The organism is Bacillus sp. UMB0893, from assembly GCF_002858905.1.
Classification (GTDB): domain Bacteria; phylum Bacillota; class Bacilli; order Bacillales; family Bacillaceae; genus Bacillus_P.
Genome location: NZ_PKLB01000005.1, coordinates 57672 through 115342, shown reverse-complemented (window position 1 = coordinate 115342; position 57671 = coordinate 57672). Strand labels below are relative to the sequence as shown.

At 38.9% G+C, this 57671-nt stretch carries 49 protein-coding genes (2 of these 49 cut by a window edge); 35 read left to right on the top strand and 14 right to left on the bottom strand.

Annotation, left to right across the window (positions count from 1 at the left end; all coding sequences use genetic code 11):
• Both yhaM and CYJ36_RS12370 read left to right on the top strand, forming a co-directional pair.
• A protein-coding gene (yhaM, locus tag CYJ36_RS12375) for a 3'-5' exoribonuclease YhaM (protein ID WP_101567589.1) crosses the window boundary here: on the top strand, positions 1–673 show its 3' portion. 272 nt of this gene lie to the left of the window's left edge; 673 of the gene's 945 nt are visible here — the last part of the coding sequence; its start codon lies beyond the left edge, outside the window; it ends in the stop codon at positions 671–673.
• 203 nt (positions 674–876) lie between these two features.
• Positions 877–1071 carry a sporulation YhaL family protein gene (locus tag CYJ36_RS12370; protein WP_101567588.1) on the top strand — a complete coding sequence of 65 codons (195 nt, stop codon included), beginning with the start codon at positions 877–879 and terminating at the stop codon, positions 1069–1071.
• 164 nt (positions 1072–1235) lie between these two features.
• Here the strand turns inward: CYJ36_RS12370 and CYJ36_RS12365 are convergent, their stop codons facing one another.
• On the bottom strand, positions 1236–2102 hold the full coding sequence (locus tag CYJ36_RS12365; RefSeq protein WP_101567587.1) for a peptidylprolyl isomerase: 867 nt from the start codon (positions 2100–2102) through the stop codon (positions 1236–1238).
• A 179-nt stretch (positions 2103–2281) separates the two neighbouring features.
• Here CYJ36_RS12365 and CYJ36_RS12360 point away from each other — a divergent pair, with 179 nt between their 5' ends.
• Together CYJ36_RS12360 and CYJ36_RS12355 are read left to right on the top strand one after the other, a co-directional pair.
• Positions 2282–2368, top strand: a complete 87-nt coding sequence (locus CYJ36_RS12360) for a YjcZ family sporulation protein (RefSeq protein ID WP_101567586.1) — start codon at positions 2282–2284, stop codon at positions 2366–2368.
• A gap of 126 nt (positions 2369–2494) precedes the next feature.
• Positions 2495–2575, top strand: coding sequence for a YjcZ family sporulation protein (locus CYJ36_RS12355; protein ID WP_101567585.1), 81 nt, complete (start codon positions 2495–2497; stop codon positions 2573–2575).
• A 92-nt stretch (positions 2576–2667) separates the two neighbouring features.
• Here the strand turns inward: CYJ36_RS12355 and CYJ36_RS12350 are convergent, their stop codons facing one another.
• A complete protein-coding gene (locus CYJ36_RS12350) occupies positions 2668–2847 on the bottom strand; it encodes a hypothetical protein (protein WP_070879396.1) in 180 nt (59 codons plus the stop codon).
• Positions 2848–3013: 166 nt separating this feature from the next.
• Entirely contained in the window at positions 3014–3550 is a 537-nt protein-coding gene (locus tag CYJ36_RS12345) for a metalloprotease family protein (RefSeq protein WP_180850268.1), read from the bottom strand.
• Between the two features lie 198 nt (positions 3551–3748).
• Between CYJ36_RS12345 and CYJ36_RS12340 the strand changes: the two genes are divergently transcribed.
• Positions 3749–4084 (top strand): DUF1878 family protein, encoded by a 336-nt coding sequence (locus CYJ36_RS12340; protein ID WP_101567583.1) that lies wholly within the window; start codon positions 3749–3751, stop codon positions 4082–4084.
• Here CYJ36_RS12340 and CYJ36_RS12335 read toward each other — a convergent pair.
• Together CYJ36_RS12335 and CYJ36_RS12330 are read right to left on the bottom strand one after the other, a co-directional pair.
• Positions 4071–4661, bottom strand: coding sequence for an HTH-type transcriptional regulator Hpr (locus tag CYJ36_RS12335; RefSeq protein ID WP_101567582.1), 591 nt, complete (start codon positions 4659–4661; stop codon positions 4071–4073). The two genes, CYJ36_RS12340 and CYJ36_RS12335, sit on opposite strands and share 14 nt — an antisense overlap.
• 201 nt (positions 4662–4862) lie before the next feature.
• On the bottom strand, positions 4863–5219 hold the full coding sequence (locus tag CYJ36_RS12330) for a YtxH domain-containing protein (protein WP_101567581.1): 357 nt from the start codon (positions 5217–5219) through the stop codon (positions 4863–4865).
• Positions 5220–5703: 484 nt separating this feature from the next.
• On the opposite strand from CYJ36_RS12330, the gene CYJ36_RS12325 reads away from it, so the two are divergent.
• On the top strand, positions 5704–5895 hold the full coding sequence (locus tag CYJ36_RS12325) for a hypothetical protein (protein ID WP_224768341.1): 192 nt from the start codon (positions 5704–5706) through the stop codon (positions 5893–5895).
• Between the two features lie 171 nt (positions 5896–6066).
• On the opposite strand, the gene CYJ36_RS12320 is transcribed toward CYJ36_RS12325, so the two are convergent.
• From CYJ36_RS12320 to CYJ36_RS12310, 3 genes are all read right to left on the bottom strand, one after another.
• On the bottom strand, positions 6067–6594 hold the full coding sequence (locus CYJ36_RS12320) for a tryptophan transporter (protein ID WP_101567580.1): 528 nt from the start codon (positions 6592–6594) through the stop codon (positions 6067–6069).
• Positions 6595–6713: 119 nt separating this feature from the next.
• Positions 6714–7790 carry a 3-phosphoserine/phosphohydroxythreonine transaminase gene (serC, locus tag CYJ36_RS12315; RefSeq protein WP_101567579.1) on the bottom strand — a complete coding sequence of 359 codons (1077 nt, stop codon included), beginning with the start codon at positions 7788–7790 and terminating at the stop codon, positions 6714–6716.
• Between the two features lie 135 nt (positions 7791–7925).
• Positions 7926–8348 (bottom strand): HIT family protein, encoded by a 423-nt coding sequence (locus CYJ36_RS12310; RefSeq protein ID WP_101567578.1) that lies wholly within the window; start codon positions 8346–8348, stop codon positions 7926–7928.
• A 604-nt stretch (positions 8349–8952) separates the two neighbouring features.
• Here CYJ36_RS12310 and CYJ36_RS12305 point away from each other — a divergent pair.
• The 3 genes from CYJ36_RS12305 to CYJ36_RS12295 are packed head-to-tail and all read left to right on the top strand — an operon-like array spanning position 8953 to position 11640.
• A complete protein-coding gene (locus tag CYJ36_RS12305) occupies positions 8953–9693 on the top strand; it encodes an ABC transporter ATP-binding protein (RefSeq protein WP_101567577.1) in 741 nt (246 codons plus the stop codon).
• Positions 9686–10915, top strand: coding sequence for an ABC transporter permease (locus tag CYJ36_RS12300; protein ID WP_101567576.1), 1230 nt, complete (start codon positions 9686–9688; stop codon positions 10913–10915). Before CYJ36_RS12305 ends, CYJ36_RS12300 begins: the two co-directional genes overlap by 8 nt.
• Before the next feature lie 20 nt (positions 10916–10935).
• On the top strand, positions 10936–11640 hold the full coding sequence (locus CYJ36_RS12295; protein ID WP_101567575.1) for an EcsC family protein: 705 nt from the start codon (positions 10936–10938) through the stop codon (positions 11638–11640).
• 274 nt (positions 11641–11914) lie between these two features.
• Here the strand turns inward: CYJ36_RS12295 and CYJ36_RS12290 are convergent, their stop codons facing one another.
• A complete protein-coding gene (locus tag CYJ36_RS12290) occupies positions 11915–13069 on the bottom strand; it encodes a M20 family metallopeptidase (protein WP_101567794.1) in 1155 nt (384 codons plus the stop codon).
• A 186-nt stretch (positions 13070–13255) separates the two neighbouring features.
• On the opposite strand from CYJ36_RS12290, the gene CYJ36_RS12285 reads away from it, so the two are divergent.
• Complete coding sequence (locus CYJ36_RS12285; protein ID WP_101567574.1) at positions 13256–13906, top strand: phosphatase PAP2 family protein; 651 nt, start codon at positions 13256–13258, stop codon at positions 13904–13906.
• A gap of 155 nt (positions 13907–14061) precedes the next feature.
• Here CYJ36_RS12285 and CYJ36_RS12280 read toward each other — a convergent pair whose 3' ends face one another.
• Positions 14062–15453 carry a hypothetical protein gene (locus tag CYJ36_RS12280; RefSeq protein ID WP_101567573.1) on the bottom strand — a complete coding sequence of 464 codons (1392 nt, stop codon included), beginning with the start codon at positions 15451–15453 and terminating at the stop codon, positions 14062–14064.
• A 213-nt stretch (positions 15454–15666) separates the two neighbouring features.
• A complete protein-coding gene (locus tag CYJ36_RS12275) occupies positions 15667–16173 on the bottom strand; it encodes an antibiotic biosynthesis monooxygenase family protein (protein WP_101567572.1) in 507 nt (168 codons plus the stop codon).
• A gap of 183 nt (positions 16174–16356) precedes the next feature.
• On the opposite strand from CYJ36_RS12275, the gene CYJ36_RS12270 reads away from it, so the two are divergent.
• The 7 genes from CYJ36_RS12270 (at position 16357) to CYJ36_RS12240 (ending at position 26763) form a co-directional block, all read left to right on the top strand.
• Positions 16357–18498 carry a transglycosylase domain-containing protein gene (locus CYJ36_RS12270; protein WP_101567571.1) on the top strand — a complete coding sequence of 714 codons (2142 nt, stop codon included), beginning with the start codon at positions 16357–16359 and terminating at the stop codon, positions 18496–18498.
• 327 nt (positions 18499–18825) lie between these two features.
• Positions 18826–19887, top strand: a complete 1062-nt coding sequence (gene hemE, locus CYJ36_RS12265) for a uroporphyrinogen decarboxylase (RefSeq protein ID WP_101567570.1) — start codon at positions 18826–18828, stop codon at positions 19885–19887.
• Between the two features lie 269 nt (positions 19888–20156).
• Positions 20157–21095 carry a ferrochelatase gene (hemH, locus tag CYJ36_RS12260; protein ID WP_101567569.1) on the top strand — a complete coding sequence of 313 codons (939 nt, stop codon included), beginning with the start codon at positions 20157–20159 and terminating at the stop codon, positions 21093–21095.
• Between the two features lie 22 nt (positions 21096–21117).
• Positions 21118–22539 (top strand): protoporphyrinogen oxidase, encoded by a 1422-nt coding sequence (gene hemY, locus CYJ36_RS12255; protein ID WP_101567568.1) that lies wholly within the window; start codon positions 21118–21120, stop codon positions 22537–22539.
• Between the two features lie 108 nt (positions 22540–22647).
• On the top strand, positions 22648–23220 hold the full coding sequence (locus CYJ36_RS12250; protein WP_101567567.1) for a TetR/AcrR family transcriptional regulator: 573 nt from the start codon (positions 22648–22650) through the stop codon (positions 23218–23220).
• A gap of 79 nt (positions 23221–23299) precedes the next feature.
• Positions 23300–25525: a YhgE/Pip domain-containing protein gene (locus CYJ36_RS12245; protein ID WP_101567566.1), complete on the top strand. Its 2226-nt coding sequence runs from the start codon at positions 23300–23302 to the stop codon at positions 25523–25525.
• Positions 25526–25749: 224 nt separating this feature from the next.
• On the top strand, positions 25750–26763 hold the full coding sequence (locus tag CYJ36_RS12240) for a LacI family DNA-binding transcriptional regulator (protein ID WP_101567565.1): 1014 nt from the start codon (positions 25750–25752) through the stop codon (positions 26761–26763).
• A gap of 87 nt (positions 26764–26850) precedes the next feature.
• Here the strand turns inward: CYJ36_RS12240 and CYJ36_RS12235 are convergent, their stop codons facing one another.
• Positions 26851–29274, bottom strand: a complete 2424-nt coding sequence (locus CYJ36_RS12235) for a beta-galactosidase (protein ID WP_101567564.1) — start codon at positions 29272–29274, stop codon at positions 26851–26853.
• 409 nt (positions 29275–29683) lie between these two features.
• On the opposite strand from CYJ36_RS12235, the gene CYJ36_RS12230 reads away from it, so the two are divergent.
• The 11 genes from CYJ36_RS12230 to CYJ36_RS12180 all read left to right on the top strand — a co-directional run bounded on the left by CYJ36_RS12230 (position 29684) and on the right by CYJ36_RS12180 (position 46735).
• On the top strand, positions 29684–30313 hold the full coding sequence (locus CYJ36_RS12230) for a YesL family protein (protein ID WP_219621096.1): 630 nt from the start codon (positions 29684–29686) through the stop codon (positions 30311–30313).
• A 222-nt stretch (positions 30314–30535) separates the two neighbouring features.
• Entirely contained in the window at positions 30536–31546 is a 1011-nt protein-coding gene (locus CYJ36_RS12225) for a LacI family DNA-binding transcriptional regulator (RefSeq protein WP_101567562.1), read from the top strand.
• A gap of 51 nt (positions 31547–31597) precedes the next feature.
• Complete coding sequence (locus tag CYJ36_RS12220) at positions 31598–33958, top strand: beta-galactosidase (protein ID WP_101567561.1); 2361 nt, start codon at positions 31598–31600, stop codon at positions 33956–33958.
• A gap of 81 nt (positions 33959–34039) precedes the next feature.
• A complete protein-coding gene (locus CYJ36_RS12215; RefSeq protein ID WP_101567560.1) occupies positions 34040–35404 on the top strand; it encodes an ABC transporter substrate-binding protein in 1365 nt (454 codons plus the stop codon).
• A gap of 117 nt (positions 35405–35521) precedes the next feature.
• Positions 35522–38539 (top strand): extracellular solute-binding protein, encoded by a 3018-nt coding sequence (locus CYJ36_RS12210; RefSeq protein WP_219621095.1) that lies wholly within the window; start codon positions 35522–35524, stop codon positions 38537–38539.
• 6 nt (positions 38540–38545) lie between these two features.
• Positions 38546–39535, top strand: coding sequence for a carbohydrate ABC transporter permease (locus tag CYJ36_RS12205; RefSeq protein ID WP_101567558.1), 990 nt, complete (start codon positions 38546–38548; stop codon positions 39533–39535).
• Between the two features lie 29 nt (positions 39536–39564).
• Entirely contained in the window at positions 39565–40437 is an 873-nt protein-coding gene (locus CYJ36_RS12200) for a carbohydrate ABC transporter permease (RefSeq protein WP_101567557.1), read from the top strand.
• A gap of 12 nt (positions 40438–40449) precedes the next feature.
• A complete protein-coding gene (locus tag CYJ36_RS12195) occupies positions 40450–42507 on the top strand; it encodes a YIP1 family protein (RefSeq protein ID WP_101567556.1) in 2058 nt (685 codons plus the stop codon).
• Positions 42500–44833: a DUF5696 domain-containing protein gene (locus CYJ36_RS12190; RefSeq protein ID WP_101567555.1), complete on the top strand. Its 2334-nt coding sequence runs from the start codon at positions 42500–42502 to the stop codon at positions 44831–44833. The genes CYJ36_RS12195 and CYJ36_RS12190 overlap by 8 nt, the downstream gene beginning before the upstream one ends.
• Positions 44826–45740 (top strand): carbohydrate ABC transporter permease, encoded by a 915-nt coding sequence (locus CYJ36_RS12185; RefSeq protein ID WP_224773342.1) that lies wholly within the window; start codon positions 44826–44828, stop codon positions 45738–45740. Before CYJ36_RS12190 ends, CYJ36_RS12185 begins: the two co-directional genes overlap by 8 nt.
• On the top strand, positions 45737–46735 hold the full coding sequence (locus CYJ36_RS12180) for a carbohydrate ABC transporter permease (protein WP_101567554.1): 999 nt from the start codon (positions 45737–45739) through the stop codon (positions 46733–46735). The genes CYJ36_RS12185 and CYJ36_RS12180 overlap by 4 nt, the downstream gene beginning before the upstream one ends.
• Before the next feature lie 244 nt (positions 46736–46979).
• On the opposite strand, the gene CYJ36_RS12175 is transcribed toward CYJ36_RS12180, so the two are convergent.
• A complete protein-coding gene (locus CYJ36_RS12175; RefSeq protein ID WP_101567553.1) occupies positions 46980–47744 on the bottom strand; it encodes a helix-turn-helix domain-containing protein in 765 nt (254 codons plus the stop codon).
• 325 nt (positions 47745–48069) lie between these two features.
• On the opposite strand from CYJ36_RS12175, the gene CYJ36_RS12170 reads away from it, so the two are divergent.
• Both CYJ36_RS12170 and CYJ36_RS12165 read left to right on the top strand, forming a co-directional pair.
• Entirely contained in the window at positions 48070–48861 is a 792-nt protein-coding gene (locus CYJ36_RS12170) for a sugar phosphate isomerase/epimerase family protein (RefSeq protein WP_180850264.1), read from the top strand.
• The gene (locus CYJ36_RS12165) at positions 48858–49982 is read left to right on the top strand and encodes a Gfo/Idh/MocA family protein (RefSeq protein ID WP_101567551.1); all 1125 of its coding nucleotides are present in this window, start codon (positions 48858–48860) and stop codon (positions 49980–49982) included. Before CYJ36_RS12170 ends, CYJ36_RS12165 begins: the two co-directional genes overlap by 4 nt.
• 78 nt (positions 49983–50060) lie before the next feature.
• Here CYJ36_RS12165 and CYJ36_RS12160 read toward each other — a convergent pair whose 3' ends face one another.
• Positions 50061–51290 (bottom strand): glucoamylase family protein, encoded by a 1230-nt coding sequence (locus tag CYJ36_RS12160; protein ID WP_101567550.1) that lies wholly within the window; start codon positions 51288–51290, stop codon positions 50061–50063.
• 220 nt (positions 51291–51510) lie between these two features.
• Between CYJ36_RS12160 and CYJ36_RS12155 the strand changes: the two genes are divergently transcribed.
• From CYJ36_RS12155 to CYJ36_RS12135, 5 genes are all read left to right on the top strand, one after another.
• Positions 51511–53565 carry a catalase gene (locus tag CYJ36_RS12155; RefSeq protein ID WP_374702800.1) on the top strand — a complete coding sequence of 685 codons (2055 nt, stop codon included), beginning with the start codon at positions 51511–51513 and terminating at the stop codon, positions 53563–53565.
• A gap of 345 nt (positions 53566–53910) precedes the next feature.
• On the top strand, positions 53911–54681 hold the full coding sequence (locus tag CYJ36_RS12150; RefSeq protein WP_219621094.1) for a sugar phosphate isomerase/epimerase family protein: 771 nt from the start codon (positions 53911–53913) through the stop codon (positions 54679–54681).
• Between the two features lie 120 nt (positions 54682–54801).
• Entirely contained in the window at positions 54802–55917 is a 1116-nt protein-coding gene (locus CYJ36_RS12145; RefSeq protein WP_101567547.1) for a Gfo/Idh/MocA family protein, read from the top strand.
• The gene (locus tag CYJ36_RS12140) at positions 55914–56903 is read left to right on the top strand and encodes a hypothetical protein (RefSeq protein ID WP_101567546.1); all 990 of its coding nucleotides are present in this window, start codon (positions 55914–55916) and stop codon (positions 56901–56903) included. Before CYJ36_RS12145 ends, CYJ36_RS12140 begins: the two co-directional genes overlap by 4 nt.
• A 48-nt stretch (positions 56904–56951) precedes the next feature.
• On the top strand, positions 56952–57671 hold the 5' portion of the coding sequence (locus tag CYJ36_RS12135) for an ROK family transcriptional regulator (RefSeq protein WP_101567545.1). It continues 441 nt past the right edge of the window; 720 of the gene's 1161 nt are visible here — the first part of the coding sequence; its start codon is at positions 56952–56954; its stop codon lies off the right edge, out of view.

Here is a 57671-nt window from a genome sequence, read left to right as displayed (position 1 = left end):
AAATACGGACAACGTAAAAATTTCTGATTTTCTTGAAACAGCTCCTATTGGACAAGAAGAAATGATGGAAAAAGTAACACAATATATTTTTGAAATGAAAAACCCTAATATACAGCGCATTACCCGATACTTAATGAAAAAACACCAAAGCGAGTTCTTGGAGTACCCGGCTGCAACGAAAAATCATCATGAGTTTGTATCAGGCCTGGCGTATCACGTTGTATCAATGCTTGATTTAGCAAAATCAATAGCAAATCTGTATCCAAGCTTAGATACAGATTTGCTTTACGCAGGAGTGATTCTGCATGACCTTGGAAAAGTAACTGAATTATCTGGACCAATTGGCACAACCTATACAGTTGAAGGCAACCTTATTGGACATATCAGTATTATGGTGAATGAAATAGCAAAAGCTGCAGAACATCTTGGTATTGAAGGTGAAGAAGTTGTGATTCTTCAACATCTGGTTCTCAGCCATCATGGGAAAGCAGAGTGGGGAAGTCCAAAACCCCCGATGATAAAAGAAGCTGAAATTCTTCACTATATCGATAATCTCGATGCAAAAATGAACATGCTTGATCGTGCACTTGAACGCGTAAAACCTGGAGAATATACTGAGCGTGTATTTGCACTGGATAATCGCTCATTTTATAAACCAACTTTTCATAACTAATTATATGTGAGCCTTTCTTTGAAGATGAAGTTCTTCAAGGGAGGGCTTTTTCTATATTTACAGTTTGGCAGATGAAATCTTGAAATAGGTGGATAAAAATAAAAAACAGAGATAAAAAATGCCATCTGAAAATAAAGGTATAAACCCCTCAAGACACTCATATAGTGCATTAAAGGCTTGTCATAATAAAGGGGGAAGCGGGAATGATTTTGCTGCCGTGGTGGATTTACCTCTGCATACTTGGGATACTATACAGCGGATACATGGCTTTTTCAACGACGCGAAAAGAAAAGATTGTTGAAGAAGCATATATAGAAAAAGAGGGAAACGTTTATATCGAGAGAATGCTGAAAGAACGTGAGATTCGCAAAAACAAACAGGACAACGAGGAGATTTAAAACACAAGCCCCCCATTCTGATGAGTGGGGGGCTTGTGTTTTCTTATTGTTTAGGAAATTATAAAAGGTAATAGGTTGTGGAAAATAAAATAAAGTTATCTGCGTCAGCTAAGGCGCCTAACTCCTCGGTCAGAACGGATCTGCCATGCCCGCGCTTTTGTCTATTATTGTCCTTCAGCAGGCGCTGCTGGCTCAGCAGGTGCTTTGAATGTATCTTTTAAATCTTCATCTTCAACCTTTACGTCTGCTTCTTTAAGAGCTTTGTCGAGTGCTCCTTGAACAGCATCTGGCTGGCTTGTTTTTTGTGTTTTTACTTCTTTTTCAAGCTCTTTTTTCATTTCTTCATATGGCTTCACGGTTTTTGTAACCTTGATGATGTGGTAGCCGAATTCAGATTTAACAGGTTCGCTTACTTCGCCTTCTTTTAGAGCGAATGCTGCTTTTTCGAACTCAGGAACCATTTGTCCTTCGCCGAACCAGCCTAAGTCTCCGCCATTTTGTCCAGATGGATCTTTAGACGCTTCTTTTGCTAAATCCTCAAATTTTTCACCTTTATCAAGACGTGATTTAATTTCTTTTGCTGTTTTTTCATCTTCAACAAGAATGTGGCTTGCTTGGACTTTGCCTTTTAGGCTTTCATAATATTGTTTTGTATCTTCTTCCGTTACTTTTACTTCTTGTTCTGCTGCTTTTTTGCGGAGAAGATCAACCTTTACCATATCTTTAACAGTCTTTTCGCCTTGCTGCTGAATGACTGCTTCAAATTGAGGGCCATACTGCTGAGTTAAATTCTCAATTTCTTTGTTTACCTCTTCGTCAGATACTTTGTATTCTTTGCTTAACACTTTTTCATGTACAAGCTCAGTAAGAACATCTTTTCCGAAGCGGTCCTTCATTGCTTCATAAAATTCATCCTTTGTTACGTTGCCTGCTTTTGTTTCTGCAATGACCTCGGAACCGCTGTCATTATTGCATGCGCCGAGCGCCAAAACACTTGATGCTGCTGCTAATGCAAGAACAAATCTTTTCATCTGATACAACTCCTACTTCTATTTAATTTAAGGACTGCCTAAGAATTGGACACTATACCACATTGTGCCATGAACTAAAAACTTTTGCAATAGGACAGGGGCAATCATTGGGCATTCGTCTAGTCAAAATGGGAAACCGTCCATATGATGTATGGAACGCCGATAAGGGAGGTTTTAACATGAGTGGAGGATATTCAAACGGTTTTGCATTACTTGTGGTTCTGTTTATTTTGTTGATCATTATTGGTGCTTCTTACCTGTGTTAGGAAGCAACAGGATGACCTTTAGACCAGGAAATTAAATGTGATTGCTTACAAAAGATGATAGGTGCCTATTCGTTTCATGATGATCGTGCATAGAATAACTTACCGATGCATAAAGGAGGTGTCATTATGGGAGGATACGCTGGAGGCTTCGCGTTAATCGTAGTTTTGTTCATCTTATTAATCATTGTTGGTGCTGCTTGGCTATAAGCCAAATAAACATAGCTGACAAACTGTCAGCTATGTTTGTATAAGCTGTGTGCTATTATATTTTGCATACAGCTTTTTATTATGGGTGAAATCTAAGTAAATAAGATTTCTATGTAAGAAGAAACTAATAAAATTGTAATCAGAACGTTAATCGTCCGGAATACTTTTGTTTGTCGGTCTTCAGGAATCTCTCTCACCAAGCATAGTGTATTCGTCAATTTATTAATATAGAACAAAATGAACACGGCAAACAAAATGAAAAAAGCTATCATATGAGATTCCCCCTTCCCTCACTGATACATATTACATTACCAAAAAAATTATGAAAAAGATAGCGCGGACTCCTAATAAATAGCAAAACAAAAGCATCCTGTCTGCAGAATGCTTTTGTTATCACAGACATGCAAAAGCACAGTGCGGAAGATTGCTTCTGCAGTTCTATTTTTGAAATAAAATTTCGAAGCTTTCGTCTGCTTCTTCAATGACACACGTTTTTGGCGCTTTAACCAGCTGCTTCAAAAAAATGAAATCCGTTACGCAAAGGCCTGTATGAAAGGCAATTCCTAAACAAAAATAATGCAGATATGATGGGTTAGTCACTAGTCCCGCAATCATGAGTGCAGTTACGGTTAAAAAGGGTGTGATAAGTGACAAAATCATATTGGTCTTATTTACGTTGCAATTTGTTTTAATATATATGACAGGCATGTATGTCTGCAGTTTTATTTTTAAGGAAACGCGGTATCCTGACATCCATAAAGGAACAGCATGAAGCAGCTTATGACATGGCACTACACCAGCTATAAAAAGCAAAAACAATAAAAAATGTCCTTCTTTTAATTGCACAGAAGGAAAAGCAACGACAAGAGGCAAATATATGCTAATGAAGGTAAACATCATTGTTAATACAGAGACTATAAAAAGTCTGTGGAATCCATAATCTTTTGAAAGATTAATGGTTTTCCAGCAATTCATTCCAATCACCATCCGAATATATTAAATATAATTTTGCTCAATTCCTTACATACTTTACGATGTTCAATTGGAAAATGCAATATGAATTTTTCTATGTAAACGATTAACTTGAAAATAAGTTTTGATAAGATAACTTTCGAAATAAGGAAATATGATTTAAAATGGATAAACGAAGAAGAATGAAAGAAGTGAACATAAGTGGAATCATTGGAAAAAAGAATTGCAAAATTGGAATACTACCAAACTTTGCTGCAAAAAATGGTGGATCCAGACAAATATCCTTTTTATGTTTCTGTCATGAACAGCGGTTTATCCGCTGAGGAAATTGAGGAGATCTATCGCATCTGCGACGAACTGAGTCATCTGCTTGCCGAACAAAAAGAGCAAGGACTCCTCAATTATATGAGTCTCCTTACTCGTTTCGCAGGTCAGCTGAATTGTAAGCTTTCTGTAGATGACACCATTGTATCCCTGCATAATCAGGGAATGTACGTCCCGCTTATGACGGAATTTTTAACCCTTATTCAGAAATAGCTGAAGCAGGTTCTGCAGGCTCTTCTCTCTTTTTTAGCTTCCGGTTTTCCTCGACAAATTCCTTCTCTATATTTGTAAAGGAATGTTCGAAGATTTCCATAAAGTCATCCCCGTAAATATTTCGAATGATGCACATCATCTCCATAATTTCAGGGAATTTTCCATATAAATTCTGAAGCGGCAAAGCACCCTTAAAAACAGCGTTTCTGCTCGGATCGTAATCTTCAAGCAGCTTTAGTAAAATTTCTTCCCCTTTTTCCGTAAGCTGAATGTACGTATTGCGCTTATCATTCTGTTTTTTCGAAAACTCAAGATAGCCTCTTTCTTCAAGCTTCTTTGAAAAGTTAAATGCTGTTGAAACATGCATGACCCCAAATTTAGCAATCTCTGAAATGGAAGCTCCTTTTAAATGATAGGCAATCCATAAAATATGGTGCTCATTAATATTCAAATCATAAGGTTTAATCCATTGCTGCCAGTCTTTTTCGATGGACTTCCACAATGCTTTGCTAAGCTGAGCGATCCTTTGACTGAATAATAGTGCTTCTTTTATGGAATAATCTTCGTTTCGTTTCATCCCCAGTCACCTACTTTTTCTCTTTTGCTCTTATATTCTATTATGCCAATAAAATAAAGATTAATAAAGATTAAATTTACAAAATTTTTAAATAAATCGTAAAAGCTTTGTAAAGCGCTGTTTTATAAATGAAAAAAAAAGAGCGGCATGTGAGAGAATATGCCGCTCGTTCAGATTTTTTGGTTTGTCTACAAAAATATTCTATTTGTTTAGTGTCTGTTCTAATTCTTTAATTTTCTGCTCAATTTCATTAATTTCTTTTTGCAGTTCATTTTTATGCGGCTCAATTTCTTCTTGCCATGTTTGAATTGATTTTTGCAGATCTGCTGTTACATCCTTTAAAACAACAGCGCTTTCTTGAGCAGTTTTAACAACTTGATCTTTAAGAGATATGCTGTCATCTTTGAGCTGAACTAAAATATCTTCAAGCTTTTGCTTATTTTGTTTTAATTGGCTGCGCATATCTTTTCCAGAAGAGGGAGCAGAGAGGATGGCTGCGATTCCTCCTATAATGCTGCCTGCAATAAAACCAGCTGCTAATGATTTTCCATTTGCCATAGGTATCACTCCATTAAACGAAATTAGTTGTATGTACTTCTTCAACAGTAAGCTGGAAAGTCCTTCTTTTTGGCTTTGTTCGCAAAGATTGCTGTTTTCCATAGTTAGAATGTTCATGCCGATTCATAGAATATCATGCTAATAAAATTGATCGAAGCTTCCCAAAAATAAAACTATATACTATTGAAAATCACCAAGTTTTAGAAGGGATGTTTTCGCATTGATTGTTGTTTTTGGATATAATTTGTAACCATGGATTTCCGCTGCAGGCACTTGCTTTCCGCGGGGAGGAATGCGAGCCTCTATTTCCCGCAGGAGTCAAGTGCCTTCTGCTACAATCCACTAAAGGTTATAACCATTAGCAGCAAACTTTACGAAAAGAACCTTCTTCTTTTATAAATACCCCTTGCTTAAATTGATAAACGCCGTTTTATTCATAGTTGATTCCATTCGGACATACACATGAATAAAAGGGGGGAGGAGCTTGGCTGGCGTCATTTTCCTGTTTTTTCTTATTAGTTTGCTGTTTTTCCTAGGTGCTTTTCATTATGTCAAATTAGCACAGCAATCAGCATCCTACCCGCCAAAACGGGTCGTGCATCAGAAAGCCGTTGTTTTGGCAGGCGGAGGTGCCATCTCCTTGCTGATCGGTATATCATTTTATTATTTCCTCTAGGTTCCATTTTCATAAATGGTCAAAACAAAAGTGAAGGCGGCAAGTTATCTTTGACAGTTAAATCCGTTTTGATCGAGGAGTTAGGCGCCGGAGCAGGATGCAGATAACCTTGAACACTATTCTACAATTAAAATAACTAAAAACCCGATCGCAGAGGATCGGGTTTTCTTTCTATTTCGTTTGAAGAACGATCTTTGAGCGCTTCAAAATGGTCTGAACGATTGGATAAATGAAAACCATTGCGATTGTATTTAAAACGATTGTCGGTAAAACAACTGTGATAAATAGTGCTGTAAAGCCTGCTCCGCCTGGAAGTCCGACAATAAACAATGCGGCTGTCAGGAAAACAGTTCCTGAGACAAGGGTTCCGACTGCTGTAAGAATTCCTGCTCCAATTGTAGATGAAGCGTATTTTCTTATGGCTAAGACTAATAGATAAAAGACAAATGCTGTTACAAACTTATCCATAATATTTGGCAGAAGTCCGCCTGGAAAACTTGTTGTTAAACCGGATAAGATACCTGTAACCGTCCCAAGTAAAAACACATTTCGTATGTGCGGGAACAAAAGAATGCCTAAAAACATCATTGTCAGCATCATATCTGGCTTCATTCCGTGAAATAATGGCGGGATAATCCCGTGCAATGCTAATCCCATTGCGACAAATAAAGATAAAACAACTAAAACTTTTGTATTCATTTCTCAGGCTCTCCTCGGACTATGCTCTTATTTTTTGAACTCCCCAATAATGACCTGTGTCTTATTGCGGGAGAACTTAACAATTATTATAACAGGTATGACTGACCTTGTAAAAAGGATTACGCGTGCTTTTTCTGAAAGTTTGCCATGAAATCAGCAAGCGCTTGACATGCTTCTAATGGGACTGCATTATAGATTGACGCTCTGCAGCCGCCAATGGAACGATGTCCGCCAAGACCTGAGAATCCACTTTCAATTGATTCTTTAATAAAAGCTTTTGTCAGTTCTTCGTTTTTAAGAGTGAACGTTACATTCATAGCTGAGCGGCTTGTTTTTTCAGCATGACCCCTGTAGAAGCCTCCACTTTGATCGATGCAATCATAAAGCAGGCTCGCTTTTTTATTATTAAGTGCTTCTATTGCCGCTAATCCTCCTTGCTCCTGAATCCATTCCAGGACAAGGGAAAGCATGTAAATCGCAAATGTTGGCGGCGTATTATATAAAGAGTTTTGTTTGGAATGTGTGCTGTATTTCAGGATCGCTGGAATCTGTTCATTTGTCTCTGCAAGCATGTCTTTTTTTACAATGACAACTGTTACGCCTGAAGGACCGAGATTCTTTTGTGCACCTGCATAAATAAGCGAAAAACGGCTGACATCGAATTCTCTGCTCATAATATCACTTGACATGTCTGCAATTAATGGCAGTTTCGTAATGGGGAAATCCTGCCATCGTGTACCGTAAATCGTATTATTGGAGGTTAAATGAATATAGCTTCCTTCTGCAGGATCTTCAAAGGTTTCAGGAATATATGTATATCGATCATCTTTACTAGAAGCAAGTATGTTTGTATTCCCGATTTTGCTTGCCTCCGATTGAGCTTTTTCAGACCAGACGCCCGACATGATGAAATGTGCATCAGTTTCGCTTTTTAAAAAGTTCATCGGAATCATTGCAAATTGAAGACTTGCTCCCCCTTGAAGGAAGAGAACCTCATATTCTTCAGGGATACCCATCAGTTCTTTTAATAAAGCGGAAGCCCGATTGTGTACTTCCTCATAAGGCTTGCTTCTGTGGCTCAGTTCCATAACCGACATGCCTGTTCCATTAAAATCGACAAGCTCGCTCTGCGCTTTTTCCAAAACAGCAAGTGGAATGGCGGCTGGTCCTGCATTAAAGTTATACGTTCTTTTCATGGGAAAATGACACTCCTTACTTTGTCGCGTTGCTTGATTAAAATTCTTTTTCCTATCCTAACATGAAAAAGAGGATTAGAGTCGCAATTTTTCAAAAATAATTCTAATCAATAAGAAACCCCGCATGTGCGAGGTTTAAAGAAGGCCTTCCTGTATGGATGACGCGATCTGCTGCAGATCTTCAGGTGAATATTCTTCAGTATGAGTTTTCCATACAGCGCCAAATCCGTCGCCTTTTCCGTAGCGGGGGATGAGATGAATATGATAGTGAAACACAGATTGTCCAGCTTTTTCGCCGTTATTATTAAGGACATTCAATCCAATCGGTTCAAATTGTTTTTTGATGGAGTTTGCGATTTTTGGAACGACCTCAAATACATTCCTGGCGATATCAGGTGTGAGTTCATAAATGTTTTCTTTATGTACTTTCGGAATAACCAATGTATGTCCTTTTGTTACTTGACTGATATCAAGAAATGCAACGACATGTTCATTTTCAAACACTTTAGCGCTTGGGATTTCTCCATTTACAATTTTACAAAAAATACATCCGCTCATCGTGTTTCACCCTTTCTCAATATAAACTGCTCATGACCGTATTTTACCATAAACCAGAGAGGGATAAAATCACACAAAAAAGAAACAGGATGATCGTAATGATCACCCTGTCCTGCAAAGGAAATACAACTGCCGCAGCTTAAACGTAAGGCACACAATTCTCTTTGTCATACACCTCATATGCTTAGAAATGAAGGATAATAAAGAGTGAATGTTGATTGTTAAACATTGTTCAAAGCAACCATCCCCTAGTTAAGATCATCATGGAAGAAAAATTCTTAACAAATCAGTAAACGGTCTTTGACGAACACCTCATTCGCAAAATGAATTCTTATATGAGCTTCTATTACAAAAAGTAACGGCCCGTAGACACCTCATCTCGAAATGGAAATAGATCATCATTATATTTATCAATGTTAACTTGCTCACTATAAACTGTCTTTAACACACACCTCATTTGAACTGAATGTTTGTGACAGCTGCTTTCCTTTACACTCATTATGATGTCCGAAACTGGATTGTTTATGTATTGTAAAATAATTGTAAATTAGCAAAAGTATCCCGTGTTTTGTTAAGATAGAAGAAAAGGGGAAGGGAAGTTAACATGAGCTTATTAAATGTAAATCACCTGACAGGCGGGTATTCACGCAATCCTGTCCTGAAAGATATCTCGTTTGAAATTGAAAAACATCAAATCGTCGGGTTAATTGGACTGAATGGTGCAGGGAAGAGCACAACCATTCGCCATGTGATTGGATTGATGGAGCCTCATAAAGGTGACATCACCATCAATGGCATTTCTTTTCAGGAAAAACCGACAGACTATCGCAGCCAGTTCACCTTTATCCCTGAAACGCCGATTCTCTACGAGGAATTAACTCTATATGAGCACTTAGAGCTGACCGCAATGGCATATGGATTAAGCCAGGAAACATTTAAGCAGCGCCTGCAGCCATTATTAACAGAATTTAGAATGGAAAAAAGGCTGAAATGGTTTCCAAGTCATTTTTCAAAAGGCATGAAGCAAAAAGTTATGATTATGTGTGCTTTCTTAGTGGAGCCTGAACTGTATATTATTGATGAACCTTTTGTAGGATTGGATCCGCTTGCGATTAATGCACTGCTCGATATGATGAACAAAGCTAAACAGGACGGAGCAGGCATTTTAATGTCTACTCATATTTTGGCAACAGCTGAGCGCTATTGTGATTCATTTATTATTTTACATAATGGCAAGATTAGAGCAAAAGGAACTCTTGAGGAATTAAGAACAGAATTTGGAATGAGGGACGCAGCGCTCGATGATTTGTATATTCAGCTGACGAAGGAAGATCAAAATGAATAACGTTGATGCGATTTGGAAAGGACGCTTAGCGGCTCACCTGAAAGAAGTGCAATCTTATACAAAATATATGATTAATGACCACCTGATTTTTGTCCTCGTGTTTTTGGGGGCAGGCGGTGCTCTTTCTTACCAGGAATGGCTGAAAACGATGCCTGATGATTTTCCGGCACTTTTCATTTTGACAATTGTTTTTGCTTTGATTATTACATCATCAAGTGTTCGAACTCTTTTAAAAGAACCTGATTTAGTCTTTTTATTGCCGCTTGAAGAAAAAATGGCAGCTTATTTTCAAAAAGCGCATATATACAGTTTTTTTAGCCAAATGTATGTATTTTTAATAGCGGCATTAGTATTAGCCCCAATGCTTTTTAGAGCTGAATCCTTAACGGGGACAGACTATTTGCTGATTTGCATTCAGATTCTGATTGTAAAAGGATGGAATCTAATGCTCAATTTCAGAATATCTTTTTATACTGAACCTTCAGTAAAAATATATGATTTTATCGTCCGTTTGGCCATTAATGGGCTGACGATTTTCTTTTTGCTTTCAAATGCACATGTCTATGTGTTCATTATGTATGTGTTAATGATTCTACTGTACATCTATTTTCAAAAAGCAACAAAAACAAAAGGGGTTAAATGGGAAAAACTGATTGATGCTGAATTGCAGAAAAAGCAATCCTTTTACAGAATAGCCAACTTGTTTACAGATGTTCCAAAGCTAAAAAGAAAAGCAAAACGAAGAAAATATTTAGATGGACTGCTTGCGTTCGTAAAATACAAGCAAGAAAGCATGTACAGTTACTTATATACAAGAGCGTTTTTCCGATCCAATGATTATCTGGGCATTTTTGCAAGGCTGACTATTATTGGAGGAATTGTTCTCTATGTTATCCCTACAAATCAGTATAGTGTCCTGATCATTGCGATTTTGGTGCTTTATTTGACAGGCATCCAGATGATTGGCTTATACATGCATTACGATATGCTGTCTTTGCCGGACCTATACCCTGTACATAAGGAATATAAAAAAGCAAAATTCCTTAAATTACTTTTTGCTGTAATTGCAGTCCAGCATGTGATTTTAACGATCATTTCTATGCTGGCAGGAAATATCATTCCTTCATTAATTCTTTTCATTGCCGGATTTATCTTTGTTTACAGTTTTGTTTATCTTTACGTGAAATCACGATTGGCCAAAATGGATGCAAGCGTACTTTAAAGTAAAGGCAGCTGATAATTATGATATACGAGCAGCAGCTTCAAGAGGATCTTTTTCAATGGAAAAAGAAATTGTTAAGAAAATCTTCAATGTTTGAGCGGGTTTCTAAAAAAACACAAACGAAGATCAATGATCGGATCCCAGAAAAAGTCCACACTGTGATTACGGAAAGCATTAAGAAGATGGTGCAGGCGACACTTGCCGGGTCAAACTTAACGACAAGCGAAAAGAAACTTGAAGGAAAGACACTTGAAGACAAAGAAAAACTAGTGAAGCAAACGATCGCGGCCTTTCAAAAAACAGCTGCAGTAGAAGGTGCAGGAACAGGAGCCGGAGGAATTTTCGGATCTGTTGCCGACTTCCCTTTGCTGCTTGGCATAAAAATGAAATGTTTATTTGAAATTGCCAGTTTATATGGCTTTGATCCGAAGCAGTATGAAGAGAGAGTGTTTTTGCTTTATGTCTTTCAATTAGCCTACTCAAGTGATGAACATCGGAGAACTACGTTTGAAATCATTGAAAATTGGGAGACGAAAAAAAAGGACCTGAAAGAGATGGATTGGAAAGTATTCCAGCAGGAGTACAGAGATCATATTGATCTTGTTAAGCTTCTGCAAATTATGCCTGGAATTGGTGCTGTAGTAGGCGGGGTTGCAAATTATCACTTGGTTCGGCATTTAGGTGAAACGGCAATGAATTGCTATCGAATCAGGACTTTGAAGTAAAGAGGGGAGTGCGATCATGGATTGCACTCTTTTTTTGATTCAAGCAATAGATCCCAAAATAGCTGAAATCCCTAAAAGGGGTACACAAAAGCACGCATTAAAGCCTGTAAACAGAAAAAATCAAACAAAGTGTCCTCAAAAGCATGCATTGAAGCCCGGAAACGGCTGAAATCGAAAAAAAGGTCTTCAAAAGCAGGCTGTTCATATCGTTTATTCCTTTGAATCACGCTAAAACAAAAAACGGTGCATCAACACCGTTTTTTCAAAAAGCTCTTCATTTTTCAACTGCGACCGCAGAATGTTCAGTTTGACTTTGCAATATAGCCAAGCTGAATGTTTTAGCAGCAATCAGCATCGCTTTCTCATCGATATCAAACTTAGGATGATGATGAGGATAAGATGTTTCTGAGTATGTTGGCTTTGCACCAGTGAAAAAGAAAGTTCCCTTAACGTGCTGCAAATAATAGGCAAAGTCTTCACCACCCATTTGCATTGGACTTTCTTCAACAATTTGTACTTCAGGTACTTTTTCTGCAAGTTTTGCGAGCTGTTCTGTTTCTTCGAGATGGTTCACTACAGCAGGGTAACCTCTTTCAAATGAATATTCGTAGGATGCATCATATAGTCCGCATGAGGCCTTTACCACACGTTCAATTTCTTCTTTGATCAATGTGCGGACTTCTTCATCAAATGTGCGGACAGTTCCAATCAGGACGGCAGAATCTGCAATTACATTAAAAGGATTTTCCGCAACGAAGGATCCGACAGATACAACGGCAGCGTGAACAGGATCAACTTTTCTGCTGACGATTTGCTGAAGATTAAGAACGAGCTGTGACCCGATGACAACGGCATCTTTTGTTTTATGAGGCTGTGCGCCATGTCCGCCTTTTCCTTGTATGGTAATTTGGAAGCGATCCGCTGCAGCCATTATTGGTCCAACACGATATTGGATTTTACCTGCAGGTTCGCCTGCCCATAAATGTGTGCCAAATATAACATCTACACCGTCTAAGCAGCCATCTTCAATCATCGAAACGGCTCCGCCTGGGGCATATTCTTCTGCATGCTGGTGAATGAAAACCACGCTGCCCTCAAGATTGCTCCGATGTTTATGTAAAACCTTAGCAAGAACCAGTAATGTTGCTGTATGTCCGTCATGACCGCATGCATGCGTTACACCAGGAACAGTTGATTTATAAGGGACATCCTTTTCATCTTGGATAGGAAGCGCGTCAAAATCAGCACGAAGAGCGACCGTTTTTCCTGGCTTATCGCCTTTAATTACAGCGACAACTCCGTTTCCGCCAACACCAGTTCTAGCCTCAATTCCAAGCTTTTGATAATATTCTGCAATGTATGCAGCCGTTTTAAATTCCTGAAATGAAACCTCAGGATGCATATGAAGATAACGTCTGATCTCCACCATTTCTTCAAAACCTGCATCTAATTCCGAACATAATTCATCGTACAAAATTCTTCATCCTTTCTTTTTATAGACTTATATTCACGAAAACATTAATAAGTTAAAATAAATATTGGAAAATCATATCAGTATAAATTTTAGATAAGTTTTTAGAAAATTACAAGAATTAAGTTTGGAAGGGGATTTTAAATGAATAGATTATCCTTGATTGCTATTTTGGTAATTATGACATTTGGAATTATCTTTGCATTGGAAACACCGTTTAATGAACAAGCTGATGCCGCAGCCCGTGGAGCCGCAGCATGGTTTCATAACTCAGAGACAGTGCTTGCTGCTGTGTATGGCATCGGTCTTCTAGCATCCAAAAAAGGAATCATCAGTTTACTGGCTATTGCAATTATTCTATTAGGGATCTTGTACAAAAAGATCTTGCAGCCGCTCATGCTCGTACTAGCTGTTTATCTTGGCGACCTGCTGAACAAAGCTTTAAAAGAATTCTTCGGGAGAGAACGCCCTCTTGAACCCCTTCATTTTGAAGAAGGCTTCAGCTTCCCAAGCGGACACGCTATGGTTGGTGTCATTTTTTATGGTTTTTTCATTTATTTGATTGCCGGCAAACTTTCATCTGCTTCAGCAAGAATGGGGCTCTATGGAGCTGTGTGCCTTCTTATGTTATTGATTGGCATGAATCGGATTGTGATGAATGCACATTTTCTATCTGATGTGGCCGGAGGCTATTTCATTGGATTGATTTGTTTAACGATGGTAATCACAATCTATGAAAAAATAAATCCCCTTCGAACTGAAGCTGGAAATCATAAAAGCAGCGTTTCAGTTTAAGAAACGCTGCTATTTTAAGAGAAAAGGAAGAATAAGATTTTGAGCATTGATGGCGAACGGAATCGCCCAGCTGCTCGACCAGAACAAATCCGGCAAAAAAGTCAAAACCGGGCTTTTCTGCCAGCTTCTTATCTGTTATGCCTGCGCTTTTCTTATTATATTAGAAACATCGCCACAATCGTAGTCACAATTAACCCAATCGTCACAGGCAGGATATTTCTTCTTGCCAATTCAAACGGATCAACACCGCAAATTGCTGCAGCAGGAATCAGGGCCCATGGAATAATGGTTCCTCCGCCAACCCAGATGGCTGTAATTTGTCCTAGTGCAGTAAGCACGGCAGCACCTTTACCGATTGCTGCGGCAAATAGATTAGCGATCGACCCCGCTAATGAAATACCCGAAAATCCTGAACCGTCAAGTCCGGTCAAAACTCCAACTCCTGTAAGAGTAATCGCCCCGATTTCCTTTGTTAATGGAACAATTGAAGCAAGCGCTACCCCCAAATCGTTTACAATTCCATGAGAAGCTTTCGGCAAATAGTCACCGACAATCTTTGGAAATCCTGCATCTCCTAAATAAAAGAATGCTGCAATCGGAATGACGGGTCCAAACACTTTAAAGCCAAATTGAAAGCCCTCGATCATATATCCCGTGGTTTTTTCAAGACTTTCATTCCGGTGTGCCAATAGACAAACAGCAAGCAATATCACAAGTGCTGTACCGCCTATTAAGGCAGTTGCATCTCCTCCTTGTAATTTCAGCTGAATCATCAAGACAATATCGATGACAAATAAAATTGGGATAAACAGGGCCATGAATAATTTCATTTCGGCTGTAAGCAGCTGGGTTTTCTGCTCATTAGGCTGTGGCATGGAGAGAGAAGGAAATGGCTTACCGAGTTTCATATCTCTCATTAAGAAAAAATAAGCAGTGATTGTTGTCACGGCACCCATCACAATAACAAGCGGAATGGAGGCGCTTATGACATCTCCAATTGGAAGCCCTGCAGCATCTGAAGTCAGTTTTGGAGCTGCTTGAATGACAAAGTCACCTGAAAGTGCAATTCCATGGCCGAATAAGTTCATTGCCATTGCGACTCCGAGTGCAGGAAGTCCGGCTTTAATAGCAACTGGCAATAAAACAGCACCAATTAGCGCGACTGCTGGAGAAGGCCAGAAAAACCAGGAGATCGTCATCATTAATAGCCCAATCGTCCAATATGCAAGAGTGGGATTTCGGATGATTTTAGTAAAAGGAGAAACCATCGACTCATTTATTCCAGTTACCTCTAAAATTTTGCTCATGGAAACAATGATTGAAATGACAAGGATTGTCGGCAGCAGCTCAGTTATCGCAAAGATAAAGCTGTTAAAGACACTTGTTATCGAATGGCTGATGGAATGGCTGGCAACGAATGAAATCACTATAATCCCGACAATGCTGATCATTGTCGTGTCTCTCCTGAAAAGCATGAACCCGATAATACTTATAATGAAAAACACATAAAACCAATGAATGAGCGTTAACGATAACTCAGCCACCATATGAATCACTCCTGTATATGCCTATATTCTAATTGTGTAATACAGGTTATGTGAGGGGGATAAGGGTGTGATTGTTATTTTAAAAGAAATAAGGGGCAGTATTTGATCTCAGCAGTGAAGAATGCTGTCATTTCCAAGGAAATATTGTCTATAATATAAAAAAACCTCCGCTTATAGCGGTGGTTCAATTCAATTCTATTTTATTCGACTTCTTCAGTTTTTTTCGACAGCATGATATGTTGTAACAAAGGAAGGTCTTGGGAAAATTGACTTTTGATCTACGCCTTCACTTGTTCCCCGTTTCTTGTGGGCCTGATCATAAGCTTTAGACTCCTGCCAGTTTTTAAAGGATTTTTCATCATCCCATAAAGTAAGGATGACGTATGTATCATCATTTTTGGGTCTTAATACACGAATGGCAATAAATCCTGGTTCGCCTTCAATCATACGTGCACGCTCTTTAAAACGCTGTTCAAACAATGGTTTACCCTCGTCACTTACAGGAATGTTATTCAGCACCGCATAGCTTCCGTTCTGGAAATTTCCTGTTCCATCAAGAACTTCATACTTTTTTGGTTCTTTAAAAACAGAAGACGTTTCGGTCTCGTGAAAAAGAATTCCTTTATCTTCGTTTTGCATCAGCAGCATCTTTTCATCTTTATTTTCAGCTGCTGTTTTTGATAAATAGTCTGCAGATCCAAATGTGACATAAAAATTCATTTTACATTCACCTCTTTTTGTTTCATTATAACAATGATTATATAAATATGGCTATTTTCAACCCAAGTAATACATATTCATTCCTTTATTTAACAATAATAAATAGTAATAGTGAAAGTCCATGTGACGACAAATATTGAATCAATTTTTTCTATATAACACGAAGAAACGGGAGGTGACGACATGTGGAAAAAAGTCATTATTTCAGCTCTGGTTGCACTTTCAACAGCACTTATTGCTCTTGGTGTCTATCTAATTATCTTATTGATTGGAGATTATTCCATTGATGAGAAAAAGCTTGTTATGGATTCAACAACAACGTTAGTGGACTTGCAAGGCAAAAAAGTTACAGACCTGTATTTACAGAACCGCGAACCTGTCACGATAAAAGAAATTCCGGTTCATGTTCGCAATGCATTTATTGCTGTGGAAGATCAGAGGTATTATGAACATAATGGGATTGATATGAAATCCATCTCAAGAGCTATATATAAAGATTTGCTTGCAGGTGAAAAGGTGGAAGGAGGAAGTACGATTACCCAGCAGCTTGCGAAAAATACCTTCCTCTCAAATGAAAAATCTTTTTTTAGAAAAATGAAAGAAGCAGCAATCGCAATGAGCCTAGAAAACAAATACAGTAAAAACAAATTGCTTGAGCTGTATTTGAATCAAGTTTATTTTGGTCATGGTGCTTACGGAATTCAAAGTGCTGCTCTCTATTATTTCAACAAAGATGTCTCGGATTTGACGGTTGAAGAAGGGGCGATGCTTGCAGGAATTCCTAAAGCTCCGTCAAATTATTCGCCGCTTCTGCATCCTGAGCGAAGCAAAGAACGCCGCGATACCATTTTAAGCCTCATGGGGGACCAAAATTATTTAACGTCTGAGGAAGTGGTCCGGGCACAAGGTCGAACCCTTGGATTAAACATATCAGAAGAATCGGAAACTCCTTGGCTGACAACATACATTGATATGGTAATGGATGAAGCGAAAGAAAGGTATGCATTATCCAATGAAGAATTAATGCGCGGAGGATATACAGTGACAGTTCCTCTGAATATGGAAATGCAGGAAAAAGCGTATGAGTTATTTAAAAAAGAAGAGTATTTTCCTGGAACAGACAAAAATTCAGAAGGGGCATTTGTCCTTCTTGATAATAAATCAGGCGGGGTTTTAGCCGCAATAGGGGGAAGAAATTACGCACAGAAAGGCAATAATCGCGTGAATACAAAAAGACAGCCAGGTTCAACATTTAAGCCGCTTGCTGTCTATGCGCCAGCGATGGAAGAAGATGAATTTGGCCCATATTCTCTGCTTGAAGATAAACCAGTATCGTACGCAGGATATCAGCCGAAAAATAATGATCAGCAGTATGACGAAGAGGTGACAATGTATGATGCCATTGCTGTTTCTAAAAATGCACCTGCTGTTTGGGCATTGAATGAAATAGGCATTTCCAAGAGCAAGCAGTATTTGGAGAAAGCAGGTCTGCAAATAGAAGATAACGGATTGGCTATTGCTCTCGGAGGATTAAAGGAAGGGGTTTCTCCTTTGCAGCTTGCTAATGCATACAGATCGTTTGCAGATCATGGTACTTATAGTGAACCATTTGTCATCCGGAAAATAGAAGATCGTGATTCTAACTTGATCGGTGAAATGAAACAGGAGAAAGAACGGATATTCTCAGCTCAGACAGCATGGAATATGACGAGAATGCTGCAGGAGGTTGTGGAAGATGGGACAGGAAAAACGGGTGCATTCGAAGGTGATCTTGCCGGCAAAACGGGAACAACCTCGTATCCTGAGAAGAAAGGTGCTGTCAAGGATGCGTGGTTTGTAGGCTATACACCTGAAGTTTCTGGAGCTCTTTGGATGGGATATGACATTACAAATAAAAAACAGCATCTTGTTTCTGGCAGCTCATATCCAACAAAGCTGTTTAAGGATATATTAAGTGATTCTTCTCTAGATCAAAATGTTGCCTTCAATCTTCCAAAAGGCATAGAGGACCTGGAAGAACCAATCAGGCTGAAAAACCTTGAGGATGTAGATGCAAAATTTTCGTTTAAGCCGCTCGGTTTATTTACGGTTACGCTGAACTGGGAAGCTCAAAAAGATGAACGTGTTATATACAGAATCTATGAAACAAGCGGTGGCAAAGAGAAGCTTGTGGGGTATGTTAAAGGAAAGAATTCCTATGAAATACCATACTCTAACCTATTTTCAGAGGCTTCATATAAAGTTGTTCCATATAATGAGCAAACTGACCAAGAAGGGGAAGGCTCAAAACCAGTTAAACCAAAACTCTTTACTTCTGCACCTTAATAAATCAAGCAGAATGCCTGGATTTTATCCTGCATGCTGCTTGATTACGTCAATTTTTTGACATTTATTTGTGAAATCTATACTTCTTTGAATGAAACAGTTATAGTGTAAGAAGCAAAAAACATAGGATAACGTGTTTGTTTTAGGCACTTTTCTAAGAAATTGTTGTACTTCCGCACAAAATAGCGTGAAAGGGTGTATTTTAATAGATTTTATTAGAATAGAGCAAGAAACGCTTGGAATTTGCAGGAATTAGTAAATCAACGAAAAACAACAATTTTTGCGAAAGCAGCCTTGTTTTACATAGAAAGGTGGATATGAAGGTTTATGACGGATACAAAGCAATTCAATGATACATTCTTGAAAGCGTGCAGGGGTGAAAAAACAGACCATGTTCCAGTATGGTATATGAGACAAGCAGGCAGATCTCAGCCCGAATATCGTGCAATTAAGGAAAAATACAGTCTGTTTGAAATCACGCATCAGCCTGAGCTATGTGCGTATGTCACACGATTGCCTGTTGAGCAGTATGGTGTAGATGCGGCTATTTTATATAAAGATATCATGACACCGCTTCCATCGATTGGTGTAGATGTCGAAATCAAGTCTGGTATTGGTCCCGTCATTGACAATCCGATTCGTTCTCTTCAGGATGTTCTGAATTTGGGAGAGATCGATCCTGAAAGTGACATTCCATATGTTCTGGATACAATCAAATTACTGACGACTGAACAATTGAATGTCCCTTTGATCGGGTTTGCGGGAGCGCCATTTACAATGGCTAGTTATATGATTGAAGGCGGTCCTTCGAAAAATTACAACAAAACAAAAGCATTCATGTATGCAGAGCCTAAAGCGTGGTTCGCATTAATGGACAAACTTGCGGATATGACAATTATTTACCTGAAGGCTCAAATTCATGCAGGGGCAAAAGCGATTCAAATTTTTGATTCATGGGTCGGCGCTTTAAATGAATCAGATTATCGTTTCTATATCAAACCTGTAATGGAAAGAATTTTCACTTCCATGAAAGAAGAGAATGTCCCAATGATCATGTTCGGAGTCGGAGCAAGCCACCTTGCACATGTTTGGCATGATCTTCCTCTTGATGTTGTAGGGCTAGATTGGAGGCTGCAAGTGGAACAAGCGCGTGATATGGGCATGACGAAAACGTTAATGGGGAACCTTGATCCAGCTATTTTGCTTGCTCCTTGGGATGTTATCGAAGAGCGTGCAAAGGCCATTCTTGATCAAGGAATGAAGCAGGATGGTTATATCTTTAATCTTGGACATGGTGTTTTTCCTTCTGTAAATCCGGATGTTCTTAGACGATTAACAGCATTTATTCATGAATATACAAAAACTTCCAAGCGTGCTCAGAGCATCTGATTTGGAAACTTGAATAAGTAATGGCAAAATAAGTTTCAGATCATGATTTTATACAGATTTATGCAGCTCCGGCGCGTAGCTCACTGTGAAATCTTCGTGAGCTGACCAGGGTGTCTGCGCTTTCGTTCAGAGATAAGAAAGGATAAAGTTTTTCGCATTGATGTCTAGCTCCATCGCCCAACTCCTCGGTCAGAATGGCTCTGCCATGCCTGAGCTAAACGGACGATTCCGCTTTTCTATTGTAAGACTAACCAATGAGGTGTATGAAAATGACAAAGAAAAAAATGGGGCTTCTCGTCATGGCCTACGGAACTCCATACAAAGAAGAAGATATTGAACGGTATTACACGCATATTAGACACGGGCGCACACCAGCACCTGAAATGCTGCAAGATTTAAAAGACCGCTACGAGGCAATTGGAGGCATTTCTCCTCTGGCTAAAACCACTTTGGATCAGGCAAAATCACTAGAAGAACATTTAAATGCGATTCAGGATGAAGTTGATTTCAAAATGTACTTAGGACTTAAGCATATTGAGCCATTCGTAGAAGATGCAGTTAAACAAATGAAAGAAGATGGAATTGAACAAGCAGTCAGCATCGTTCTTGCTCCTCATTTCTCAACTTTCAGCGTTAAATCATATAACGGACGGGCAAAGCAGGAAGCAGAGAATCTGGGCGGATTAAAGATCACTTCTGTTGAGAGCTGGTATAAGGAGACTAAATTTATTGATTATTGGACGAAAAAAGTGAAAGAAACGTATGCAGCAATGACAGCGGAAGAAAGAGAGAAAGCTGTATTAATTGTCTCTGCACACAGTCTGCCCGAAAAAATTATTGCAGCTGGAGATCCATATCCAAATCAGCTTCAGGAAACGGCAGATCTGATTGCTGAAGCTGCAGGCATTGAAAACTATGAGATTGGCTGGCAAAGTGCAGGCAATACTCCCGAACCGTGGCTTGGACCTGATGTACAGGACTTAACAAGAGATCTTTATGAAGAAAAAGGATATCGTACATTTGTCTATATTCCAGTCGGGTTTGTTGCAGACCATCTTGAGGTTCTGTACGATAATGATTATGAATGTAAGGTCGTAACAGACGAACTTGGCGCCAAGTATTTCAGACCGGAAATGCCAAACGCTAAGGATGAGTTCATAGATTGCTTAGCGACAGTAGTGCTAAAAGAGCTATCAATGAAAAAGTAAACAAAAAAGAAGGCGATAAACAATGACTGACAAAAAACAGAAAGTTGTCATCATTGGCGGAGGGATAACGGGGTTATCCGCGGCATTTTATTTGCAAAAAGAAATGATAGATCATGATCTTCAAATAGAATCAATCTTGATAGAAGCGAGTCCAAGGCTAGGCGGAAAAATTCAAACCGTTCACAAAGATGGATTCATTATTGAACGGGGTCCAGACTCGTTTCTTGAAAGAAAAGCAAGCGCACCGCAATTTGTAAAAGATGTAGGACTGCAAACGGAACTTGTAAATAATGCAACGGGGAGATCTTTTGTCCTGGTGGGAGATCGGCTTCATCCGATCCCGGCTGGTGCCGTTATGGGTATTCCTACACAAGTTCTCCCTTTCGTCACTACGGGGCTATTTTCTATTTTGGGGAAGGCAAGAGCTGCTGGAGACTATATTCTTCCTGCTGGAAGAGAGTCAGGCGATCAATCGCTTGGGCATTTTTTCAGAAGGCGACTCGGAAATGAAGTCGTTGAAAATTTAATAGAGCCTTTGCTTTCAGGCATTTATGCCGGAGATATTGACAAGCTGAGCCTAATGTCAACTTTTCCACAGTTTCACAGAGTGGAACAGGACCACCGCAGTTTGATTTTGGGGATGAAAAAAGGGCTGCCGAGAGCAAACCAAAAACATGACCCTGCACGGAAAAAAGGAATTTTCCAAACGGTTAAAGGCGGCTTGCAAACACTCGTGGATGCTGCTGAAAGCAAACTTACAAATACGAAAATTTTAAAAGGTGTTAAAGTAGAAAGCATTACTAAAAAAGTTGTCGGGTATGTACTGAAATTAAGTAATGGCGATGTGATTGAAGCAGATACATTAATCGTGACAACTCCTCATCAGCAAACAGCAAATATGCTTCCAGACAAAGAAAACTATCATTATTTGCAAGAAATGCCGTCAACATCAGTTGCAACTGTTGCTATGGCTTTTCCTGAAGAGGCCATCGATATAGAAGGTAATGGGACAGGGTTTGTTATTTCTCGAAACGGTGATTATACGATTACTGCCTGTACATGGACCCACCGCAAATGGCCGCATACAGTTCCGGCAGGCAAAGCGTTAATCAGAGCTTATGTTGGAAAAGCAGGCGACCAGGCGATTGTCGAACAGCCCGATCATGAAATCATTGCAGCTGTACTTGAAGACTTGAACAAAATTATGAAGATCGAACAAAAGCCTGATTTCACAGTGGTGTCGAGATGGAAAGAAGCGATGCCGCAATACAATGTCGGACATCAAGAGCAAATCCAAGAAATAGAGGAAAAAATCATAAGTTCCTATCCAGGGGTGTTTTTAGCTGGAGCCTCATATGCAGGTGTTGGAATCCCAGATTGTATCGATCAAGGGAAAATAGCTGTTGCAAATGCATTGGACTATCTTAAGAAGGCAACTCTTTAATAGAGAGTTGTTTTTTTGTTCTTGATAACTGCTGAATCATATGATATATTATTTTTTGTACTAAATGACTGATTTTCTCATTCGGTCATTTTATTGGAGGTTAGTGTGTTGAGCATTGATCGAAAACATTTAATTGTGGAAGCTGCCACAAGATCGTTTACTCATTTCGGATATAAAGCGACAACGATGGATTCAGTTGCAAAGCTTGCCAATGTTGGAAAAGGAACGATTTATACGTTCTTTAAAAACAAAGAAGAGCTCTTCGATGAAATCGTCTCTACGCTCCTTGCCGAAATGCGCAAGGAAGCCGAAAAAGTGATTGATGAAGACTTGCCTTTTTTTGAAAATGTTCATCGTGCACTTTACAGCATCCTTGAATTCAGGAAAAAGCATCAATTCACCATTAAAATTTTTCAAGAAAGCACGGATGTAGGCACTCCTGCTGTAAAAGAGGTTGTTCAGCGTCTTGAGAAAATGATTTTGCAGTTCATTGCTGTAAAAATAGAAGCAGCAGTTGCTAAAGGCGAGCTTAAAGAATGCAATCCTGAAGTAACAGCATTTGTCATGATGAAGCTGTATATTTCCCTGATTTTTGATTGGGAGAGACATCATGAACCGCTGGAAAAAGCAGAAATTGCCAAGCTGTTTGAGCTTTACCTATTAAAAGGATTGTCGAAATAGATAGTCCTCTCTTTTTTTCACCAATATGACTAAATGAACAAAATGGTCAATGTGTATATTTATAGGAGGAGATTTTTTAATGAGTTTACTTGCGAAAGAATGGAAGGCTCTTGTTTCTAACAGAAAGGTACTGGTTCCAGTACTTGCGGTCTTATTTATTCCGCTTATGTACGCAGGGATGTTCCTTTGGGCATTTTGGGATCCATATGAACAATTAGATCAGCTGCCTGTTGCCGTTGTGAATGAAGACAGCGGAGCAGATTATGAAGGCACGGATTTGAAAATTGGATCTGAACTCGTAGATAATTTAAAGGATAATCCAAAATTTAAATGGGATTTTGTTTCAAAGAATGAAGCCCAAAAAGGGCTTGAAAATGAACAATACTATATGATGATTGAAATTCCTGAAAATTTTTCAAAAAATGCTACAACCTTAATGGATGAAAAGCCGCAATCATTGGAATTGAAATACGTTCCGAATGAAGGCTACAACTTTTTATCAGGGCAAATCGGCGGAACAGCAGTTGCCCAAATCAAAGAGGAAGTATCAAATACACTGACAAAAACGTACGCAGAAAGCATCTTTGAAAATATCGATAAGCTTGCAGACGGAATTGGCGAAGCAAGTGATGGTGCAAGTAAAATTAACAACGGTGTTGGCGACTTAAAAGAAGGTTCATTCAAACTGAAGGAAAATCTTCAGGTTTTAGCAGAAAAATCGATTACGTTTAAAGACGGGCTAAATGACGCATCTGCAGGCTCTAAAGAGCTGACAAGCGGTTTAACTAGCTTAGACAGCGGACTTGGTCAATTGCAAGAGGGCGGAGAAAGGCTTTACAGCGGTTCTGTTCAAGCTGAACAAGGGACCGTAAAGCTGAACGAAGGACTGTCAGCATCTCTTGCAGGCATGAAGCAGCTGCAGGAATCAGCTCCGCAATTAACGGATGGCTCAGCACAGCTTAGCTCAGGTGCGGAGCAGCTATCTAACAAGTTAAATGAGCTTTCAAAAGGAAACGAAGCAGCAGCAGCAGGTGCAGCTGAACTTTCAGCGGGTTTATCTAGTCTGAATGAACAGCTGGCAGTAATGCTTCCTCAAATTGAGAAACTGCCATTGCCGGATGCAGAAAAACAGAAACTAAAAGAAGCAGCACTTGGTGTAAGTCAATTATCTGAAGGAAGCAAGCAGCTTGAAGGCAGTCTCGGGCAGCTATCTGCCGGTGCCTCAGAGCTTGGAAAGGGTGCGGCAACTCTTTCAGAAAAATCCGGGCAGCTTGCCGCAGGACAAACAAAATCTGAAGGCGCAGTCAATCAATTGGTTTCAGGTCAAGAAGCCCTATACGATGGTTCAACACAGATTATGAAAGGTCAGCAGCAGCTTTCAGGCGGATTAAAAACGTTTGGCGAAAAGCTTGCTGAAGCAAAAGAAGGATCTGCACAGCTAGCTGCAGGCGGCGGAGAACTTAACTCAGGAATTGCTAAACTTGCAGATGGTTCATCTTCACTTCAAGACGGCACGAATCAGCTTGCAGATGGAGCGGGTCAGCTTGATGATGGAGCCCAAGAGCTTTCAGAAGGAACTGGTGAGCTCTCATCCAAACTTGGAGATGCAGCTGATGAAACGAAAGATACAGGCGGTTCGGATGATGTTTATGAAATGATTTCAGATCCTGTGAAAGTGAAAGACGAAAAAGTGAATGCTGTTCCTAACTACGGTACAGGGTTTGCTCCTTATTTCTTATCACTAGGATTATTTGTCGGAGCCCTGCTGCTGTCCATTGTTTTCCCATTGAGACAGTCAGCTGATGTTCCAAAAAGCGGACTAGGCTGGTTTATGAGCAAATTTGGCATTCTCGCCGTCATTGGCGTGATCCAGGCATTGCTTGCAGATGCTGTTCTGCTTTACGGATTAAACATAGAAGTCCAAAGTGTCCCTTACTTCATCTTGTTCAGTATCATAACAAGTCTAACATTTATTACACTTGTCCAATTCCTGGTAACTTCATTAGGAGACCCGGGAAGATTTGTAGCCATTATTATCCTGATTTTGCAGCTCACAACAAGCGCAGGCACATTCCCGCTTGAACTAATACCAAATGCACTGCAGATCTTTAATGCTTGGCTGCCGATGACATACTCAGTCTCGGGTTTTAAAGCGGTCATCTCTTCTGGCGACTTTGAATTCATGTGGCAGCAGGCAGGAATTCTTGCCATTTTTATCGGAGCCATGATGATTGGCACGATTGCTTACTTCTCCTTTGCTATAAGAAAGAATAAGAGTGATGAAATGGAAGAAGCTGCTGTTTAAAAGGAAACGTCTAAAGCATTTTGCTTTAGGCGTTTTTTTATGTGCAGTAAAAAAGATAATATCTCACAAATATTCTTCCTGTATAATAAAAAGCAGCAAATCATAATTCAATAATCTATCAATCTATTGTTGTAAGCCCTTACATTTTGAAATATAATGAGAAATGAGAACGATTTCATGTTACAGCGTGATGTCGTGCGTTCGCGCGGTGAGGGGGAAAGCAAGTGTCTACAATTGAAGATGTCGCCAGACTTGCAGGGCTGTCAAGAACAACTGTATCAAGAGTCATCAATAACCATCCGTATGTATCTGAATCTAAAAAAAGGGTCGTATTAGAAGCGATGGAAGACCTAGGCTATGTGCCTAATTCTTCTGCCAGAAGTCTTCGCAATCAAAAAACTGAAATTATTGCTGTATTCATTCCAAGAGTCTTAAATCCTTTTTTCAGCCAATTCATTGAGTCATTGGAAATGGCTTCTTCTGAACGCAACTATCAATTAATAGTCTGTCAAACACAGTATTCGCCAGAAAAAGAACTTAAGTATTTGAATCTTCTAAAAACGAAACAGGTTGATGGCGTGATTCTCGCTTCACTTGAGAATGAGTGGAGCAAAATTGAGCCGTTTTCGGAATATGGACCAATTGTTTTGTGCAATGAATTTGAGGAAAGTGCCAACGTACCAATGGTCAGACTGGACCAAGAGTATGGCGGATACATAGCAACGAAACATCTAATTGAACAAGGGCACAGGCAAATTGCTTATTGCTGCGGCGGTCATAGAAGCAATGTGGCAAGAGCGAGAGAGAAGGGATTTAGACAAGCTATGTCCGAAGCCGGATATCTTTTTGTCGAAAATTTGGCTTATAGGGATGCCTTTAACATTGAAGACGGAAAAAGAGTGTTCCGTGAAATAAGGGAACTCGATCAGAAGCCGACAGCCGTTTTTACAGGTGCTGACGAAGTTGCTGCTGGCATTATTTCCGAAGCTAAAAAAAGCGGGTGGCACATTCCGGCTGATTTGGCAGTGGTGGGCTTTGACAATCAGGCTATAGCTGAGCTGCTGGATCCAATGATCACAACTGTACAGCAGCCAGTCAAAGAGATGGCTAAAAAAGCAATGGATGTCATGATCGATAAAATTAATAGTAAAACACATCAATCTCATGAAATCTATCAGTTTCCGTTAAAGCTTATTGTAAGAGATTCAACTGTTTTAAATACAATTCAGAGCATTTAAACAAAAAAAACTCATGAATATATATGGAAATGCTGATCTATGAGATGTCTTTTTAGCATCTGCCTAGATCAGCACTTTTTATTGCGATTAACGAAACTTAACAGTCAAGCTATCATCAACTTTGGCATGCTTATTAGAACGAACTATTAATCGGTTATTGGTTCTCTCGACATTGTACTCATCACTATCCAGGATTTCTTTGTCTGTTTCAAATGTAATGATGTCTTTAGGCTGTGTCAGACGGAAGGTTATTTGATTCCTTTCCACATTCACAATTTCTGCTGTAGAATAAACAATTTTCACTTCGTCAAATGTCATATTCAGAGGCAGCATTACACCATCCTTGCTTTGGAGAAGGATTTTACGCCCATTAAATAACTTTTCATCCTGATCATAAATATGAAATTCCTTATCCAATCCATCTAAATTTAGAAGGTGCAGCATGCGTTCTCCATGCTGGTTAGCAGCAGAGGTCATAAAAATTCCATGATGTTTAAAGTCATGAACAAGCTTTGCCTTTGCACCCAGTTTTTCTAATGCTTGTTTAAATAAATCTACATCACAGCTATAAGCTGTAGCAATTACAATTGCCCTTCCAGTGCCAACCTTTGAATCAAAACCGCAAGATTCTTCAGTTCCATAGATTGAGAGTATAGAATCAGCGTTATTGCCCAGTTTAAATGTTTGAGAGAAATTTGAGCGCACTTCAGGGCGCGAAGCAGCCCATCCTTCTGCACAAACTGAGAGATAATAATGCTCGGAAGACTTTCGGCTTCCAGCAGGTTTGACATCTAAAACCTCTGACAGAACACTGCAAGGTTTCCCTTCCATATCATATTGCGGAACTTCTCCAAAAAGCAGCATCTTCCCTCCATCCAGAAGATATGAAGCTAGCTTTTGTTGAATTTCATGGCTCATATATCGTGCAGAAGGTATGGCCAGTACAGGAGTTTTCTTTGGATCTAAAGGCTGGTTCTGGATATCCGCCGCCCCAAATCGATACCCTGAGATCAACATAGCCCGAGCCATGATTTCCCATGCGCCATATGCCCGGTTTGCTTCTATATTTGTAAGTATTTCTTTCATTTTCTCGCTGTTTGGATAACGATATTCGGTCATGTAATAATCAGGAATAAAAGCAAATGAAACATCATCGTGCTCTTCATTCATAGCAGCAAGCTTTTTGGATACGGCCATAACGGTTTTCGTGACACGTTTCATTCGCGGGTACGTATAATTCAATTCTCCTTCTGGACTGACAGGTGCAGCAAATCCGTGTCTTTCACCTGTAAAAGCAACGCGGTCATTTCCATCATTACGCATGGTATCTAAACGATAATTATAGCCGCCGGTAAATAAGTAATAATTAATCAATCTGTTCCCTTGTGCAAGACACATGCGAATCTTAAAATCAGCTGCTGATGGATCGTACCTGCCGCCAAAGGTTGAACCGAAATTTCCATCACCGCAATTAAATTCAACAGAAGTTAATGGCTGATCAGGAGTGTGAACGGCGTCCATAAACCCATTTATCAGATAAAGATCTTGAAAATTATTCATTGTTAAATCTTCAAAATAGATATCAGAACCGGATAGATATCCAGGGGCTTGCGTATAGGATTCATAAAGCTGGCTTATTCCGATCGGATAAGTAAAACCTCTTCCGCCGCTTGTACCATGGATGTTAACAACGAAAGGTATATCCTTTATGCCAAATTCCTCTGAATAGGAGCGCAGCTCGTCAATATATCGAGCAAAGCGATTTCTCATAAAATATCCAAGATCTTTATGTAGCGCTGCAGTATAGTCTTCTTTAGGAGATCGGATATGCGAATTTCTGATTTCCGGGCTGCTCAAGTTGAAAGGATATCTTTGTGTAAGCTCTTCAGTGCTGTATTGATTATTTAACCAAGCTGTGAAGTCATCTAAAAGAAAGTCTGTCAGGTCTGGGCTGTTGCTGACCCATGATAGCATTCCAATTTCATTGTCCAGCTGCACTCCAATAATATTTCCCCCGTTTGTGATTAGGCGAGGTTCTATAACCGACATTACTGCTTTGTACCAATTCCGTGCTGCTTTTAGAAAATTAGGTGCTAGGTAATCAATTGTAGATGTTGGAACTTTTTTGTTATCCCATGCTACAGGAATAATTTCAGGATGCTTTTCGTATACCCAGTAAGGAATGCCCTCGTTTTTCATTTCTGCCATAATAAAAGGTCCAGGCCGAACAAAGAAATAGAGATCATTTTCATGACAAAGATCAATGAACGCCCCTAAATCAAGCTCTGGTCTAGTGCTGCCATCTAAATCAAATTTTCCTTCATCTGGTTCATGACACAGCCAAGGAACATAGGATGCAACAGCGTTACAGCCGGCATCCACCAATTTAGTAATCCGATCCTGCCAGTCTTTTCGATCAAGCCGATAATAGTGAATTTCTCCGCACATAATAATGGCTGGCTCACCATCGATAACGATTTGCTTATTTTTTATTTCAATTGCAGATCCCATCCCCATCCCCCTATTCATTAAAAATATACTTTATTTTCTAAAAATTGAAACGTTTCAATTAGCATTATAAAAGAAAGGGCTTACATTATCAATCGCAAAAAATATGCTTTTTTTAACTGAAGAATAATTCAGACTCACAGATTATAGCCTCATTTTGTGAAAAAAGGTGCATGAAATCACCCTTGGACATTGTTTTAGTCTGTTTATGCAATTTAATAGAAATCCTATTATAAGAAATAAAATAAGAATTCAGTTTATTCATAAACACATATATTAAGTGAAACGCTTTCATGGTAGAATTAATCATATTGAAACGTTTCAAATAACGTTTATTAAGTTCATTCAAATATGACAAGTTGAAAATCAGCCGCAAAAAGCTAAAACTTTAGAGGGAAAGGATACGTGAATGATGACATCTACTAAACTAATTCCGCTATTGCAGGTGTGTAATTGGATAATGAGAATAGCATACTTAAATATTCTTTGGATCCTATTTACCGTATCTGGGCTTGTCGTTGCTGGTATTTTCCCGGCAACAACCGCAAGCTTTGCTATTTTTAGAAAATGGCTTCAGGAAGAAGAAGAGTTTCCGGTTTTTAAAACATTTCGGAAGGAATTCAAACAAAATTTTTGGATGTCTCAAATGAACGGAATCATCATGATAGCTGCTTTTATTATTCTCTACTTAGATATTCTTTATTTCTCAGCCAATAACTCTTCCATATTTTTTTTCTTCAGATCATTCTCTGTTTTGTTAGCTATTGTTTTTTCTCTAACAGCCATCATTTTTTTCCCTGTCTTTGCTCATTACAGGCTTAGCAGTCTGGAGTATTGGAAATACTCGTTTGCTTTAGTCTTTATTCGGCCGTTTCAATTAATTTTTATAATGGCAGGAATCGCAACACTTGTCATTATCAACGTAAATATCCCAACCTTGATTCCGTTCTTTGGTGTAAGCGGAATAGTTGCCTGGACGAGCTGGAGAACACAAAATCTATTTCATAAGATTGAAAAGATGAAAGAGGAAAAAGCCTCGTGAACACCATTCTTATTAAGAGGTCTGCCAGAAAAGCGTAAAAAATCTGAAAATTTTACAAATACTGATTGATTTTAAGCGCTTTCATTTGCTAGAATGGAAATAAATAAAAACGTTTCAAAAGAAAACATACTGTTGTTCTAAGCAAAATTGGATGTAAAACTATATTTTTTAGCTTTTTATTGAAACGTTTCAAGAGTGATAGTGTTTGATATGGAGGATGTAATGACTACAATAAAAGATGTCGCAAAATTAGCTGGAGTTGCTGTCTCAACAGCATCATATGCGTTAAACAATAGCTCGAAAGTAACTCCTGAAACAACAAGGAAGATAATAGAGGCTGCGAAAACGCTGAATTATAGGAGAAACGGAATTGCAAGAGATTTAAAACTCAATAAAACAGAAACAATTGGCCTTATACTAAATGATTTATCAGGATCATTTTGGTCTGAGGTTATCAGAGGAGTTCAAGAAACATTAACTGCAAATGATTATGGGTTAATTGCCTGCAGTTCCATTGAAGGGAAAACATCAACAGTAACTAAATTTTTACAAGAACGCAGAGTAGATGGAGTCATTATGCTGGCATCAAATATTTCGGACGAAATGATAAACCAGTCAGTCCGTGACGACTTTCCTATTGTATTACTTGATCGGGAACCTGCAGATCAGAAGATTATGAGTGTACTGGTTGATAATGAAAGAGGGGGATACGAAGCAACAGACCATTTAATTAAATTAGGTCATCGGGAAATAGCCTTTATGAGCGGTCCTCAAGAAAATCGGGACAATGCAGAGCGGTTTCTAGGCTTTCAAAGAAGTATGATGGAACATAATCTTGCATTGAAATCTCATTGGACCCTGCAGGGGAAATTCACAAGAGAGGGAGGATATTTGTCTGCAAAGATGCTTATTCTGCAAGGTAATATACCGACAGCAATCTTCTGTGCGAATGATGAAATGGCAATCGGCGCACTTCGTGCATTTAAGGAGGCAAACTTAAAAATCCCTGAAGATGTGTCAATTGTAGGCTTCGATGATATCGAAATTTCACAATATGTACATCCGCCTTTAACGACTGTCAGTCAATCCAAATTTGAAATTGGATCATTGGCTGCGCATCTTGTCTGCCAATCACTTACTGAGGAAGTAAATAAACGAAATTTTATAATGCCTACTGAATTGGTCGTTCGAAAAACAACAGGTGTTCCACGAAAATCATTGATTGCACATTAGAGGGGGTGAGCAGCTTAAAAAACCCAATTCAATTATCAGGAGGAGAAGTGAGTGAGTGTCGTTTCAAAAGAAGGGAAATTTATCATCAATGGTAAAGAAGTCTTCTTATTCGGTGGCGAATGTCACTACTACCGAGTACCGAAAGAGGAGTGGGCAAATAGACTGGATTCGTTGATTGAAGCCGGCTGCAACTTAGTTAGTACATATGTGCCCTGGGTATGGCATGAATTTGAAGAAGGAATCTTTGATTTTACAGGAGATACAAGACCTGAAAGAGATTTGAAGTCCTTCCTTCAGCTGGTAAAAGAAAAGAAATTGTATTGCATTGTCCGTCCTGGACCATATGTTATGGCAGAAGTTAGATACGAAGGAATTCCGCCATGGCTGCTATCTGATTATCCAGACGTCATTGCCAAACAGCGAAACGGCCATGAACATCCAACAAGAGTAGTATCATATCAGCACCCGATCTTTCTGGAAAAAGTACAGAAATGGTATGAACAAGTGAACACTATCATTGCCCCAATGCAGCTTGAATTTGAAGGGCCAATCATTATGTACCAATTATGCAATGAGATTGGAATGCTGCATTGGGTAACAAATACATCCGATTTTAATGCGCCAACATTAAAACAATTTGAAATGTATATGCTTGATAAGTATAAAACTGTCGATTCTATTAATCAAGTTTACGGCATCGAAGAGCACTCTATTAAATCTTTTGTCGATTCATTTTCAAAAGATTCGAATGTGGATGCTGCTTCCCTCCACTATGAATGGGGAGAGTTTTGGAGAGTTTATATTAAGGACTATGTAGGACATTTAAGGCAGTTTGCAAAGAATACAGGAATATCAGTTCCTTTTATAATTAACGTTCATGGTTTTAAAGATTATTCGATTTATAGCCGTGGAGTTGATTATCCAATCGGTCTTTCACAGCTTTACAAGACAGCTGAATTTGATGATGTGATCCTTGCAGGGGATTTTTATCCAGGTCGTATTGGATACGATAATTATCATGATTTAGTCCTTGCATCAGCATATACGAAAGCAATTTCCAATCAAGATCAGCCATTATTCTCAGCTGAATTTCAGTCTGGCAGATTAGCAGACAGGCCAAGATTATATCCGCAGGACTTAGACTTAAACACACGTACTTGTGTTGCTCATGGTATGAACGCTTTGAACTATTATATGTTCGTTGCAGGTGAAAACTATGAAAATATTGGACTATTTGGCACTCGTCATGAATGGCAGGCACCGATCGATTCACAGGGAAATCCTCGTCCCAGTTATTTTAAAGCAAAGCATTTAGGCCAAATGTTTGAAACGGTTGGAGAAAAGTTGGTTCATGCAAAAAAACAAATTCACACATTTGTAGGATTTAACCCAGATGATTATATGACTGAAACAATCGATGAGAGAGATCGCCATCTTGTTGGTGAAATTGCCGGTAAAAGAGAGAATTATTCATTTGATGGGATTGTTCGATTGCTTGTTGCAGCAAATATTCAATTTGAAGCAATTGATTTATTGAAAGCGCTTAATCCTGGGGTAATCCCTTCTATTTGGGTCTTTTCAACTCAATATATGAAGAAAGATTTGCAGGAAAAGCTGGTTCACTATGTAAAAAATGGCGGAAAGCTTATTCTGTATCCTCAGATTCCAATCAAGGATTTAACGGGAAAACCATGCACGATTTTATGTGATGAATTGGAATTAGGGGAATGGGATGTTCACGAAGGTGTTACTGCTTTGGATGTACTGACGATTCCATCTGTCATGGCGAGACAACGGTTAAGTTTCTCCAAATTTAATGGTGAACCTATCGCTTCCTATAATGGTGAAACTGCTGCATATAAGAAAAAAGCAGGCAACGGTGAAATCCTCGTTTTTGGATTAGGCATTGGACATGATTATCAGTACAAATTAGAGGTTATATTAGCAGTTGCAAACCAAATAGGCGTTACTCGTCATTTGTCGTCAGATAACTCGGACTTATCGCTCGTAGAACGGAAGAATAATCAGGAATCATTTGTTTTTATCTCGAATTATGATGACATCGAGCAGCATGGTGCGGTTTTCAGTCATGATCATGCTTTGTTTGACGGTAAAGTGGTCAAGCTTCCGCCGAGATCAAGTTTACTCGCATTACAAAATTATCAAGTGCATGAAGATGTTACGATCGTGTATAGCACACTGGAACTGATTTCCTTGAAAAACAGCGGCGGTACCACTGAAATAAGACTGGTTCCAATTGGGAAAGATGCCTTTATTAAGGTACAGCTGCAAGGCAAGACTGTTATTGAATATAAAGGATCCATTTACAATGGGGAATTTATTGAGCTGGATCATTTAAATGAAGAAGTCTTACTTCTTTTAAAAAATGAAAATGCTTTAGTGAAAAATTAGCACATTCACATGTATTTACAAGGGAAAAGCATCATGTTTGGGAGATTTCGAAACGTTTCAATTAATAAAGGGGGATTATGAATGAAAAGGTTGATTAGTATCTTTTTTGTCATCATGCTAAGTTTTGCAGCCGTATTAGCGGGATGTTCCAGTACTAGTGAAAAAACTTCTGGTCAAACAGAAGGAAAAACGGAAGAAAAGAACGGAGAAGCCGGGAAAGATGAAAAAGTTACGATAACTTATGCAAGCTGGACTGAACCTGAAATTGAAGAAAAGCGTATTGCTGCTTTCGAGAAATCTCATCCGAATATTGAAGTTAAACGGGACGAGTCGATTACTTGGCCATGGGATGAAAAATTAGCCGCTTCTGCAGCTGCTGGTAAGCTGCCCGATGTATTCTTCGTATTCAGCGTGCCGCCAAGTATTGCAAATGGCTGGGTTGAAGATTTAACACCATTCTTAGAAAAAGACAAAGAATTTAATAAAGAGAATATTTTTGGAAACTTAACATCAACAGCTGAGTACAACGGTAAGCAATTTGCCTTGCCGCATAGCATGTATGCTCAAGGAATCATGATTAATAAAGATCTTTTTAAAAAGGAAAATGTGGAAATTCCTTCTCCAGATTGGACAATCCAGGATATGAGAGATACCGCTCTAAAGCTTACTAAGGTGAATGAACAGCAATTTGGATTTGGCGGAGTAGGCGGTCTGCGCGAAGTCATTATTCCGCAGCTTGATCCAAGCCAAGGCTGGTTAACATGGGATGGAGAAAAATATAACTTTGATAAACCTGCTTTTATTCAAGCTAACCAGCTTGTAAGAGAAATGAAGTATAACGATAAAGTATCACCTGAAATTTATACAGATGAAGATCGTAAAAAATGGTTCGGCAAAGATGGAGATGCATGGAAAGCTGGAAAATTGGCTATGCGTGTAGGCGGAACTGCAGACTTTTCATGGCAAAGATCTGAAATCGGCTTCGAATGGGATTTATTGCCGATTCCTAAAGATAAAGGCCAGCGCGTACCAATCGTAACAGATTATATTGGCATGTCAAAAACGTCAGATCAAAAAGAAGCTGCTTTCGAATTTATTAAATGGATGACCTATTCTAAAGACGGCTGGATGGATCGTATTGATGCAGAAGCACCGATATCAAGCTTGCCATTAATCAATGATGAAGAGGTTTGGGATAAGTACTTGAACAGTGAACATGTTCCTGAAAGTGTGAAAAACATTGTACCTATGATTTCAGATGGATTTGTGGATGGCTGGAAATGGTTACCTGGATATCAAGAAGTTATGACTAACATTGTAGGTCCGAATTATGAAAAGTTTGATAAAGGGGAAGTAAAACCAGAAGATTTCGCGAATGATTTCCAAACCCGTTCAAATCAGGCATATGAAGATGCTATGAAAAAAATGGAGGAATCCTCTAAATAAAAGTTCAATCAATTGGGGCCGGTTTTAGAAAGTGGCCCCAATATGATTGTTGCGAAAATGATCTTCACAAGGTTGCTGCTTTTTGTACCTGCAACCATTCGTAAAGGAGTTAAAACAATGAGATCTAAGTGCTTTCTGCTAATCGTTGCATGCCTATTGATCTTTCAGACTTTTATCTATACAAATCCTGTTTTTGCTGAAGAAAAAAAAGATTCAAAAGGCGTTTTGGATCAATTGTTTAATAATAAACAGAATGTTGTAGATAAGAAAAAGAATGAGTCTGCTGGAAAGAAAGAAAATTTAGATGAAAACCTGACTTCGAACGTTGTAGAGAGTTCATATCTCGACGTGCTATCAAAATGGAAAAAAGAAGGGGCAAAGGAATCAGAAAAAACAAAAATCATTGTTTCCCCTGTAAATTATATTAAATCAGATACACATATCCAGAAAGACACTCAATATGGAAAACAGGTCGTGTTATCTGATGAAAAACTGAAGGAAATTCAAATACCAGTTAATGTCCCTGAATCAGGTTTATACCAGATCTCATTCGATTATTACCCTATTAAAAGTAAAATGAATCCTATTGAACGCGGAATCAAGATAAATGGAAAATATCCTTATTTCGAATCTAGAAGGATTGTCTTTGACCGAAAATGGAAAAATAAATCGGAAACGTTCCCGCATGACGAAAAAGGAAATGAGTATCCCCCAGACTCAGAAGAAGTACTTGAGTGGCAAAACACCTATGCGATGGATGCCAGTTATTTTGAAGATGAACCCTTGCTGTATTTCTTAAATGAAGGCGAAAATACGATTAGCTTAGAATTCCTGAGTGATCCAATGCTTCTCGGAGATATGACGATTTCATCGCCAAAACAGGCAAAAACCTTTGAGGACTACAAAGCTGAGCTGCCAGCTGCAAGTAAAGCAAAAGACACGATTGAAATAGAAGCTGAGCATCTTTCCAATAAAAATATCCCCTATATTCAACCGATTGCTTCACAGGATCCTGGTGTTACCCCTTTTAAAGTTGAAAAGCGATTGCTAAACACTTTAGGAACTCAGGGTGACCAAACGAATCAGCTTGGAGGACAAAAAATCACTTGGGATTTCAATGTGAAAGAAACAGGTTTTTATCGGCTTTCATTCAAGTATTTACAAGACAAGAAAGTGAATATGCCGGTTTTTCGAACCGTACTCATAGATAATGAACTGCCTTTTGAAAATTTAAAAGCTTACCCTTTCACGTTCTCTAAAACATGGCAAAATGAGACGTTAAATGATGGTGAAGGGACACCCTATGAATTTTATTTAGAAGAAGGAAAACATAGCATCTCCCTTATTGTAAATGGTCAGCCGATTCAAAGGACAGTGAAGACAATAAAGGATGTTATGAGCAATATAAAGGAGCTTGCTATTAAAGTTAAGATGGCTACAGGCAATAATGCAGATCGAAATCGTGATTGGAAAATTGAAGCTCAGATCCCGGAATTAAAAGAAGAATTAACACGGAATGCTAAGCTTCTAAGAGAAGAGTACAAATATCTTCAGAACTTATCTGGAAAAAAGCCGGATGAAGCAAGGAATATCAGCATGGCTGCAGAGCAGCTGGAAGAATTGGCAAGTAACCCAGACGAAGTACCGGTTAAGATTGGGATGCTTGATCAAGGATCAGGATCTGCTTCTCAAAAACTGGGGGATTTACTTGCAAAGTTTCCTAATCAGCAGCTTCAGCTGGATAAATTATATTTGTCAAACGAAGAATTGCCACATGCCAATGCATCATGGTGGGCGAAAGTACAAACGCAAACATTGAAGTTTTTCCTTTCGTTTGGAGATGACTATTCATTAGCAAACAATAAAAATAGTGAAGAAGAGCTAACGGTATGGGTCAATCGCTCGCAGCAGTATGTGAACATGATGCAGCAATTGGCGGATCAGCAATTCACTGCAGAAACAGGCATTAAAGTAAAGTTTTCAATTATGCCTGATGAGCAGAAGCTTGTGCTTGCAAATGCAGCTGATAAAACACCAGATGTTGCACTTGGTGTAAGTAATCATCTCCCTTATAACCTTGCACTGCGCGGGACAGTTTATGACTTGTCACAGTTCTCTGACTATGAGGAAATATCGAAACGTTTCTCTTCAGGAGCATTACTTCCATTTTACTTTAACAAAGGTGTCTATGGGATTCCAGAAACACAAAACTTCTGGGTGATGTTTTATCGAAAAGATATATTAGATTCTTTAAATCTGGAAGTTCCGCAAACATGGGATGAGGTATTAACGACTTTACCGGAATTGCAAAGGTATGGAATGAATTTTTTTACGCCGCTTTCTCAAACAGGCGGCAATAAACCGTTTCATCTAACTGTGCCATATCTTTATCAATTTGGAGGAGACCTTTTTTCAGAAGATGGAATGAGTGCAGGAATAGGAACAGAGCAGGCGCTGAAGGGCTTCGAGCTCATGACAAAAAGCTTCTCCATCTACAGCATGCCTCTGCAGGTTCCTAATTTTTACAACCATTTTAGAGAAGGATCTTTGCCAATCGGCATATCGGACTTGGCTACATATATCCAATTAACTTCTGCTGCCCCTGAGCTTGCCGGCTGGTGGAAAATAGCTCCTTTTCCAGGTGTGAAGCAAGAAGATGGAACAATTGCAAGATGGGCGCCTGGTACAGGACAATCAGCGCTTATTTTTAAAAAGACGGAAAAGAAGGATCAATCATGGGAATTTATTAAATGGTGGACATCAAAAGAAACGCAGCAGGAATATGGGTTTAAGATGGAAGCAAATTACGGGCCTACGTATAAATGGAATACTTCTAATCTTGCAGCCTTTAATGAGCTTGCCTGGCCAAAAGAAGATATTGAGGTTATACAAACACAATGGAAGTGGTTAAAAGATGTTCCGCATGTTCCTGGAGATTACATGCTTGAGCGTGAAATAAGCAATGCCTGGAACAAAATTGTCTTTGATGGCGAAAATCCCCGTAAAGCGCTAGAGGATGCCATCGTCATTTCAAATCGGGAAATCAAGAAAAAATTAGAGGAATTCGGCTATATAAAAGATGGAAAAGTTGTAAAAGAAATAGAGATGCCGGCATTTCCTGAAGATAAGAGGTGATAGTGTATGGGTTCACCATTAAAAAGCGAAGCAAGACTGGAGCATTTTCAGCCGATAAAGAAAGATGCTTCTGCAGAAAAAAAACGCAAGCCTGCATTTTTTCAAAACCGAAAGGTGAAAAATGAATTAATTTCTTTCACCTTTATCGGTCCGTTCTTGCTCTTGTTTATATTCTTTATTGTGGTGCCTGTTCTAGCTGCAATTGGTTTGTCATTCACTTATTTTAATACCGTTGAAGCGCCAAAATTCATCGGACTTCAAAATTATGTAAATCTTTTAACTCAGGATAATGTGTTCATGATGTATGTTCTGCCTAATACTATTAAATTTTCATTGATAGTAGGGCCAATCGGCTATGCCCTTTCCTTTTGGCTCGCCTGGCTGCTTGCACAAATTCCGAAAAAGTCGCGAACGGTCTTGACGCTGATTATTTATTCTCCTTCGATGACAGCGGCTGTCGCAATGGCTGTTGTATGGCTTGTCATTTTTAGTGGAGACCGTGCAGGCTATTTAAATAGTATTCTCATAAACTTAGGAATTATTTATGAACCGATTCAATGGACACAGTCTCCAGATTTCTTAATGCCAATCATGATTGCTGTCTCTTTGTGGGGAAGTATGGGTGTAGGTTTTCTTGCAATGCTCGCAGGAATATTAAATGTAGATCAAGAGCTTTATGAAGCTGCTTATATTGACGGTCTTAGCAATCGGCTGCAGGAAGTGTTTTATATCACCATTCCATCCATGAAGCCGCAAATGCTTTTTGGGGCAGTAATGGCTGTTGTTGGGACCTTTCAGGCTGGTGCCATAGGTGTTCAATTATCCGGAGCCAATCCAACACCTCAATATGCCGGACAGCTTATTATCAATCACATTGATGATTTTGGATTCATCCGGTATGAAATGGGGTATGCTTCAGCAATCTCTGTTATCCTGCTAATCATTGTTTATGGTTTTTCAAAGCTTTGCTGGAGGCTGTTCGGTGAAAAAGACTAATGCCTCTTTGATGAAGGAGCTGAGTGAGTATGTCATTTAAATCTACAAAAATTAATCCAGATGGTTTTCACATCAGTCAATGGAAGTTTTACACCATTTTGTCAGCACTGAGTGTATTTATGGTTCTGCCGATTATCTTTATGTTTTCACAGGCATTAAAACCAATTGATGAGTTATTTTTATACCCGCCTCGATTTTTAGTTGACAAACCAACCATGCAGAACTTTACAGATCTAGTTGCTCAAACGTCTAAAACGCTTGTGCCCATGTCAAAATACTTGTTTAATAGTGTGATCGTAACAGGGAGCGTCGTCCTGTTAACCTGCTTAATCAGCGGAATGGCTGGATACGCCCTCTCTAAAAAAGAGTTTATGATGAAAAAAGCTGTGTTTGAAGCCAATATCATTGCGATGATGTTTGTTCCTGCAGCGGTAACCATTCCAAGATATTTTATCATCGATAAACTAGGGTTAACAGATCATATGCTTGGTCATATCTTACCGCTTTTAGCATTGCCGGTGAGCGTATTCTTGGTGAAGCAATTCGTGGATCAAATCCCAGATTCCTTAATCGATGCCGCTTCTATTGATGGTGCAAATGATTTTATTCTTTTTAAAAGCATTATTTTGCCGATGATCAAGCCGGCATTGGCGACAGTTGCCATCCTTTCTTTCCAGATGGCTTGGAACAATGTCGAAACATCCGTCATTTATATGAACGATGAGAACATAAAGACGTTTGCTTTTTATATGAGCACACTTGTCTCTCAAATTGAAAATAACATTGCTGGTCAAGGGATGGCAGCAGCTGCAGCCTTGTTTATGTTTATTCCTAACTTAATCATCTTCATCTTTATGCAAAGTAAAGTAATCAATACAATGGCTCATTCTGGGCTTAAGTAGGGGGAGGACACAGTGAAAAGAATAATAGTACTCTTAAGTGTTTTCATCGTCCTCATGCTTCCTGCAAATGTGCTTGCCAAATCTCCGTATGTTACTTGGACTATTGGTTCAGATGGAAATTGGACGATTACACAGGACGGATACTTGCCGACTGGAACCATGAACGGTTTATCTGCGCTTGGAGATGTTGAAAATCAAGGGCAGATGAGGAATGATTTGCCTCTTTCACAGCCAGATGATCTTTACATTGATAAAATGGATCAAATGTATATTGCAGATACCGGGAATGCAAGAATTGCCGTCTTAAGTCCAGATGGTGTTTTTCTAAAAAGCATCGGAGAAGGTACTCTATCTCAGCCAACTGGAGTATTTGTTCATGAAAATGAACATATCTTCGTTGCCGATTATGGCAATCAAATGATTTATGAATTTGATCAGCAGGGGAAGAAGATAAATGAGTATGGAAAACCAAGCTCTGTTTTATTTGGCGAAAAAACCGATTTCACCCCGAAAAAAGTAATTGTGGATAAAAGAGGCAATATTTATGCCGTACTTGAAGGTGCAACAGAAGGACTGGCACAAATTAGCTCAAAGGGTGAATTCCTCGGTTACTTTGGTGCGAACCAAACCGGGTTTGATATGACTAGAGCCGTCCAAAAAATCTTCTACTCACAAGAACAATTGAAAAAGCTTCAAAGCAAGCTTCCGCCATCTGCTACAAACCTGGCGATTGATGATGAGGGCCTTATTTATACAAGTACGAATGGCGTTAAAGAAAATGGATTAAAGAAATTAAATATATCTGGATCGAATTTAATACCTTCTACTTGGACAACTAGAAATATTTCAGATATCACCGTTGATTTTATGGGGAATATTTTTGCTGTTGATTCAGCTGATGGGAGTGTTTATGAATACGACTCAAATGGAAATATGGTCTTTTCATTTAGCGGGACGGATCTTGGAAATCAGCGTTTAGGTTTAACGAAAGCCCCATCTTCTATTGCTGTGAATACAAAAGGAAGAATATTTATCTTAGATAAGCAGAGGGGAGTCATTCAAGGCTTTAAACCCACAGAATATGCAAACCTTGTTCATATGGCAATGTCTTTTTATGCAGAAGGAAAATATGAAGAGAGTGAAACCTACTGGAAGGAAGTGCTGAAATACAATAGTATGTTCGGTCTTGCTCACCTCGGACTTGGAATGGCAGCCTTTAAAAAGGGAGAGTATGAGGAAGCTCTGAATAAATTTGTTATTTCAAATGATGTTGAAGGGTACTCTAATGCTTATTGGGAAATCAGAAGGCAATGGATGATTGACAATATATCTTCCATTTTATTAATAAGTGCAGGTGGTATTCTATTCGTTTACCTTCTTCGCTACCTATATCGCAAAAAGGGCTTTGGACAAGATGCAGTTCGGATCTATCAGTCGTTTAAAAATAGAAAATATGCAAGTCAATTTTTTCATAATTTTAGAATTATGAGGCATCCAATTGACGGCTATTATGAGCTGGTACACCTAAAAAAAGGTTCTGTACTGGTAGCTTCCATCTTATATATACTGCTATTCATAGTTTATATCTTTGATTTACACTATACAAACTTTTTGTTCAGCGGTGTGGACACAAGGAAAGTAAATATAATGAACGAATTTTACAAGATTTTCGTTCCAATTACAGCTTGGATCACAGCTAATTATTTGGTAAGCACGATTAATGATGGAAAAGGAAAGTTCAAACATGTATATATGGGTACGGCGTATGCTCTAAGTCCTTATATCCTGCTTGGAATTCCTATCGCTGTCATGTCAAATGGTCTTACGCTGATGGAGACAGTTATATACGATATTGCGAAAAATGGTACCGCGTTGTGGAGTGTTATTCTTATGTTTTTAATGGTCAAAGAGGTTCATCACTTTGAACTTGGCCAGACAGTCAAGAACATCATGTTAACATTTTCGGGAATGCTGGTCATGGGATTTTTGGCCTTTATTATGTTCGGTCTATCAAATCAAGTCATTGATTTTGTTTATGCCATCTTCCAAGAGGTGAGGGCGCGTGTTTAAGACGAAACGGTTCAAATACACAATCTTAATGTTTGTCATAATTGGCAGCATTTTTTCAACAGCCATGTTAGGAGAGACAAGCCTGTTTACGGCTAAAAAAGAAGTCCCAGTTCAAAAAACATTAAAAGAGCAAAAAGAAACTTCAACGGTAGAGCTTACGACAAATCGCTACACACAGCCAGATCAGCAAGAGAAAAACAACCAAAAAATAGACATTCCTGCTGATTTTGAAAAGGCGGCAAAAACAGAAGAGCTGGAGCTCTATTTTAATAAAGACACGTTAAGCTTCTTCGTGAAGGATTTGCGTTCTGGCTATGTCTGGTCTTCAAAGCCAACTGATCAAATGCTGGAAAAAGAATCTCTGAATGAAGATTGGAGTCAAATAATTCAATCACCGGTGATGGTTGAGTTTTTCAATAGTAAGTCTGGTCTTGAAAGAGGAAGCTTTTCCTCCTTAGACGGCAAAGTTAAAAAGATCGAATCAATAGAAAATGGCATACGCTATACGATCATCTTAGCAAAGCTGCAAACAGAATTTTCAATCGAAATTCAATTGGATCATCATCAAGTGACAATTAGTGTTCCAGAGGAAAGCTGGATTGAAAAACAGGGGAAAATTGGTCACCTTTATGTTTATCCATTTCTGGGAAGCACAAGAGTTGATGATGTTCCAGGGTATATGATGATACCTGATGGAAGCGGAGCACTGATCCGCTTTAAACAGCCAACAATGACCTATGAACAGCCTTATGTTGGAAGAATTTACGGTGATGATTTGTCTGTAAAAACCTCTGATAATTTATTCGCTTCAGTGGCAGCTGAACGTGTGTCAATGCCAGTGTTTGGACTTGTACACGGAGAACGGCAAAATGCAATGCTCGGTGAGGTGAAAGAAGGGAAATTCAGCGCAGAGATCGTAGCCTTTCCAAGCGGGGTAAACACGAATTTTAATTGGACAGCTGCTCGATTTATTGTGAGAAATTCATATTTTCAGCCAACGAGTAAAAGCATGGGCGGCTTTAACACGTATCAAAAGAAGCGGATTGAACAGGACTTTAAAGTAAGCTATACGTTCCTGGAAAATCAAGATGCTACTTATGTAGGGATGGCAAAAGCTTATCGTGATGCACTGGTTGAAGAAGGTGTTCTTAAAAAACTAGAATCAAAGAAAACGGTTCCAATGCAAGTTGACTTTCTAGGCGGTGAAATGGAACCTGGAATGTTTTGGAATAAATATGTGAAAATGACGTCCTTTGAGGAAATCGGGCAAATTGTTTCCCTTCTAAAAGAAAAAGGTATTTCCGATTTAAACGTTAATGTAGCCGGGTGGGAGAATGGCGGTCTTACTGGGAAAAATCCTGATAAATTTCCTGCTGCAAAAGAACTTGGCGGAGCAGATGCTATACGGAATCTTGCAGAAAAATTAAAACAGGATGCAGTCAGCTTATCATTGCAGGCAGATTATACGTATGGATACAAAGATTCAAATCGTTTTAATGAGAAAACAGAGGCTGCCAGAAAAATCACAAATGGGGTACTGGAACAATCTGTTGGATATGAGAGGTTAAATGAAGATTTTCTTGATTTAAGCCGTTATTATATAAACCCTGCAAAGGCAGTCAATCTTTTAAAAGAGGATATAAAAGAGTTTGAGAAATTAAATGTTGCGAATATCGCATTAATAAATACAAGCACTCTCTTATTCTCTGATTTCAAAAAGGGATCTCCGATAAGCAGAGAAGAGGCAGCGGAACATTATCTTGAGATTGGCAAGCTGCTGAGTGACAGCATGCAAGAAGTTTCCATGTACAAGCCGAATGATTATTTGCTGCCATTTGCCGATAAAATTTATGATCTTGGAATGGAATCATCTCAGTACATGTACGCAACAGATACCATTCCGTTTACCCAAATGGTTTTACACGGCTATGTTGATTACTATATGCCGCCTTTGAATTTTTCTTCAAATTCAGAGGAGGATATTCTGCAAATGATCGAAATAGGCGCAATACCATCGTTTTATTTTACAAAGGAACAGGCACATTTATTAAATCATGGTCCTTCTAATCATATTTACGCTTCTTATTATAAAGATTGGACGAAAGAGGTTAAACAAGTCTATGACAAAATACAAGAACCGCTGAAAGCCATTTCTGGTGAAGCGATTGTTGACAGAGTTGTTCATAGCCCTGGTGTTGTTGAAGTGAAATATTCAAATCATGTATCGATCATCGTTAATTATCAATCCAATAAAGCAGCTGCTGCAGGTCAAGCTATCGCACCCCGCAGCTTTGTTGTACTAAAGGAGGGGAAGAAACTTGAATAGCCGATTTTCATTGACGAATAAGCGAAAAGATACGTTTATCGGTTTGCTGTTTATTAGTCCATGGATTATAGGTTTCCTGCTATTTATGGCCTATCCAATCTACTCCTCCTTTAAGATGAGTTTCGAAAAGGTTTTTGTTACACCTGAGGGGATTCGTTCTGAATTTATTAAATTTGAAAACTATCATTATGCTTTCTTTAAGGATCCGTATTTCCTTGAGGAACTGGTTAATTTTTTGAAAACAGTTGTATTTATGGTTCCCATAGTAGTTATTTTCTCTCTTATTGTTGCTTTATTAATCAATCAGCCCATTAAGATGAAGGGGATGTTCCGGGCAATCTTCTTCTTGCCTGTCGTAATCTCAAGCGGTGCTGTCATTAATGAATTGTTTTTGCAGGGTGCTGGCACGATCCCAATCGTTGAAAAATATGGGATTGTAAATGTTATAAAGGATAGTTTGAGTCCTTCTATCGCTGATCCCATTATCGAGATCATTCAAAAATTCATTCTCATTCTTTGGTTCTCAGGAGTTCAAATCCTCATCTTTCTTGCCGGTATGCAAAAGATTGATCGCAGTGTATATGAAGCTGCAGCCATTGATGGGGCTTCGCCATGGGAAACATTTTGGAAAATTACACTGCCAGGGATTAAACCGTTTATTCTTGTTAACTTAATCTATACGACTGTAGATTTGTTTACAAACTCAGTTAATGAAATAATCCAAATGATTAAGGACAATATGTTTAAAATCGAAACAGGGTTTGGCTATGCAACAGCCCTTTCCTGGATTTATCAGGCCTTGATCTTAGTTTTCCTTTTAATCATTTTCTTCTTTTTTCGAAACAAAGAGGATAAGAGGAAACAAAAGTTGAACATACCGTTTTTGAAAAGGAGGAAAGCAGCATGAAACCAGTTATTAACGAAGAGAAGGTTTCGTATAAACACTCCATTCTCAAAAACAGTGAATCTATTCTAGAACGGGGATTGCCGAGAGCAAAACGCATTTTGCTTGGTAAACAGGGAAATGACGGGATCATATTTAAGTTTTTTCTTTATTTCTTAATCATAAGCATAGGATTTGTTTACTTGTATCCCATCCTTTTTATTGTTTCACAAAGCTTTAAAAGCATTGATGATTTGCTGGATCCGACCGTGCAATGGATTCCAAGAAGCTTCTACTTCGAGAACTATATTCAGGCATGGCGAGTATTGGACTTTCCCAAAACACTGAGTTCAACGCTATTAAACTCAGTGCTGCCTGCAGCTGGTCAAACGATTTCTTGTGCATTAGTAGGATATGGATTTGCAAAGTTCCATTTTCCGGGTAAGTCCATATTGTTCGTTCTTATGATGCTGACGTTTATCATACCTTCTCAAGTGGTTATGATTCCGCTTTTCTTATTATTTGAGCAATACGGGATGCTCGGTTCCCCGTTGCCGTTTATCATACCTGCATTCTTTGCGATGGGGCTGAAAAGTGCATTGTTCATCTTGATTTACACACAATTTTTCAGGTCAATTCCGGTTGCCTTAGAGGAAGCTGCTCAAATTGATGGGGCAAGCCGCCTCTCGATTTTCTTTCGAATTGTCCTGCCGATTTCAATACCTGCAATGGTTGTTGTCTTCCTCTTCTCATTCGTTTGGCATTGGAATGAAACCTATACCGCTTCGCTCTATTTAGGAGATGCGATGTCGACTCTCCCTTTAAAGCTGCAGCAGTTTAATGATGCATTTATGAGTATGTATGGAAGTCAAAGTACGACAGGAGAAAGTGCAGATATTAATGAATCAATCAAACTTGCAGGAACAATGCTTGTTATCTTACCCCTGCTTGTTTTGTACTTCTTTGCTCAAAAATGGTTTGTTGAGGTTACTGATAAAACAGGAATATCTGGTGAGTAACAGACTAAAGTAAAACAGAGAAAGACGCTCCGTAAAATTTACTGGAGCGTCTTTTCTTTTGGCTGTTTTCGCATTGATTGTTGTTTTTGGTTATTCATTGTACCCGTGGATTTCCGCTGCAGGCACTTGCTTGTCGCGGGGAGCCTCTATTTCCCGAAGGAGTTAAGTGCCTACCGCTACAATCCACTAAAGGTATTAACCATTTTTTCTAAAAGCAGCTAACTTTACGAAAAGAGCCTTTCTTTTAACAATTCCGGATGAGTGAAGGGGCTGTACCCATCCATTTTTTGAACATGCGATTGAAATAGGCTTGATCACAATAACCGAGATACTCGGAAACCTCGCCTACTGTCATATCAGTATTTTCAAATAAGTTAACAGCCGTGTTAATGCGAGTTTGATGCAAATACTGAATAGGGGTGCTCCCAAGCACTTCTTTAAAAATGACTGTTACATAGTTAGAACTTATACCTGCTAATTCAGACAGTTCATCAATTGTGATATTTTTTCGGAAATTATGCAAAATGAATGATTGAATTTTTCTTGCCATTTGCTCTTTTGCAGGAGAGGATGACTGTGATTCAGCATGCTCTTGAGCAATGAGGGTTAACAATTCATATAAGATATGCTGAGACATTTGTTCGTAAAATGGTCTTTTCCCAAGCCATTGGATAAACAAAAAGGCAAATCTTTGCTCATAATAAGCAGAATTGCGCAATTTTAAACGAATAATCTTGTCCGATTTAACAAATGGGAGAGGATTCAGTTTTTCAGTTTGAGTAAACACTGCTGTATATTTATGATGACCGTCAATTTGGTGACTTTGCCAAGCACGATTTAACATCGATGGGATGAATAATACTTCTCCTTTTTCAACCTCCATTTTGTGATCCTCAATAAAATAAAAAAGCTTTCCTTCTGTTACAAATACAACCGTATCACAGCCGCCGCTTTTTCCTATGCTCCACGTTGGATTTACATCATGGTAAATGCCTTTAATATTAAGCAAAATTCACACTCCTGAAAAAATAATTGATGAAATATTCAAATAGTTTGTTTTTGTTAATTTTATCATTTTCTGCAAGCAAATATAATGAAAATATGAAAAATGAAGGAGGGATTCCTTATTATTTGTATCTGGTAAACCTTCTAATCCCTTTTTACTGTGAGAGATTAATAGAAAAATACGAAAAAATCTACTTGTTTCATGAATGATCACTCAGTCACAGTCTGAAAAAAAATACCGCTAATTGAAAACGTTGTCAGTATTTATCGAAATCAAGTTGTTATTGTTTTACACAAACTAAAAAATCTAACTTTGCAGGAGGATGAAAATGAAATATTCAATTGCTTCCTATTCTTTTAATGGACTTTTCAACCAGGGGAAAATCGATATTTTCGGATACTTAGAAAGTGTAAAATATCGCTATCACTTAAACAATGCCGATATTTGGAATATGATGTTAGCCAGTTTTGAGGAAGATTACTTGAAAAAAGTAAGGGAAGCCATGGATGAAAAGGAGCTGTATCTAGCAAATCTATGTGTAGACTGTGCGGAGGTATGGGATCCAAATCCTGAGGCTAAGAAAAATTGGTATGAAAATGCTTTGAAAAATTTGAAGGCAGCTGAAATCTTAGGAGCAAGAACTGTTCGAATTGATATGGGCGGCAGGGACCTGGAAATGAGCGAAGAACAATTTGACTATACAGTTAAGCGATATAAAGAGTACGCACATATAGCCCATAATTGCGGATTTATGGTAGGTCCTGAAAATCATTGGGGAGCTTCCAGAGTACCGGAAAATATAAGGAAAGTATATGAAGCAGTGGATCATCCTTCTTTTGGAATTCTTCTGCATTTTGAAAACTGGGATGTTGATAAAGAAAATGGGGATCAGCTTTGTGCAAAATATGCGTTTCATACTCATTTAGCTGCTTGGGTCATACCAGCTTGTGAGGAAAAACTGAAACTCATGCAGGATACAGGCTATAAAGGACATATTGGAATTGAACATCACTCTGGAAAAAATGAATACAGTCAAGTAGCGTGGCAGCTTGCAACCGCTCAAAACACATGGAATGCACTTGAAGCAAAGAAATTAAGCGAAGGATGTGCAGTCTCTTGAAAAAAATAAGAATCGGAATCATCGGGGTAGGAATCATCGGTAAGGTCCACTTAGATCAATATGCGAAATTGGACGGAGCGGAAGTGGTGGCAGCCTGTGATCTAAATGAAATTGAGCTGCAGGCTACTGCTGAAAAGTATAACATCCCATATACATACAGGGATTTTCGTGAAATGCTGAAACGCGATGATCTAGATGCAATCGATGTGTGTCTTCATAATAATCTACACGCTCAAGTGACTATTGAAGCATTAAAAGCGGGTAAACATGTTTATTGTGAAAAACCAATTGCCGGATCGTATAAAGATGGCAGGAAGATGCTGGATATGGCGATTGAATGCGGTAAGCACCTGCATGTTCAGCTGAGCTTCCTGTACTCCTTTGATACAAAAGCAGCTAAACTATTAATAGATGAAGGAAAACTCGGGAAGTTATACCACGCGCGATCTACAGGCTTCAGAAGGAGAGGGCGTCCTTTTGTAGATGGATATGGCACAAGCGAATTTAATCAAAAGAAAATCGCTTCAGGCGGAGCTCTCTTTGATATGGGAGTGTATCGCATTTCCCAGCTTCTGTACTTAATGAATATGCCTCAGGTAAAAACAATCACGGGCAAAACGTATCAGGAAATGGATATGGACGAGGTTCGAAAACAAGTAAGCGGTTTTGACGTTGAGGAGCTTGGAGTAGGTTTTGTTAGATTTGAGGATGGTCTGACATTGGACATTATTGAATCATGGGCGATTCATTTAAATCATTTTGAAGGTAGTTCTATTGTTGGAAATCAAGGCGGGATCAGGTTTCCAAGCCATTCAAATGGAGCACACGTACCTTTCAGCTACCACACAACGTTCTGTGATATGGATATGGACAGCACCTTTGATTTAGGAGCAGCTGATTACCGATTCCATCAGTTAAGAGAAAATATGGATGCCTATGATTCTTCACAGCATCACTGGATTGCTGCACTTCAAGGAAGAGTGGAGCTGCTTCCAACCGCAGAGATTGCTCTTCAAACGATATTGATTAGTGAAGGGATCTATCTGTCTAATCAACTCGAGAGAGAAGTGACTGCTGAGGAAGTCATAAGTATGTCTAAAGACCTCGCGTTAAAAGTGTGAGATGAAAGCTATGAGTGTCAGTTTTGAAATAACAGCTGTTGGGCTAGCCCAACAGCTGTTTAAATTTCTATGAATCTTTTAGATGCTCTTTTTTATAAATCCTGCCATCTTTAAGCCTTTTTGAACATACTCATTTTTCATGAAATATTTCCATACAAGGCCGGTTCGATAATTCTCAAGCATAAGCAATGAAATCCCTTTATCTATACCAATAACATCCTTCCCGTACCAAGCTGGTTCTACATCGAGATTATAAGCATCCTGAAAACCGTACTTGCCCCATAGTTTAGGTTGTTCATTATAATAGTATTGCATAGCATCAAGTACCTCGTCCGGCGTGAAAACAATCGAACCAATTGCTCCAGCCGGAGGAACTGTTCCATCTGGTTTATGCTGATCGTTTGCACTGTTTTTTCCAGATGGCGGAGCTCCGTAATTCCCCCGGTACCCAAATGGCCCGTCGCATGCAGTTAATCCCCAAGAGCGGGCTCCAAATGTTTTAAAATTCTTTGATTCATCTATACAATATTGACGGTGTGTTCTTGTAGCCGTAATCGAGTTTTCCCACCAGTCCACATTTTCCAGATCCACCTTGTTTCGGAGATCAAACCAAGCGTGTGAAAACTGAAAGGTAAACAATGAACCAACCCATGTATAGATAAATGGAGGCAAGCTGCCATAGGAACCTGTCTGACGTTTAAAATCATAAAAAATCTCTTTATTAACAGAATGCGTGGGTGAAGCTATGGCTAAAAAGTACATCATAAATTGTTCTGCATACATATCCCAAGATGCCCAATGTCCTCTTTCAGGTGTATATCCCATATAAAATTGGTTGGTTTCAGGATTACGGTACCATTCCCAATTTACCCGCTCATAGAGCTTGTGTGCAGCTTCTTTAATTTCTGCACCAAAATATTCTCCTATGGTTATCGCACCACAAATAGCTATTGCTGTATCAATAACAGATACCTCTGATTGATGAGCCCGTTTAGCTGTTTCCATATCGATAAAGTGATAAAAAAATCCATTAATGTGTTCAGCATTATACAGCAAAGTATGTAATGTGCCGAGCGCCCTTTCTTTTGCATGACTCTTTGAAATCCAGCCTCTTTCAGCAGCAATCACCAATCCCGTTAAGCCATATCCGACAGAAGCAATTGAACATATATCTTGACCTCCAGGTGCGCGATCACGGATAAGACCGTACCCGGGACTTTCCGGATTTATGTTTGCTTCTTCCCAAAAAAACATGAAGGACAGCCTGCTTTCTAATTCCAGCAAATCTTCGTTTGAAATGGTTGCCATGGTTCGATACACCCCTTTGTATAAGTGAAAGTGCTTACATAGTGAAAGTTTATCATATGTAAAGGGTCGTTCATATATTTGTATTTGTTAACCTGCAAACAGATCTTTATTTAATAGTTTCATTTCATGTAAGGGAGTGTTAAACAAAACGGGTTTCATTTTCGGAATTATGTGGTAATTCTTTAAGTGTGTATAAAAAAGAACGGAAGGAATGAATCGAATGGACAAGCATACAAAAAACAGCAAGGATGAACAGTTAGATGCGTACCGGGTTGATGATAAAGGAAAAAAGCTGACGACAAATCAGGGTCTGCGTGTTTCAGATGATGAACATTCATTAAAAGCGGGTGAGCGCGGTCCTACGCTGATGGAGGATTTTCATTTCAGGGAAAAGATGACTCATTTTGACCATGAACGCATTCCTGAGAGGATTGTGCACGCTAGGGGCTATGGGGCTCATGGTTATTTTCAGGTGTATGAATCGATGAAAGAGTTTACTAAGGCTAAATTTCTTCAAGATCCGACTGTTCAAACACCTGTTTTTGTGCGATTTTCAACTGTTGCCGGGTCTAGAGGATCTGGGGATACTGTACGCGATGTCAGGGGATTTGCAACAAAATTTTACACGGAAGAAGGAAACTATGATTTAGTCGGAAATAACATCCCTGTTTTCTTTATTCAGGATGCGATTAAATTTCCAGATTTGGTTCATGCTTTAAAACCGGAGCCGCACAATGAAATGCCGCAGGCTGCATCAGCTCATGATACGTTTTGGGATTTTATTGCAAATAATCAGGAATCTGCACATATGGTGATGTGGGCAATGTCAGACAGGGCGATACCGCGAAGCTACCGGATGATGGAAGGGTTTGGCGTACATACCTTTAGATTTGTGAACGAAGAAGGAAAAGGACGTTTTGTGAAATTCCACTGGAAGCCGAAGCTTGGAGTTCATTCTCTTGTATGGGATGAAGCCCAAAAGCTTGCAGGAAAGGATCCGGATTTTCATAGAAGAGATCTTTATGAATCTATTGAAAAGGGAGATTTTCCTGAGTACGAGCTAGGTGTTCAAATAATAGAAGAAGAAGATGAATTTAATTTTGATTTTGATATTCTCGATCCGACAAAATTATGGCCGGAGGAAATCGTTCCGGTAAAGTTGATCGGAAAAATGACACTCGACCGCAATCAGGATAATGTTTTCGCTGAAACCGAACAGGTGGCGTTCCATCCGGGAAGTGTTGTGCCGGGTATAGATTTTTCAAATGACCCATTGCTGCAAGGGCGTTTATTTTCATATACAGATACACAGCTCTCAAGACTTGGAGGTCCAAACTTTCATGAGCTTCCTATCAATCGTCCTGTTTGTCCGTTTCATAACAATCAGAGAGACGGCATGCACCGTATGACGATTAATCGAGGGCAAACGGCTTATCACAAAAATTCACTTTCGCAAAATGATCCTCGGCCCGCAAGTGAGGAAGAAGGCGGCTATGTTCATTATCAGGAAAAGGTCGATGGGCGCAAAATCCGTCAGCGCAGTGAGAGCTTTAAGGATCACTTCTCACAGGCTAAGCTGTTCTGGAACAGCATGACAGAGGTTGAAAAGCAGCATATTATCTCAGCTTTCCGATTTGAGCTCGGAAAAGTGAAGAGCAAAGATGTTCAGCAGCAGGTTGTCAGTATGATCAGCAGCATTGATAATAAACTTGCGGAAGAAGTGGCAGCCGGAATAGGAGCTGAAGTTTCTAAGGACAGCACAGATTCAGGTGTTACGAATTCATCAGATGCGCTAAGCCAGGAAAAAACAATCAAGATTCCAGATACCCGCAAAGTGGCTGTTCTTGCTGAAAATGGCTATAATGCATCTGAATTGAATCCGTTATTAAGTTCTTTAGAGGAAGCAGGTATGACGCCAGAGGTGGTCAGTCACACCTTGAGCCCACTTAAAAGTGAGGACGGTCAGGAACTGAAAGTGGATCATACATTCCTGACAAGTGATTCGGTCTTATTTGATGCCATTTATGTAGCAGGCGGCAAAAAATGCAAAGAACTATTACTCCAGAATAAAGAATCAATTAAATTCCTAAAAGAAGGCTACAGCCACTTTAAAGCGATTGGGGCAGCATATGAAGCTGCGGAAATTCTTGAGGCTGCGGAAATTGGGAATGGTCCGGGCGTTATCGTTGCTGAAGATGCACAGGAATTGACTATTTTCTCTGATGCATTTATAGGTGCAGCAGCTGAGCATCGCCACTGGGACAGAGATATTTAGAACAGCGGAGAAGAAGGCACTGGAAATCAGTGTCTTTTTTTTGCAGTAAAAGCCTAAAAAAAAATGAAAGAATGAAGTGTTCTTTCTCCAATAGGTATTGTTAGGATGGATAAAATAGGATTTATCCATTTATCGCATGAATTGTCGCTTTTCTTCAATTATGTCCCCTCACTTCAAGCGATTTTTTAGAAGCAGCTGTACTATTTCTCCTAAAAAGAAGTAGAATGATAATAAGTTAATTAAATGAATTAATTTATTTAAAGAGCTTAGAAATGAATATTCTTTACGCGTTTCTTGTAGTTAGGGTGAAAAAACACAAAAATACTAGTTTAAGGGGATATCATCGTGTTAAAAAGTAAATTTGCAGTACAATTGTTCACTTTACGTGCAGAATTGGATCGAGACTTTAAAGGAACATTACAGCGTGTAAAGAAAATCGGCTATGATGCCGTGCAACTGGGTAATTTTCATGGTTATCATGCTGAAGAGATTTCAGTCATGCTAAAGGATTTAGACTTAAAAACAGCAGGACTGCATGCAAGTATCGATCGTCTCCGAACAGATTTAGACCAGGTAGTAAAAGAGGCAGAAATCTTACAAACAAGAGACATTATCTGTCCTTACTTACCTGAAGAACTGAGAAATGCTAAGAGCTATATAAGAATCAAAAATGCTCTCAATAACATTGCAAATACATTAATGGATAAGGGTTTTCGAATCAGCTATCATAATCATGCTTTTGAATTTCAGACAGAGATTAATGATATGAATGCGTTAGACTATATTCTGGATCCTTCAGAAGAAAATCATATTTTAGCAGAGATTGATGTATATTGGATCAAAATTGGAGGACATGATCCGCTGACTTATATTGAAAGGTTTTCAAATAGAATGCCAATTATTCACTTAAAGGATGTCGGAAAAGATGAAAATCATTCTTTTGCCGAGGTTGGTACAGGAATCCTGGATTTTCCCTCCATTTTACAGTGGGGAGAAGTAAACGGAATCGAGTGGTATGTTGTCGAACAAGATGTTTGTCCGAGAAATCCTCTGGATTGTCTTGAATTAAGCTTGAGGAATTTACACGAAATGGCAGATAGGATGCAGTCCCATTAAATGCTGATTTCAATTATTAGAAAATAGTATAAAAATCTATTGATATTTAAATGATTTTTAAATAAAATTAAGTTAATTAATTGAATTAATTAATTATCAACCTAATAAGGCGGTGACATAATGAAAAAAACAATCGGGATCGTTGGTACTGGAAGAACAATTGGAATAGCTAATGATCATCTTGCGGGCATTCAGTCCGTTAGCAATTGGAGGTTAACAGCTGTTTTTGATCTGTTCCGCGAAAACTCTGAAAGCTTTGTTAAACGTCACAATCTTTCAGATTCGCTGATTTGCTCAAGCTTGAAAGAGTTATTGGAACGAGTTGAGGCAGTCGTTATTTGTACGGATAATGGTTCACATGCCGAGATTGCTAAAGCTGCATTTGCCGAAAATGTTCATGTTCTATGTGAAAAGCCATTATCTACAAACTATAAAGCAGCGAAAGAGCTTGCTGTAATAGCTGAAAAATCGGGTTTAGTTCATTATATGGGAATGCAATACCGTTATCATCCATATGCGCAATTGATAAAAGAAGCAATAGATTCAAAGGAAATCGGAGACCTTGTTTTTTACCGTCATCGCATTGGCGGCTGGAGAATCGGCAGTAAAGAGGTAGGCTTGGAGTGGAGAATGCAAAAAGAAGCATCTGGTGCAGGAGCTGTTGCGGATTTTGGTGTCCACCAAATCGATCTTCTTTATTATTTTTTTCAAAAGCAAGCCGGCAGCTTTCAACATATTCAGAGTGAGTTAGGAACGTATATAGATTTACGAAAGAAAATCGGTGAAGCAGGGCATGGGCTAGTAAGTAATGATGATGTTGGAACAATCATTGGTAAATTAGAAAATGGAGCAATTGTGAATTTTACAAGTTCACGAATATTGCCTCCGGATGGCCACGGACTTGAAATCGTTGGGACAAAGGCCTCTATTTGGATGGATGGAATGGAAAATGTTTATATACGTAAGCGTAATGATGATGGCCAATGGGAGAATGAAAAGCAAAGTTTGCATCCAGAAGAACATCATCACTTTACAGGCGCAGCCAGGGGAAAGCAATATGAGGAATTTCTTGATATTATCCAAAATCAAAAGGGCAATGAGCTTGACTTTCATTATGGAGCAGAAACACTTAGGGTGATTGATGCGGCAGTAAAATCGAGTGAAGAAGGCCGAAGAGTTTCGATTAATGAAATTACTTGCAAAAAGCAGGAACACAATAAGGGGGAAATGTTATGAATACAAAAAATCAATTGATTGAAGAGAGGTTTTCATTAGCACCATTATTTCATCCAGAAGAAGGAAAGGCAGTCATTCAGCCAACTGGTAATAGTACAGGCTTTTGGGCAGGAGCTCCAACTGTATTATTTGATGAAAAGGATCAAACCTTTTATTTATATTACCGGGTAAGACAGCCACGCGGGTATGGGGATGACGAGAGAGGCTTTGAAGTTAGAATTGCCAAAAGCCTGGATGGAGAACATTTTTCCGATGTGTGGGTTCTGCATAAAAATGAACTAAACTCAAGCTCAATTGAACGATCTGCTTTAGTAAAAGTAAATGATGATCAGTATCGCCTCTATATTAGCTATGTTGATCCTGAAGATAACAGATGGAGAATCGACGTAATTGAAGCAAAAACACCAACATCGTTTGAAGCGAAAAATCGTAAAAAAGTCATAACAGCGGGAGACAAGAAAGGAGTAGAAGGTGTTAAGGATCCATATGTAATAAAGGCCGGCAATCAATATTATATGTATTTTGTCTATGCCCAAGGAGTTAATGGTGTGTCAATAGAAAAAATGCATGAAACAGGGGATGTTCATAATACTGGATTGGCAGTGGCACCAACAGGCCTTGCAGTAAGTGAAGATGGACTGCATTTTGAGTGGATCGATAAAGTCCTGCCTGTTGGCTCAAAGGGCTGGGATCAGTATCAATCACGTTTAACAACAATAATTCCTTATCAGGGTGCATATACAGTTCTGTGGGATGGCAGTGTAGGGGTAGAGCAAAATTATGAAGAAAAAGGTGCCAGAGCCATTACCTTTGATTTAAAGACTTTCTCAAAAGTAGATCATAAAGGTCCGGCCTTAGAAACAAGTTCCAAGAAAGCCGTTCGCTATACAGATGCAATCATACATAATGGGCAAATATGGTACTATTACGAATATACAAGAGAAGACGGAGCACATGAATTGCGTTTATGTAAGGTTGATATTTAACGTACTGAACCTGCTCCTCTGGATTATACAAAATAAAGGAGCAAAATCATGGGCTTAATCGGTCAAAATACATCAAGAACGAAAAAAACGAATCGATCACTTGTATTGCAGGCTTTAGTCAGGTTTGGACCTACCTCAAGACAAAAGATCGCAGCATTTACGCAATTAACACCCGCAACCATTACGAATATTACTTCTGAATTAATAAATGATGGTCTTGTGAAAGAGCTTGGGGATGTTGAAGAGAAGGAAAAACGGGCTGGCCGCAGGTTTAAAGCTCTAGATCTTAATGGAGATTCAGTCCATGTCATAGGTGTTCATATTCGCAGTGATAAAGTGGAATTAGGGATAGTGAATTTTAAAGGTCATGTCATTGATCTCGATATGTTTAAATACTCAAATGAAATGAATCAGCAAGCATTTTTAGCTCTCTTAATTAAGGAACTGACTCTTTTTATAAAACGCAATGAGATATACACCATTACTGCGATTGGAATAGGAACAGTAGGTCTCGTTAATTTTGAGCAAGGAAAAATCATCAATGTACAGCAAATAGGATGGAAGGAAGTAAACATCGTTTCATCCTTAACTAATGAATTCAGTATCCCAGTTTTTGTTGATCACAATGTAAGAGGCATGACTCTTGCTGAAAAGATGTATGGCTCATGTAAGGAAATATCAGATTTTTTATGTATTTACATTGGTCAAGGGATTGGGTCTGGATTATATTTACAGGAGAAATTGTATCGGAGCGATCAGACAGGTGCT

Excerpts from the sequence above, each read along its gene's own strand:
- CYJ36_RS12370 (WP_101567588.1), top strand. The coding sequence starts at position 877 with ATGATTTTGCTGCCGTGGTGGATTTACCTCTGCATACTTGGGATACTA.
- CYJ36_RS12365 (WP_101567587.1), bottom strand. The coding sequence starts at position 2,102 with ATGAAAAGATTTGTTCTTGCATTAGCAGCAGCATCAAGTGTTTTGGCG.
- CYJ36_RS12360 (WP_101567586.1), top strand. The coding sequence starts at position 2,282 with ATGAGTGGAGGATATTCAAACGGTTTTGCATTACTTGTGGTTCTGTTT.
- CYJ36_RS12355 (WP_101567585.1), top strand. The coding sequence starts at position 2,495 with ATGGGAGGATACGCTGGAGGCTTCGCGTTAATCGTAGTTTTGTTCATC.
- CYJ36_RS12350 (WP_070879396.1), bottom strand. The coding sequence starts at position 2,847 with ATGATAGCTTTTTTCATTTTGTTTGCCGTGTTCATTTTGTTCTATATT.
- CYJ36_RS12345 (WP_180850268.1), bottom strand. The coding sequence starts at position 3,550 with ATGAATTGCTGGAAAACCATTAATCTTTCAAAAGATTATGGATTCCAC.
- CYJ36_RS12335 (WP_101567582.1), bottom strand. The coding sequence starts at position 4,661 with ATGAAACGAAACGAAGATTATTCCATAAAAGAAGCACTATTATTCAGT.
- CYJ36_RS12330 (WP_101567581.1), bottom strand. The coding sequence starts at position 5,219 with ATGGCAAATGGAAAATCATTAGCAGCTGGTTTTATTGCAGGCAGCATT.
- CYJ36_RS12320 (WP_101567580.1), bottom strand. The coding sequence starts at position 6,594 with ATGAATACAAAAGTTTTAGTTGTTTTATCTTTATTTGTCGCAATGGGA.
- serC (WP_101567579.1), bottom strand. The coding sequence starts at position 7,790 with ATGAAAAGAACGTATAACTTTAATGCAGGACCAGCCGCCATTCCACTT.
- CYJ36_RS12310 (WP_101567578.1), bottom strand. The coding sequence starts at position 8,348 with ATGAGCGGATGTATTTTTTGTAAAATTGTAAATGGAGAAATCCCAAGC.
- CYJ36_RS12305 (WP_101567577.1), top strand. The coding sequence starts at position 8,953 with ATGAGCTTATTAAATGTAAATCACCTGACAGGCGGGTATTCACGCAAT.
- CYJ36_RS12300 (WP_101567576.1), top strand. The coding sequence starts at position 9,686 with ATGAATAACGTTGATGCGATTTGGAAAGGACGCTTAGCGGCTCACCTG.
- CYJ36_RS12295 (WP_101567575.1), top strand. The coding sequence starts at position 10,936 with ATGATATACGAGCAGCAGCTTCAAGAGGATCTTTTTCAATGGAAAAAG.
- CYJ36_RS12290 (WP_101567794.1), bottom strand. The coding sequence starts at position 13,069 with ATGGTGGAGATCAGACGTTATCTTCATATGCATCCTGAGGTTTCATTT.
- CYJ36_RS12285 (WP_101567574.1), top strand. The coding sequence starts at position 13,256 with ATGAATAGATTATCCTTGATTGCTATTTTGGTAATTATGACATTTGGA.
- CYJ36_RS12280 (WP_101567573.1), bottom strand. The coding sequence starts at position 15,453 with ATGGTGGCTGAGTTATCGTTAACGCTCATTCATTGGTTTTATGTGTTT.
- CYJ36_RS12275 (WP_101567572.1), bottom strand. The coding sequence starts at position 16,173 with ATGAATTTTTATGTCACATTTGGATCTGCAGACTATTTATCAAAAACA.
- CYJ36_RS12270 (WP_101567571.1), top strand. The coding sequence starts at position 16,357 with ATGTGGAAAAAAGTCATTATTTCAGCTCTGGTTGCACTTTCAACAGCA.
- hemE (WP_101567570.1), top strand. The coding sequence starts at position 18,826 with ATGACGGATACAAAGCAATTCAATGATACATTCTTGAAAGCGTGCAGG.
- hemH (WP_101567569.1), top strand. The coding sequence starts at position 20,157 with ATGACAAAGAAAAAAATGGGGCTTCTCGTCATGGCCTACGGAACTCCA.
- hemY (WP_101567568.1), top strand. The coding sequence starts at position 21,118 with ATGACTGACAAAAAACAGAAAGTTGTCATCATTGGCGGAGGGATAACG.
- CYJ36_RS12245 (WP_101567566.1), top strand. The coding sequence starts at position 23,300 with ATGAGTTTACTTGCGAAAGAATGGAAGGCTCTTGTTTCTAACAGAAAG.
- CYJ36_RS12235 (WP_101567564.1), bottom strand. The coding sequence starts at position 29,274 with ATGGGATCTGCAATTGAAATAAAAAATAAGCAAATCGTTATCGATGGT.
- CYJ36_RS12230 (WP_219621096.1), top strand. The coding sequence starts at position 29,684 with ATGACATCTACTAAACTAATTCCGCTATTGCAGGTGTGTAATTGGATA.
- CYJ36_RS12225 (WP_101567562.1), top strand. The coding sequence starts at position 30,536 with ATGACTACAATAAAAGATGTCGCAAAATTAGCTGGAGTTGCTGTCTCA.
- CYJ36_RS12215 (WP_101567560.1), top strand. The coding sequence starts at position 34,040 with ATGAAAAGGTTGATTAGTATCTTTTTTGTCATCATGCTAAGTTTTGCA.
- CYJ36_RS12210 (WP_219621095.1), top strand. The coding sequence starts at position 35,522 with ATGAGATCTAAGTGCTTTCTGCTAATCGTTGCATGCCTATTGATCTTT.
- CYJ36_RS12205 (WP_101567558.1), top strand. The coding sequence starts at position 38,546 with ATGGGTTCACCATTAAAAAGCGAAGCAAGACTGGAGCATTTTCAGCCG.
- CYJ36_RS12200 (WP_101567557.1), top strand. The coding sequence starts at position 39,565 with ATGTCATTTAAATCTACAAAAATTAATCCAGATGGTTTTCACATCAGT.
- CYJ36_RS12180 (WP_101567554.1), top strand. The coding sequence starts at position 45,737 with ATGAAACCAGTTATTAACGAAGAGAAGGTTTCGTATAAACACTCCATT.
- CYJ36_RS12170 (WP_180850264.1), top strand. The coding sequence starts at position 48,070 with ATGAAATATTCAATTGCTTCCTATTCTTTTAATGGACTTTTCAACCAG.
- CYJ36_RS12160 (WP_101567550.1), bottom strand. The coding sequence starts at position 51,290 with ATGGCAACCATTTCAAACGAAGATTTGCTGGAATTAGAAAGCAGGCTG.
- CYJ36_RS12155 (WP_374702800.1), top strand. The coding sequence starts at position 51,511 with ATGGACAAGCATACAAAAAACAGCAAGGATGAACAGTTAGATGCGTAC.
- CYJ36_RS12145 (WP_101567547.1), top strand. The coding sequence starts at position 54,802 with ATGAAAAAAACAATCGGGATCGTTGGTACTGGAAGAACAATTGGAATA.
- CYJ36_RS12140 (WP_101567546.1), top strand. The coding sequence starts at position 55,914 with ATGAATACAAAAAATCAATTGATTGAAGAGAGGTTTTCATTAGCACCA.